Below are 54,836 nucleotides of genomic sequence, written 5' to 3' on the forward strand. Positions count from 1 at the left end.
AGATTCGACAAGCGCGGCTACGTCTACCTCGGCACCGTCACCGCAGCCGCACTCGTCATCTGGCTTCGCTCGTGATCGCCAGGACACTGCCTAGCTCGGAGATCCCGGAGCCGTACAGACGGGCAGGCATCTCCCGGCAGTCTTCGGCGAGTTCAGCGACGGAGTGCATCCGCCCCCGGAACCGGCCAATTCGGCCTCCCGTTGGCCGGGGGCGGCCGTAGGGTCCTGCTATGACAGTTCACCGGATGCCGGCCGCGGAGGTTCCCGTCTCCGTCGACCTGGTGCGCCACCTGCTCGACGCGCAGCACCCCGACCTCGCGGACCTGTCGATCGAGGTGCTGGCCAACGGCTGGGACAACCTGGTGTGCCGACTCGGTGAGAAGTTCCTCGTCCGGCTGCCGCGGCGCGCCAAGGCCGCCGAGCTCGTCGCGCACGAGCAGCGGTGGCTGCCCGAGTTGGCCACTCGCCTGCCGTTGCCGGTGCCCGCAGCGGTGCGCGTCGGGCGGCCGACGGCGCAGTACCCGTGGTCCTGGAGTGTCGTGCCGTTCCTCCCGGGCCGGATCGCCGCGCGGACGGCGCCCGACGACCTCCGGTCGGCCGCGACCGCACTCGGCGGTTTCCTGGCCGCGCTGCACACCCCGGCCCCGCCGGACGCGCCCGTCAACCCGTTTCGCGGGATCCCGCTGGCCGGACGCGCCGAGGGCGTTCTGAACGGGTTGGCGCACGTCGCCGACGCGGCCGACCGCGCCGCCGCGCAACGCGTCTGGGAGACGGCCGCCGCCGCACCCGCATGGGACGGTCCGCCGCTGTGGCTGCACGGGGACCTGCACCCGGCCAACATCCTGGTCGACCACGGCCGAATCAGCGCCGTGATCGACTTCGGCGACGTCACCTCCGGCGATCCCGCGACCGACCTGTCCGTGGCCTGGATGCTGTTCACGGCGGAGCAGCGAGCCGCCCTCCGGCAGGCGTACGGTCACGCGGACGACGCGACCTGGGAGCGGGCCCGCGGATGGGCGCTGGCCCTATCCCTGGTCTTCCTGACGCACTCGGCGGACAACCCGCTGATGGGCGGCATCGGCGAGCGCGTCTTCCGCGCGGTGCTGGATTGACGCGCTCTCCCGACTGAAGCCGGGAGATTCCGGCCCGTACCGTCGGAAGCGGCACGACCGTGGCTTCCTGCTTCAACGATTTGTGCCGACGTTTCCGCCGGTCTTACCGAGTCTCCACAGGCTTTCGAGCCCGAAGGCTCCGTTCCCGCCCGTCCGGCGGTACCTGACTCGCCAACCGCACCGGGCGCCGGTTCGCCTTGACGGCGAAGAAGACCGAGGTCCAGGCCAAACTCGCCCAGGCCCGGTCCGTCCTCAACGCGTAGTCACACGAAACGTCCGCGAACCAGGGACCTGTCCGTCGCCTGCTGCAACGACGCCGGACAATCACCCGATCGAGATCTTGGCCGCACCTGTTCTGCTCCTAGGGTCAGCAAGCGTGGGTGCGGTGAGGAGCGGGAGGGTCCGTGTCCGGTATCGGCAGATCGACGGTAAGGTCATGGAACTGCGGCCGGAGGCGTACGAGCCGCATCTCGACGTCGACTTCACCAAACCCGCCCCGCCCAGGATGGCCTCCAAGTTTCGGCATGACCTGTGGCGGACGGGGCCCGGTCCGCCACAGCCGATTCGTCAGGGGGTGGTCACGGGACGGCGCCAGTCGTAGCCGTAGCCGGTCGCTCCGGAGCAATATCGCGGTGCTCGGGCCGGGTGAGCAGGAAGACGGACGCCGCGAGCATGAGGCATGCGATGGCGAGCAGGAGGATTCGGTAGTCAATCACGGCGAGCAATCCGGCGCCGAGAGCGATGGCGACCGTTTGCGGTGTGCAGAGAACCAGGTCGAGCGCCGCGTCCGCCCTGCCCATCAAGTCTGGTGGTGTGCGGCGCTGGAGGAGCGTCATGATGCCCACGGTGATCCACGGCAGGCCGGAGCCGATGAGCGCTGAGCCCACGAGCACGGCCGGAGTCGACGATGCGATCTGCAGGAGGAAACCGGACGCGGCGGTGGCCAGGCCCAGGGTGACAAGGCGGCCTTCTTTGAGACGGCGCAGTATCGCAGCCGCCGTGATCCCGGCCACGATGGCACCGGCCCCCTGGATTGAGATCAGCACCCCGAGGAAGGCGTCGGGACGGTGCAGACCCTTGCTCACAACAGCGAAGAGGGCTGTTTCCGAGAGCCCGAAGGCGGTCGTGGCCAGCACGCCAGCCAGGGTCAGCTGCCGCAGCGCAGGAGTGGCGCCGATGTGGCGGCCGCCAGCGATCGCCTCCGCGAACCAGTGCTGCTCGGTCGGTGCCGGCCTCTCCTCGTGGACCCGCACAGCGAACAACGCGGCGATGGCCACGAGGAACGTCACCACGTCCCCGATGATCACTGGTGTCGCGCCCACTGTGGCGAGCATTCCGGCGCCGAGGAGCGGAGTGATCAGTCTCATTCCCCACTGGGCCGTCTGCAGGGCACTGTTCGCCTCGCCCAGGAGCTCCTCGGGGAGCAGCGTCTGCTGCAGGGCCGTCTGGGCCGGGCCGAGGACGCCGGCCGACAGGCCGTAGCCGAACATCACGGCGTAGATCAGCCACACCTGGTTCCGGTCGTGGACCAGGAGCAGGAGTAGAACCAGGACCGCGGTGGCGAGGTTGGCGGCGATCAGAAGGGGGCGACGGCGCATCCGGTCGGCGATCATCCCCCCGACCGGTCCGGACAGGCTCCCCAGAGTGAACATGAAGAGCGACAGTGCCGCGGCCGAAGCACTCCCGGTGAGCATCTTGGTCCAGATCCCCAGAGCCAGCCACAGCGCCGAGTCGCCGAAGGTCGACAGGCTCTGCCCGGCTATGTAGAGCCGGGCGTTTCGGTCCCCCCACAGCCTGCGCATCAGCTCATGCCTCCGGCCTGGTCGCATCGAGCGGATACGTGAACAGCAGCATCTCCACCGGCAGGCTTCCGGCCGGGCGGCGCGAAGGCTCCTCCAGCCGGTCCCGATAGCGGTCGAGTACTTCGCTTAGTTCGGCATTCAGTTGCTGGGCCTCCTCCGGGGTCACGTAGGCCACGTTCTCGATGCCGCTGGTGACCTGCCGCCAGGTCTCTTCAAAGCCGGAACGGCGGGCATTCACCGTGTTGACCCGCGCTAGCCAGGTCTCCCACAGCAACTGCGCCAGGGCTTCGGCCGCATGGCCCATCTCCACATCGCCCTCGGCGTCGTCCACCACGAAGCCGATGTGCTTGCGCCGCCACGGTCGGCGCCGGCCGGGCCCCTCACCGGCCTCTTCCACGAAGCCGTACTTGGCCAAGGTCCGTAGGTGGAAGGCACAGTTCGTCGGTGACTCCCCGATCATCTCGGCGGCCTCCGTGGCGGTCAGCGGTTCGCGCTGGTTGAGCGCCTCCAGGAGTGCGAGCCGGGTCGGGTGGGCCACCGCCCTCATCGTCTTGGGGTCCGTCAGTTGCCGGAGCGGGCGGTCGGCAACTGACGGGTGTCCGGGAACATGTCGAACTTCTTCAGAAGACATGTTTCGAGAGGCTACGCTCAAAACATTACGCTCGACAAGACCTGCTGCTGGCCGGAGCTGGCTGCGGGTGTCGAACTCCCCCGAGAGACCGGTGATATGCGCGGCCGGATCGCTGGGAAGCCGTGCTGCTTGACCTCCCGAAGGTAGCGGCGCACGGTCTGGAGGCCGCCGGGGAAGCCGAGTTCCCGGAGTTCACGGTGGAGCCGGGGGATGTCGTAACAGCCCTCGTTCCAGCGTTGGTACAGGTGGGGCTTGTACTCGTCGAGGATGGACTGCCGCTTGACCGCCCTGATGAGGAGCTCGTCGATGCCGCCCGCGCGGGCGAAGCGGCGCACAGTGGAGCGGTCCAGCCGTACCTCCCGGCCGATCGCGGCCAGCGACTTCCCTTCGGCTAGGAGCGTGGGTCAGCAACAGGGCTCGGTCACGGCTGGGGGCTGGGGTGGAGGGCCTCCCCAATGGAACTTGGGCTGGTTAGGCTGCTGGTCATGACTACGGCCATGACCAGCAGTGGAACCCGTGAGCCCGTGATCCTTGACGCGACGGAGCTGACGTCCGATCCAGACCTTGGGGTCCGGTTCGCGGAGTCGGCCCACAAGATCCTGACGGACCTGGTCCGTGGAGGTGCTGCACTTGGTTGGGTCGAACCTCCGTCGCGCGATGAGGTGTCGGAACTCCTCGACCATGTCATCTCCGCGGTGCACGCCGGCGATGCAGCCCTGCGTGCCGCTTACCTTGACCGTCGGCTGGTCGGGCTGGGGTACTGGCTGCGCTACGCGCGACCGACGCATCGCCCGCACGCTGACCTGGAGAAGATCGCGGTGGATGCTGCTGCCCATGGTCGCGGTATCGGTCGTGCACTCACCGCTGGCTTGGTCGCTGACGCCAGGCGGGCAGGAATCGAGATCCTCACCCTGGATGCCCGTGGCGACAACAGCAATGCCCTGCACCTTTACCGATCGTTGGGCTTCAGCGAGTACGGCCGTCTACCCGACTTCGTCGCTGTCGGCACCGGCCGCTACGACAAGGTCTTCTACATGCTGGACTTCCGCCAAGAGGAGTGACGCCACACATGACGGCGGGGAGGCGATCCACTCGCACTTCTTGATCATTCGTGCTGGATGACGGCGGTATGAGTGGTGGGGATGGGCTGTTCGAGGTCGAGCCGGTAGAGAAGAGGAAGTCGCAGGGCCGTCCGGCCGGGGTGGACAAGCGGTTCAGGGCGTTCGACCCGTACCAGGTCCTGCTGCTGCCCCCGTCGCTGGACCGAGAAGCGCGGCTACCCGCCCTACGATCCCCGGCTGATGGTGCGGTTGCTGATCTACGGCTACACCACCGGGGTGCGCTCCTCTCGGGCGATCGAGCGCAGGTGCGCCGACGACATCGCGTTCCGCTACCTGGCCGCCGACCAAGCCCCGAACTTCCGCTCGATATCGCGGTTCCGGCCGCCGCCACCTGGACGCCCTCACCGACCTGTTCACCCAGTCCCTGCACCTGGCAACCAGGCTCGGCATGGTCAAGACGGGCCGCGTCGCCCTGGACGGCACGAAGCTCGAAGCGAACGCCTCCAAGTCCAAGGCCCAGGCCAACTTCACCGACCCCGACTCACGGATCATGAGGAACAGCAAAGGCGCCTACATCCAGGCGTACAACGCCCTAGCCGTCGTCGACGAGGAACACCAGGTCATCGCCGCCGCCGACGTGACGACCAACGCCTCCGACGCGCTGAACCACACCACCATGCTCGACCAGTCCGCGGCCAACACCGGCGCCCACCCCAAGCAGGCGCTGGTCGACGCCGGCCACTGTTCCGAAACCAACCTCGAAGCCGCGAAAGAACGCCAACTGGCCTGCGGCACCAAGACGTTCATGGCAACCGGCCGACTCGCCCACGACGAGCAGACCCCACCCGCACCACACGGACGCATCCCCACAGATGCCAACCGGACGGCCGCGACCGATCCCACCGATCACGGCCGACCTGCCGCTTGCCCGTTGCCGGGACACGCTCCTAGCCGTTCCTGAACCGCCGTGTAGCGTTCCCTGGTACGGGCGACCATCCGCCTCGCCGGAGTCCCCGCCCCGTCCAAAGTCGCCAGACCCGCGTCGCTGACGCATCGTCGACACCGGTTCCGCCGAGGGCGGGTGGCCGACTCCGAGCGCGATCAGGCCTGCAACCAGCTGCCGTGCAGCGTGGGCGACGGAGTCCGGTCAGCGCGCCGCGTCTGGCACGGCCTCGTCCGCTTCCTCCGCCTCGGTGGCGTCGCTGAGCCCGAGGCGCAGGTGCTCGATGTGATAGACGGCCTGGTCTAGGAGTTCGGCGACGTGGTTGTCGTAGAGCTCGTAGACGACCGAGCGGCCCTGCCGCCGGCCGACCACCAGGCCGAGGTTGCGCAGCAGGCGCAGCTGGTGGGAGCAGGCGGACTGCTCCATGCCGACCTCGCCGGCGAGTTCGGTGGCGGCGCAGGGGCCTTCGCGCAGGCGGGCGAGGATCAGCAGTCGGGAGGGAGTGGCCAGGGCCTGCAGAGTGGTGGCCACCCGGGCGGCGCTGGCCTCGTCCAGGCGTATGCGCGGGACGGCGTTCTTCGCGGGAGCGGCTCCATGACCCATGTGCCCAATACTACAGACGACAAATGAATAACTGTTCATATGTACCTGTATGGTGGTTGAGCCGTTAGCCCCGACCTGCGCGAAGAGGTCTGCCCTGCCATGCCTTCCACCCTGATCGAGCACCCAGCGCCCGCTGCGCTCGCGCGTCCCGGCGCCGCCCCGCGGCGGCACACGCGTGTGTTCGCACTGCCCGAGGCCCGCTGGGCGGCAGCCGCGACGGTGCTGTTCCTGATCGCCCTGCCGCTCCAGCTGACCGGAGCGAGCGCGTGGTCCTGGGGGCCGCTGTACGCCCTCGCCTACGCCACCGGTGGCTGGGAGCCCGCCTGGGCGGGCCTCCAGGCGCTCAGGGAGAGGACCCTCGACGTCGACCTGCTGATGATCGTCGCCGCCCTCGGCGCCGCCGCGGTCGGACAGGTGATGGACGGCGCGCTGCTGATCGTCATCTTCGCCACTTCCGGCGCGTTGGAGGCCCTGGCCACCGCGCGTACCGCCGACTCGGTGCGCGGGCTGCTCGACCTCGCCCCCGCCACCGCGACCCGCCTTCTGGACGACGGCACCGAGGAGACCGTACCGACCGAGAACCTCGCTGTCGGCGACACCGTCCTGGTGCGGCCGGGCGAGCGGATCGGCGCCGACGGCCGGGTACTGGACGGAACGAGCGAGGTCGACCAGGCCACCATCACCGGCGAGCCGCTGCCGGTGCCCAAGGAGATCGGTGACGAGGTGTTCGCCGGCACCCTGAACGGCAGCGGTGCCCTGCGGGTGAAGGTCGACCGGGACGCCTCCGACTCGGTGATCGCCCGGATCGTGCAGATGGTCGAGGAAGCCTCCGAGACCAAGGCCCCCACGCAGTTGTTCATCGAGAAGGTCGAGCAGCGCTACTCCATCGGCATGGTCATCGCCACCCTCGCCGTCTTCGCTGTGCCACTGGCATTCGGCGCGGCGTTCACCGGCTCGCTGCTGCGCGCGATGACCTTCATGATCGTCGCCTCGCCGTGCGCCGTGGTCCTGGCCACCATGCCGCCGCTGCTGTCCGCCATCGCCAACGCCGGACGCCACGGTGTGCTGGTGAAGTCCGCCGTGGTGATGGAGCGCCTCGGTCAGGTCGACACCGTCGCGCTCGACAAGACCGGCACCCTCACCGAGGGCACGCCCCGCGTCACTGACATCCGCCCCCTGGCCGGCTCTCATCTGACGGAGGAGGAGCTGCTGGCACTTGCGGCGGCCGCCGAGCACCCCAGCGAACACCCGCTCGCCCGCGCCGTCGTGGACGCCGCCCGCACCCGGGGCCTCGCCCTCACCACCGCCGAGGACTTCACCTCCACCCCCGGCATCGGCGTCACCGCCACCGTCGACGGCCGTGCGGTCGCGGTCGGTGCCCCCGCCCGGCTGCTGAACGACGCCGACGACGCAATGTCCGCCTGGGCCACCACCGTGGCAGGTGACCTGGAGGACGATGGCGGCACTGCCGTACTGGTGGAGGCGGACGGCGTCCCGGTCGGGGTGCTGGGCATCGCCGACCGCCTGCGCCCGGACGCAGCCGCCACCGTCGCCGCACTCACGGCCCTGACCGGCGCCGCCCCTGTGCTGGTCACCGGCGACAACCCGTGCGCCGCCGCCCGTCTGGCGGCCGAGGTCGGCATCGCCGACGTTCGCGCGGGCCTACTGCCGCAGGACAAGGTCACCGCGGTGAAGGAACAGGAGCAGGCCGGGCGGAAGGTACTGGTGATCGGCGACGGCGTCAACGACGCCCCCGCGCTCGCCGCCGCCCACACCGGCATCGCCATGGGCCGGGCCGGCTCCGACCTCGCGCTGGAGACCGCCGACGCGGTCATCGTCCGCGATGAACTCGCCACCGTCCCAGCTGTGGTGGCACTCTCCCGCCGCGCCCGCGGCCTCGTGGTGCAGAACCTGGTCATCGCCGCGCTGTTCATCTCCGGCCTGGTGCTCTGGGACCTGGTCGCCACCCTCCCGCTGCCGCTCGGCGTGCTCGGCCACGAGGGCTCGACCGTGATCGTCGGCCTCAACGGCCTGCGCCTGCTGCGCGAGACCGCTTGGACCAAGGCCCTTGCGGAGGGCCGCCGGTGACCCATCGCGCCCTCCCCCAGCCTTCGGCCGGGGGTACCCCCTCGGCCGCCGCACCCGCCAAGGGGCGGCGGCTCGCTGCACCGCCACGGTCTGCCGCGGATTGCTGCTGCGGCACGCCGAAGGCCGCCGAGCGGTGTCGTCGGCCGGGCGTGAACTCCTCCACCGTGCCGGATAGACGGCGCATCATCGCTGCTACTGATCGCTTCGACATGAGAGCACTATCGACGGGACTGGGGTGCTCGTTCGGTGAGGCGCAGCCGTCGGCGGATGTGGGTGGGCATCAGGAGGGCTTGGTCGGTGAGGATGTCCAGGAACGCGGCGGCGACGGGGTCCGGGCCGGTGCGGGTGTAGACGGTGAGTTGGCGGCTGACCGGGGGGTCGGGGCGTAGGAGTGCGCCCGCGAAGTGCGGGGGGATGGTGTTGGCGGCTGACCGGGGGGTCGGGGCGTAGGAGTGCGCCCGCGAAGTGCGGGGGGATGGTGTTGGCGGGGACGAGGGTGGGGCCGAGTCCGGCGGCGGCGTAGTTGGCGGCGGCGGGGGCCTGTTCGGTGCGTACCGCGATCTTCGGGTGGAATCCCACATCGCGCTGTCCTTCCACCGTGCCGTCGCGGCCGTCACCCGCCGCGTCCTGGAGGCTCACGGCCATCGGGTGACCGGCATCGAGGCACGGCACGAACAGCTCTTCCGGTTGCAGGCGGCCCGCCAGGTCGACGTGCTCGTCTCCGCCTGGTTGCCCTCCAGCCACGACGGCTACCTCGCCGGGTACCGCGACGAGGTGCGCGTGCTCGCCCCGCACTACGAGCCGTACTGCCTCTGGGCCGTGCCACCGTACGTCTCCGTCGAAGCGGTCGGCGAGGTCGCCGACCTCACCCGTCCCGAGGTGGCCGCGCGGATGACCCGTGCCATCGACGGCATCAACCCCGGTGCGGGGATCAGCCGCTTCTCCGCCCGGATGGTGACCGCGTACGGCCTCGACCAGGCCGGCTACACCTTCGCCCCGGGCACCGAGCCGGGCTTCATCGCCCGGGTCGAGCAGGGGATCGCCGACCGGGAGTGGTTCGTCATCCCGCTCTGGCGCCCGCAGTACCTCAACCGCCTCCACGGCCTGCGCGCCATCGCCGAGCCCGAGGGGCTGCTGGGCGCCGTCGACGCGGCCGGTCCCGTCATCCGCCGCGAGGCGCTCGACCGCGTCCACCCCGAGGCACTGGCCCGCCTCGATGCGCTGCACCTCGGGAACGACGGCGTCGAGGAGCTCGACACCATGATCAACGCGGACGGCCTCACACCGTTGCAGGCCGCCGACCGCTACCTGGCGAGCCGCCCGGACCTGCTCCCGTGACACGGCACCGCGTCCAGCCACCCCGCCCCCGCCCCGCGTACGCGGACGAGGGACGGTCTCCGATCCCGTCGCAACCCCGCGTGGCCGGGGGAGGATGTCAAAACCGGAGGGTGAACCAGGTGGTCTTGCCCTGGTCGCCGGGGCGGACACCCCACTTGTCCGCGAGGGTGTCGACGAGGAGGAGGCCGCGTCCGGATTCGTCGTCGGCGGCGGCCAGGCGCGGCTGGGGCAGTCGGGGGCTCTGGTCGCTGAGTTCGACGGTGAGTTCGGTGCTGGTGCGGCGCAGGTGCAGGCCGAGCGGTCCCCGGGCGTGCTGGACGGCGTTGGTGAGGATCTCGGAGAGCAGCAGCCGGGCGTCATCGGCCACATGGGCACAGTCCCACGAGATCAGGACCTTGGCCAGGAAGGCGCGGGCCTCGGACACGGCGACGGGGAGGGCAGGCAGCTCGGTCTCGGCGGTGGTGGCCGGCAGGGCAGTGGGGAGTTGGGCCAGGAGCAGGGTGACGTCGTCGTTGTGGCCGTGGACGTCGGGCAGCACGGCGGCCAGTACGTGGTCGGTCGCGGCCTCCAGACTGCGGGTGGCCGCGAAGGCGTCGGTGAGGGCGGCGGCGAGCCGGTCGAGCTGGTACTCGATGTCGCTGCCGGGGGTTTCGACCAGGCCGTCGGTGTAGAGGGCGAGGGTGGCGCCGGGTGGGACGGTGGTGGTGGCCTGCTGATGCAGGATGTCGCCGACGCCCAGCGGTACGTTCACGGGAGCGGCCAGGGTGCGCACGCCATTGTCGGGGGTGACGGCGAAGACGGGCAGGTGTCCGGCCGAGCAGAGGGTCACCTCTCCGGTGTCCAGGACGATGACCAGGTAGCAGCAGGTGATCAGCTGGTCGGGAAGGTCCAGGTCGGCGACGACCGCATCCAGGGCCTGCATGAGCCGGTGGGGCTGCATGCCGGTCTTGGCCAGGGCGTGGGCGGCGGAGCGCAGCTGGCCCATGAGGGCGGCGGCTTCCAGGCCGCGTCCCATCACGTCGCCGATCAGCACGCCGACGCGGCCGGCGCCCAGCGGGATGAGGTCGAGCCAGTCGCCGCCCACCCCGGCGCCCTGGGTGGCGGGCAGGTAGCGGTGGGCGGCAGCCAGACCCGGAATGGTGGGCGGGGTACCCATCAGGCTGCGTTGCAGGGTGAGGGCGATGTGCCGCTGTTGTTCGTACAGGGCGGTCAGTTCGGCCTCGGCCCGCTTGCGGTCGCTGATGTCGCGGACGATGGCGCAGGCGCCGACGACCGTGCCGTCGGCGGCGCGGGTGGGCCAGAGGGTGACGTCCACGTCCAGCAGCTCGCCGGTGCGGGTGACGCGGAGGGTCTCGAAGTGCTCGACCTTCTCCCCGTTCCGCAGGCGCTCCAACAGCACGGTGATCTCGGCGTGGTGGTCGGGCGGGGCCAGCAGCGCCACGTGCCGGCCGATGGCCTCCTCGGCCGTGTAGCCGTACAGCCGGTGGGCGGCGGCGTTCCAGTAGGTGATCTGGCCGTCGAGGGTCTTGGCGAGGATCGCGTCCTGGGAGGACTCCACCAGCGCGGCAAGCTCGTTGATGCGCTCCTCTGCGGCCTTGCGCTCGCTGACGTCGCGGACGGCGGCGGAGACGAGGAGCCCGTCGGCGGTCTCCAGGGGGCTGAGACTGATCTCGACGGGGAACTCGGTGCCGTCCTTGCGCAGCCCGTGCAGCTCCAGCCCGGCGCCCATCGGGCGGACCTGGCGGTTGGCGACGTAGCCGTCGCGGTGGGCGGTGTGATGCTCACGAAAGCGGCCGGGCACGAGCAACTCGACGGGGCGGCCCAGGAGTTCCTCGCGTTGGTAGCCGAACAACGCCTCGGTCTGTGCGTTGACCAGCATGACGGTTCCCGTGTCGTCCACGATCACCATGGCATCCGGGGCCGCCTCCAGCAGCCCCCGGAACCGCTCCTCGGCCGCCCCGGGCCCGCTCGCCCCGGCTGCGGCCCCCGAGGGCCCGGGCATCCGGTCGGCGGGGAAGCCTCTGTCCCGGAACGCCGCGTCGGCCGTGTCTCTCATCTCAGCCCCCTGACTCGCAGTTCACCGCGTTCCGCCCAGCCCAGCACATCCGCACCACGGCCGCGCGCAGATGTCCGCAACTGACACACCGCCGTCGCACATGCCCGATGGAAGGGTCGAAAAGCGATGATTTCGTCATATGCTGATCGGCTATGCCCGGGTCCCGACCGCCGACCAGAACCGTGGGGCAGCTACTTCCTCAGCGATGACCACCCTCCCTTATGACGGCAGCCAGCACCTCGGCCGACTCCACCTGATGCGACTGCCCGTTGAGGATGACGGCCGACAGCGACACAGGATCGGACCACTCCATGATCAACTGCTCATGACCACGGACGTAGACGTTCCGACCCCACACCGTGCCGCGCCCCGCTATCTCCGGACACGTGGAACGACTCGGCGAGATCACACGCGTCCAACCCGCCCGCGCGATCTCCGAGTCCCAAAACCCCGGGCCAGCCAGCATCACGCCTCCCCAGACCGGCGACTGCGCACGGTCTTCCTCGTGACCATCATCCTCGTCGATCGCTTCGCCGCCGCGTTCGGGTGCTCCTCCTGGGCCCGCTCGACCGCGGCCTGCAGCGCTGCCGTCAGGCCCGTCGCCCCGGCCGCCGGCGGCAACACCCGGGGCTGTGGGCCGGATGGCCGTCCCGGCATGCGATGAGTGGTCGTTCGGGATGGTATTGAAGGCACGATCCGTTCTGTGATCGATTCGCCCGGAGTTGCGGGGTTCACCCAGGCCCAGAAGCGGCGAGCAAGCCCCTGCCGTCACCGATCTGCGGCTCTGCTGGAGGCAGTCACATGCGGCCTCGCCCTTCCTCAGCCTGGCTCGCCGCCGGCCTGCTACTCACCACGGTGTCCGTACCCGGCAGCGCCGGCCCGTCCTGGGCGGCCGCGCGACCGGATCAGCCCCCGGCGCCGCCGTCCGCGGATGCACCGCACCGACCGGCGACACCGCCTGCCGGTACCGGTCGACCGCTGCAGGACCCGCCGGAGCTGGTGAGCCACAACGGTGTGCTGCGAGCGCAGATCATCGTCGAGCGGCGGAAGGCCGCAGTGGGTGATCGCGAGCTGTACGCGCTGACCTACAACGGCCTCTACATGCCGCCCACCCTGCGGATCCGGCCGGGCGACCGGGTGGAGCTGGCCATGACGAACCGGGTGAACGAGAACACCAACGTCCACGTCCACGGGCTCCATGTTTCGCCGAAGAGTCCGTCCGACGACATCTTCATCGCCATCAAGCCGGGCGAGACCTATCACTACTCCTACCGGATCCCGCGTGACATCACACCGGGGACCTACTGGTACCACTCCCACGCCAACATGCGCTCCGCCCCGCAGGTGGCGGGCGGAGAGTCGGGTGTCATCCTCGTCGACGGGCTGGAGCAGGACCTGCCCCGCTCCCTGCGCCACATCAAAGAGCGGGTCATCGCGCTCAAGGACGACCAGGTCCAGGGCGACTCCGTCAAGACCGAGGACCTCAGCATCGGAGCGCCCACCAACCGCACCGTCAACGGTCAGCAGAACCCGGTCATCAGCATCCGGCCGGGAGAGACCCAACTGTGGCGGCTGGCCAACATCGGCGCCAACATCTACTACAAGCTCAACCTGCCGGGTGTGAAGTTCCACGTGATCGCCCAGGACGGCTACCCCGTCAAGCAGGTCTACTCCGCGGATTCCCTGGTGATCCCGGCCGCCGCGCGGTTCGACGTACTGGTGCAGGGCGGTGCGCCCGGCAGTGCGCAGTTGCAGACGCTCGCCTACGACACCGGACCGGCCGGGAACAAGTTCCCACAGGTGAACCTGGCGACCGTGGTCACCTCGGGCAGGCCGATGCGTCCGGCGCGACTGCCCGACCGCTTCGCGCCGAACGAGGACCTCAGCCGTGCCGACATCGCCGCGCGGCACGACATCGTCTACACGGAGAACGCCGCGGGCACCGAGTTCTACATCAACGGCAGGCAGTTCGACCCGAACCGGGTGGACATCACCTCCAGGCTGAACACCGTCGAGGAGTGGCACGTCGTCAACAACACCGACGAGGAACACTCCTTCCACCTCCACACCAACCACTTCCAGCTGATGAGCACCGACGGCACGCCCACGGAGCCCGGCCACCGCTGGTTCGAGACCATCAACGTCCCGGCCAGGGGAAACGCCGTCCTGCGGGTCCGCTTCACCGAGTTCACCGGCAAGACCGTCTTCCACTGCCACCTCCTCAACCACGAGGACAAGGGCATGATGGCCGTCCTCGACATCGTCCCTGGTGCTCCGGAAGCGCAGAGGCGCTGAGCCGGCCCCGCCTACAAGCCCCCGCGGCAGCTGACTGTCCGCCACCGTCCGTTCACGACTCGCCCGGCGACCGCTACCGGTCGAACAGCGCGGGCCGGTCGCCGGGCCACAATGGCGTCATGAGTTTGATCTACACCCTGGCCGGACTGCTGATCCTGCTGACCACGGTGGCGAGCATCCTGCGCACCCTGGTGGTGCCGCGTGGGCTCTACTCCGCGTTGGTCTACCGGCTCTGGGCCTGTCTGCGTGCCGTGCTGAGACAGGTGGCCGGGCCGTTCGGCGGCACGTACCAGGCACATGACCGGGCGCTGACCTGGCTGGCCCCGCTGGTACTGGTGGGCATGCTCGCCACCTGGCTGATCGGGATGCTCTGCGCCTACACCTTGCTGCTGCACGGCACTTCGAACCTGGACTGGAGCACCTCCTTCCGTGAGGCCGGGTCCAGCCTGTTCACCCTGGGCTTCGCCAGCAGCGCCCGGCTGCGGCTGAGCGCGCTGGACTTCGTGGCCGCGGCGAGCGGCCCGCTGACCATCGCCCTGCTGATCGGCTACCTGCCCACCCTCTACTCCTCCTACAACCGGCGCGAGGTGGAGGTGACCCTGCTGGAGTCCCGGGCGGGCGAACCGGCCTGGGGGCCCGAACTGCTGGCCCGGCAGTCGCTGGTGGACACCGAGACCGCGCTGCCGCAGCTCTACCGCGACTGGGAGCGACTGGCCGCCGACATCGGCGAGGGGCACTCCAACTACCCGGTGCTGCTCGCCTTCCGCTCCCCGAAGCCGAACCGCAACTGGGTGGTCGCGCTGCTCGCGGTGATGGACGCGGCGGCGATCCAGCTCGCCCTCTGCCCCCGTTCGGCTCCGCCGGAAGCCCGGCTGGTGCTGCGTGCCGGATTCACCGCGCTGCGCGACATCGCCCGGACCGTACGCGTCGACTTCGACCCGGACCCCGAGCCGGACACCCCGATCCGGCTCACCTTCGAGGAGTTCGACGCGGCGGTCGCCATGATCGTCGCGAGCGGCTTCGTCAAGGAGCGCGAACCGGTGGACGCCTGGCCGCACTTCCGGGGCTGGCGGGTCAACTACGAGTCCCTCGCCTACGAGCTGGCCCGGCGCGGCGACGCCGTCCCCGCCCTCTGGTCCGGCCCCCGGGACTTCCCGTCCACCCCGATCCCGCCCCGCCGCCCGGCCGACCGCCGGCCCCAGGCCGCCTGACCCGGTACCCCCGTGCCGCCCGGGGGTACCTACGGGCCGCAGTCCGCCGGCACCTGCAGGCAGCCGGTGCCCCGTGCCGCCCGGGGGCACCGAGCCCGGCTCCGTCGACCGGGTGCGCGAAGAGTCCGAGACCAGCCACCTCACCGGCCCACCGCGCCAAGGGGCCGTCAGGAACACGCGGCCCGCCGCCAGAAACCCGTCAAGCCTGCGTGCTCCCGGCCCGAGGGAGGAGTTCACTAGGAGGGTGCCCAACGGTCCTCTCCCGAGGTCTTCTCCGGCGGCCGCCGCCGCACCGCCCCGTCCGGTGGTCCACGGCGCGGCCCGCCACCCGCTCCTCGAATCCTTCTTCCGCCCCGAGACGCCCGGAGCAGGCACCCTGGCCGCGCACGTCCTGCTCACCGGGAACGGCGCGTACTGGGCCGACCGGTCGCTCTCCCCGCGCACCGCACTGGTGCACTGCGGCCCGCACCGCGTCCTGCGCGGGGACCCGCGCCTCCTCCCGGCGGAGCGGCTCGCCCCGCTCGGCCGCGGGCAGTTCAGCGCACCCGACCGCTTCCTCCCGCTGCTCGGCCGGACCTTCACCTCGGTGATGCCGTGGGTGCGGGTGATCTGCGTCCAGCAGCACCCGCCGCGCCCGAGCGGACCTTCCCCCCGGCATCCGGCTGCGGCCGTTGACCACGGCGGACGAGCTGGCCCAACTCTCCGGTCTGGCACCGGGACTGGACTGGATCACCGACACCTGGCGGCCGGACGGCCCGAACCGTGCACCGGCCGCCGCAGCCGGTGCCTGGGGTGCCTTCCTCCAGGGCCGGCTGGTGTCGGTCGCGACCACCTATCTGCGCGGGCAGGTCCACGAGGACGTGGCCGTGGTGACCGTCCCGGAGTTCCGCCGGGCCGGCCTCGCCCTGGCCTGCGTCGGTGCGGTCACCGGCGCCATCCGGCGCCGCGGCCGGATCCCCACCTGGACGGTGCCCGGCTCCAACGGGCCCAGCCGCGCCCTGGCCGAGGCGGCGGGCTTCGTCCCGCTGCGCCAGGAGATCGTGTACTGGGTCGGCCCGGTGCGCTGAGCACCACCGCCGGAGCCTGCCGCGGCCGGCTCATCGTGCTCGACGCGGTGTCCACCCCGATGTCCCGGTGGCGTCCGGGCCCGAGGGGCCAGCGCCAAGCGTTGACCTTTATCACGCCAGCAGCGAATACCGAACAGGAATGGCTGAAAATGTCTCATATTCTCTGACTTACAGGCTTGTTGTGGTCAAAGAAGGCGCCCATCCTGATACCGCCTTGGCATGGCCAAGGAAACGACTCCCGGACGAGACATCCCGGACGAGGCAGGAGAAGTGCGCATGAAGACGAGATCCGCCCTCACTCGTGTTTTGACAGTACTGGCCGGCGGCCTGGCCACCGCCGGCCTGCTCGCTCCGCCCGCGTCGGCCGCCGACACCTCGCTCAGCCTGGCCTGCCAGGCGACGCCGCCGATCGGCTCCGCCCAGAACTTCACCCTGCACGCCGCGGTCACCGCCACCGCGCCGCAGACGGTGGCCGCCGGCAGCCAGTTCTCCGTCACTCTGGCGCCCGACCCGCTCACGGTCCCGACCTCGGTGAGCGGGTACACCCTGCAGTCGATCAGCAACATCCAACTCACCGTCCCGGTGCCCGCGAACACCACCCTGGTCGACGAGTCGGTCTCGGGCGGCACCGACCCCGGCAGCGCGAGTGTCACCGTCAACGGCGGCAACGTCGTTGTGAAGCTGAGCAGTTCGATCGCCGGCGGAAGCACGCTCACCCTGCCCGCCCTCACCCTTGACCTGACGGCCGGCACTTCCGGAAGCACCGTCCAGACCGCACTCGGCGGCACCGACTACTCGAACCCGGGGCTGACCTTCACGGCGACCGTCCCGATCGCCTTCTTCACCGTCGACGTACCCACCGCCTGCTTCCCCTCGCCGCAGGCGGTCCTCAGTTCGACCAGCGTCAGCTGAACATCCACCGGCTCGGCGACCCACAGCTCCTCCCGGGCCCACCGCCACCGGACGGTGGACCCGGACGCCGGGCCCGGACGGTGCACTCGGACGCCGGGCCCGGACTGCGGACCCGGCAAAACGGCGGCGAGCCCGGACGACCACGGCTCCCGACCGCAATGTGCGGGTCAGGCGGCGGCCGGCCGGCCGTGAGCACCCCCTTGAGCGCCCCGCGAAATCACACCTCGAAGTCACACCGCGCAGGCCGCACCCGTGCTCAGCGACTTCTCCGCGGCCGCCAGGATCTCCACCACCCGCACCCCGAAGTCCACCCCGCACGGGTGGGCCGCCCGACCGCGCGCCGCATCGATCAGCGCGTCCAGCGCCCGCCCGAAGGCGAGCAGCGGGCTCTCGTCGCGCTCCGGCATCCGCGCCAACCCGGCCGCGCCCCGCACCTCCAGGCTGACGCCGTCCACGGCGGCCGCCTTCGGCGTGGTGAGGCTCAGGGTGGCGGTGCTGGAGGCACCCTCCGCGTGCCGGAACACCAGGTGCGCGGTGTCACCGGGCCCCTCGGCGGCCGTCACCCGTACCACGTCCCCGAGCATCGGCAGCAGGACGGAGAGCGCGTGCGGCCCGACGTCCCACAGGGCGCCCTTCTCGTGCCGCCAGGGCGAGGCGGCGTACGGGCTGTCGCTCCCGACGGCGTACACCGAACCGAGCCACTCGCAGCGGGCGGTGAACCACTCACCCGGCGCGGTCCGCACCGTCTGCTCGGCCAGCCAGGCGGCCTGGTCGCCGCCGAAGCGCAAGGTGAAGAAGACCACCGAGGCCCGCCCGGCCCGCTCCACCGCCTCGGCCACCCGCCGGGCGTCGGGAACGGTGAGCGCCACCGGCTTGTCCAGCAGCAGGTGGCAGCCGGCTGCGGCGGCCCGCACGGCCAGGTCCGCCTGTACGGCGGGCGGCAGCGCGATCGAAACGGCGTCCACCCCGGCGAGCAGCCGATCGAGCCCGTCCGGCCCTCCGTACCCGGGCACGCCGTGCTCCGCTGCCAGCGCCGACGCCGCCTCGGGCCGCCGGCCCCAGACCCCGGCGAACTCCACCCCGGGATGCGCCGCCAGCGCGGGCGCGTGCACCCGCGCGGCCCACGGCCCCGTCCCCAGCAGTCCTACTCGCATACCCCGCCTCCACCACCGTCGACCGCCCGGACCGGCGGACCGTCAGTCCTTGACCGGCTCCAGCCGGCCCTCGCCGCCGCTCGCGGTCTCGGCCTGAGCGACGTGGGCGGCCTGAGCGGCGTGGGCCTTGGCCGCCCGCCGCTTGAACAGCCAGGCCGAGGCCGCACCGATGCCGAGGGCGACGACCAGGCCGATGTAGGAGAAGTCCTTCAGCCACTTCTCGGCCACCTTGCCCACCTGGTAGACCAGCAGCGTGGTGCCACCGGCCCAGGCGACTCCGCCGAGCACGTTGGCGATCAGGAACTTCCAGTACGGCATCCGCAGCGCGCCCGCGAGCGGCCCGGCGAAGATCCGCAGCAGCGCGATGAACCGGCCGAAGAAGACCGCCCACATGCCCCACTTCTGGAACGAGCGCTCGGCGGTCTCCAGGTGGTCGGGCCCGAAGTGCTTGGGGAACTTGCGGCCCAGCTTCTCGAACAGCGGCTTGCCGCCCTTGCGGCCGATCGAGTAGCCGATCGAGTCACCGACGATCGCCCCCAGGATCGCGCAGGCCGCCACCCCCCAGGGGTTGATCGTTCCGCCTACGGCCATCATGGAGGCTGTGATCAGGGCGATCTCGCCGGGCAGCGGGATGCCGAGGCTCTCCACTCCGATGATCAGCCCGACCAGCGCGTATACGGCCGTCGGCGGGACACTCTCGATCCACTGATCGATGTGCAAAACCGGTTACCTCCGTGGGCAGCACGAGACGGCGCGCCTCGCGCATGACGAGCAGGAAAGGGCCCGCGTTCCCCGACGAGTCCCCGTTCAAGGCAGGGTAACCCGAGAGCCGACCCCCAAGGTTTGGTAACGCCCGTCGGCTGAGCTTGGTTCCTACGTGCCCGATTCTCAGGCGTCCGGCTCCGCCCCGGCCCTGCCCGCCCGGTGTCTTCCAGCCCGGTCTGATGCCGCTCGCTCATCCCCGCGCGCGGTCCGCGAAGCGCAGCGCCACCACCGACGGCCGCCGGGAACCGATCAGCGGCAGCCGTGCCGCGGCCGGGATCAGCCGTCCCAGCAGCCCCCGCCCGGCGAGCGGCAGCACATCCCGCACCTCCACCACACCCGGGTGCGCGGTGGCCAGCTTGTCCCGCTCGTCGGCGTCCATCCCGAAGGGCATCGGCGGCGCCTGGAATCCGTGCCCGCGCACCTTCCCCTTGCTGGCCAGCCTGCTCAACCACCGCGGCACGGCGTCCAGCACGAAGGTGGCCCCCGGGAAGCGCTCCGCACAGCCGGCGATCAGCTCCCGGACCTCCCCCGGCCGCAGGTACATCAGCAGGCCCTCCGTGGTGATCAGCACCCCGTGCTCGGTCTCCACCTCGTCCATCCAGCGGTGGTCGGTGACCGAGCACCCGACCAGCCGCTGACGGGGCCCTGGCGGCAGCAGCCGCTCGCGCAGGGCGATGCTCTCCGGCAGGTCGACCGAGACCCAGTGCGCCCGCCCGTTGTCGACCCGCCAGTACTGGGTCTCCAGCCCGTCGCCGAGGCAGACGACCGTCCCGCGCGGGCAGCGCACCAGGAAGTCGGCCACCTCGCGGTCGAAGGAGCCCACCCGCAGCGCCTGCAGCTGAGCGAGCAGATCACCGCCGCCGAAGCGCTCGGCGAACGGGAAGTCGATCCGCTCGACCAGTTCCACGGCCTTGGGGTCGTGCAGCAGCCCGTCGGGGCGGCGGGCCTCGACGGCCCGTTGGTAGAGGGTCCAGAGCGTGGTCTCGCAGACCCCCGCCAGCTCGGCCTTCACCTCGCCCTGGGACGGGATCCCCGAAGCTCCTTCGGACGAGACCCCGGAACCACCGGGCTGCTCCACCGCCATCCGACTCTCCTCCGCCTGGTCCGCACGTAGCCTGCCGTCGGCATTCTGGCACCGGACCGGTGGCGCGGCCGCTCAGCCGAGGCCGAACGCGCCCTCGGGCGGCGGCGGCGAGTCCTGGGCCTCCGCGTCCCGCACCGGCGGCGTGCGGCCGACCAGGCCGGCGAGCTCGGCGCCCTCGCAGAGCCGCGCCGGGAAGGTGTCGCCGGCGAGCCGGCGGCCGAGCTCCTCGACCGGCAGCGGGCGGTCGGAGCCGATCAGCAGGATGTTCCCGTACCTGCGGCCGCGCAGGACCGACGGCTCGGCGGCCAGGCAGGCGTACGGGAAGACCGCGCGCACGGTGGCCGCCTGCGCCCTGGCGAAGGCGAGCGGCGGCCCGTCGGCGATGTTGGCGGCGTAGGCGCCGCCGGGGCGCAGCGCGGCCCGTACCTGCTGGAGGAACTCGACCGAGGTGAGGTGCGCCGGGGTGCGCGAGCCGTGGAAGACGTCCGCGACCACCAGGTCCGCGCCGGCTGCCGGGGCCTGCTGCAGGCCCTCGCGGGCGTCGGCGATGTCGACGTCGATGCCGTCCGGCCAGGGCAGCTGTTCGGCGATCAGCCGTATCAGCGGACCGTCCACCTCCACCACCCGCTGGTGCGAGCCCGGCCGGGTGGCGGCCAGGTAGCGCGGGATGGTGAGGGCGCCGCCGCCCAGGTGCAGCGCCTCCAGCGGCTGCCCGGCGGGTGCGACGGTGTCGACCAGATGGGCGATCCGCTGGATGTACTCGAACTCCAGGTACGTGGGGTCGGCCAGATCCACGTACGACTGGGTGGTGCCGTCCAGGGTCAGCATCCAGCCGTGCTCGCGGTCGAGGTCGGGCCACAGCTTCGCGGTGCCGAGCGCGACCTGCCGCTCGACCGGACGGCCCTTCTGCCTACTCACGCGGCAGCGCCGGGAAGTACGCGTCGATCCAGCGGTCCAGTTCGGCGAAGACCTGGGCGCGGGCCTGCTCACCGGAGAGCACCAGGTCGTGCACGCCGCCCTCGATCCGGACGGTGGTGACGTGGCGTCCCAGGCGCGGCGCGAGCGCGGCGATGTCGTCCGCGCGCAGGACGGCGTCCCGGTGGTGCAGCGCCGGGTCCCACTTGGCGGTGACGATGGAGGCGGTGGAGGCCATCACCAGGACCGGGCAGTCGATGCCCAGGCCCTGGCGGACCCGGCGGTGGCCGCGCTGGATGGCGGCCAGCCAGCCGGCGAAGAGCGGGAAGCCCTCGGCGGGCTTGAGGGTGAGGTCGAAGTCCCAGCTGCCCTTGTGGTCTCGGTGCAGACTGTGCACGTAGTGCGGGTTGAGCGGAGCGGGCAGCTTGGTGGTGGGTGCGAGCCGGCCCATCGCCTCGATGGCGGGCGCGCCGAGGTTGCGCACGGCCGGGGCGGCGGGCATCGCCAGGAAGGGGCTGTTCAGGAACAGTCCGTCGACCAGCCCGCGGCGCGCCCGGCGGGAGGCCCACAGCGCGGCGATCAGACCGCCGGTGGAGTGGCCGTTGACCAGCAGCTGGGTGTGTCCGTCGACGTCCCGGATGATCCGGACCGCCTCGTCCAGCTCCTCGTCGTAGGCCCGCAGGTCGCGGACGAAGTTCGGCGACTGATGCGGCCTCAGCGAGCGCCCGTACTTGCGCAGGTCCAGGGCGTAGAACGAGAACCCCGCAGCGACGAAGTGTTCGGCCAGGTTGGTCTGGAAGAAGTAGTCCGTGTAGCCGTGGAGGTAGAGCACGGCCCGCTGGGCCCCGGGGACCAGCCTGCGCACCAGGGTCGCGCTGACGGCACCCTCCTCGTCGGAGGCCAGCGGCAGCTCGGCCGCCTCGTACGGGGCACCCAGGATGTCTTCTCGGAACTCCACGTCTGCTGCCGCACCCATTCTCTGCTCTGACCTGCCGTTACAGGACCATCGTCCCAGGACCACCGACGATACCGCCAGGCCCTCGGCGGTCAGCCGTCGGCGCCCTCCGAAGCCGCCGCCGAGGCCCGGTCGCGCAGGACGGAGATCACACCGAGGCCGGCCGCGCTGACCGGGACGGCGAGCAGTGCGCCGAGGATCCCGGCCACGCCGGAGCCCGCCACCACGGCGATCATGATGGTGGCGGGGTGCAGTTCGACCGTGCGGCTCTGGATGACCGGCTGCAGCACGTTGCCCTCGATCATCTGGACGGCGAGCACCACCCCGAGGGTCCAGAGCGCGGTGCTGAGGCCGCCGTCCGCGAGTGCCACCAACACGGCCACCGTGCCGGAGAGAAACGCCCCGATGAACGGGATGAACGCGCCCATGAACACCAGCGCACCCAGTCCCGGCGCGCCCGGCACCCCGAGCAGCAGCAGGCCGATGGTGATGAAGGTGGCGTCGATCAGTGCGATCAGGGTGGTACCGCGCATGAAGCCGGCCATCGCGGCGAACGCCTTCTCCCCGCAGTCGATCACCGTCCCGGCCCGGGCGGGCGGCAGCACCGAGTGGACCAGGTCGCCGCTGCGGTGGCCGTCCCGCAGGAAGAAGAAGACCAGTGCCAGTGCCAGCACTCCGCCGGTGATGACCTCGGTGGCGAACCCGAGGCCCGAGATGACTCCGTTGGCCAGCGTGGAGACCAGCGAACTGCCCGAGCCCGCCGACTGGGACAGGGCGTACCGGATCTTCTCCCCGAGCGGCCCGAGCCAGGAGGCCACCTGGTCGCCGGCGTGCCGCAGCGAGTCGGCGATCTGCGGGGCGCTGTGCACCAGTGAGTTGGTCAGTACGGCCAGCACCGCGAACACCGCGATCACCAGCACCGCGCAGGTCAGCCCGGCCGCCATGGCCCGCCCGAGTCCGCGTGCCACCAGCCAGGGCATCACCGGCTGGAGCAGTGCGGTCGCCAGCAGCGCCAGGACCAGCGGCACCGTCGCCGCCCTCAGCTGCACGAAGGCGAAGACGAGGAACCCCGCGACCGCCAGGAACAGGATCACCGCGGCCGACCAGACCGCCGCCCTGCGCACCGCGGGCGGCAGCGTGGGATCCGGTCTCCGCCCACCCGCGGACCCTTCGCCCGCCGCCCCTGGGGGTGTGGTCTCCGCCGACATCCCGACTCCAGCTTCGCCCGAGTGGTCCCGATTCAGCCCATCTCAACACGTGATCTGACGGAATGTCCGACGATCTACCGCGCGGCGCGTGGTCTTCCATCCCCGATCCACCCCGGCCCGGCACTCGCCCGGGCCGGACTCCGATCCGCGGCTTCCTCCGCCGCGCCGGGGGCGGACACTCCCATCACGGATTGTCTAATGGTAGAAATGGACTCAACGCATTAGTTGCTTGCACGCTTCCCGAGAGGAGCCCGCCATGGCAGCACGTCCCCCCTTCCCGCCGTTCGACGAGGAGACCGCCCTCCAGAAGGTCCAGGCCGCCGAGGACGCCTGGAACACCCGCGACCCGGAGCAGGTCGCGCTCGCCTACACCGAGGACTCGGTCTGGCGGAACCGGGACCGGTACCTCACCGGCCGGGCGGAGATCACGGCCTTCCTGCGGGAGAAGTGGTCCCGGGAGCTCGACTACGCCCTCCGCAAGGAGCTCTGGGGCTTCCGGGGCAACCGCATGGCGGTCCGGTTCCAGTACGAGCACCACGACGCGTCCGGCCAGTGGTGGCGCAGTTACGGCAACGAGCTGTGGGAGTTCACCGAGGACGGGCTGATGCGCCGCCGGGAGGCCAGCATCAACGACGTCCAGATCGACGGGACGGAACGACGGATCTTCGGCCCGCGGCCGGAGCACGAGCGCGGGTTGCTCCTCCCCGTGTGGTGAGCCGCCGGGGCCTGCTCGGACCGTCCTCGGGTTGGGCCCCCGCTGCGAGGCACCGCCGGGGCCTGCGGTCAGGACGTCCGGAGCGGCAGGCGCAGCAGCCTCGCGACGCGGGCCGCCGTCGAGGCGTCACCGTCGGCGAGGACGGTGTGCCCCGCCGCACGTGAAGGCGAGCAACCGCTCGCCCTCCTGGGCCAGTTCGGCCCGCGTCGGCCGGTCCAGGGACCAGAGCCCGAAGTACGGCGGCTCGGGAGCGGCCTGCGCCTGCAGGCCCACCAGGTGCCCGATCATCGCCTCCGGGGCCATCGCGGTCCGGTCGAGCAGGTGCTGACGGGCCAGCAGCGCCCGCCCGAGCGCACGGGTGCTCAGCACCGGCCGCCGCCGCTCACCGCCTGCGGTCCAGTACCCGGCGCAGCACCGCGATCCGGTTGCTGGTCAGCGAGTCCACACCGGCCGCGGCCAGCCGGAGCATGGTGCGGCGGGTGTCCACCGTCCAGGTGCTGACGGCGAGCCCCAGCTCGTGCGCGGCGTCCACGTAGGCCGCGTCGACCAGGCCGAAGGGCGGGTTGACGTAGCGCGGCCGCAGGTCGTCCAGCAGCGGGCGGCCGGGCAGCCTGGGGTGCTTCCAGGTGAGGGCGATGTCGGCGTCCGGTGCGTGCTCCCGGACCGCGAGCATGGCGGCGACCGGGCCGCAGAAGCCGACCCGGTCCTCGGCACCGATGCCGGTGACGGCGGCCCAGGTGGCGGCCACCGGGGTGGCGTCGTCCAGATCGATCAGGAGCTTGGCGCCCGGGGTTTCGGCGACCGTCTTCAGCGTCTGGGCGAGGGTCGGCACCCGCAGTTCGCCGCCGCCGAGTTCGCCGAGCCGCGCCAGGGTGACCGAGCCGATCCGGCGCGGGTCGCCCCAGAGGCGCTCCAGGGTGGGGTCGTGCAGCAGGACGGGGACGCCGTCGCGGGTGAGCTGGACGTCCACCTCGACGGCGTCGGCCCCGGCGGCGAGCGCGGACTCGACCGAGGCGAGGGTGTTCTCGCGGTGGCGGTACGGGTCACCCCGGTGGGCGACGGCGAGCACCGGACGGAAGGACGGAGCGGGCACGGTTATCTCACTCGGCGGTATGTGGCGGGACATGGCGTGATACGGCGGGAGACGGCTGATGGCCGGTCAGCGGCGTTCCACGACCACGTTGGTGGACTTGATGACGGCGGTGGCGGGTGCGCCGGGCACCAGGTTCAGCTCCTCGGCCGACTCCCGGCTGATCAGCGACACCACCCGGAACGGACCGGCCTGGATCTCCACCTGCGCAGCCACGTCGCCGAGCACCACATCGGTGACGATGCCGGGGAAGCGGTTGCGCGCGGACGACGGACGGCCCTCGGTCGCGGCGTTCTCGGGCCTGGCCAGTTCACGGGCGAAGGAGGCGAGTTCGGCCCCGGCGATGATCCGGTGCCCGTGCTCGTCCCGCTGGGCGGCGAGCCGGCCCGCATCGACCCAGCGCCGCATGGTGTCGGCGCTGACGCCGAGCAGCGCCGCGGCCTCGCCGATGCGGTAGGGGTTGATCGGCCGGTCGGGCTGGCCCATGAGCGCTCCTGGCGGTGTGGTCCGGTGGGGCTGTTCTCCTCCGGGGCCATCCTGCCGTACCCGGCGGTGCTGGTTCGACCAAGGGTCGATCGGAGCCGTTTCCACTCCTGAACGGCGGGATTCGGGCACGGTCGCCGGCTGCCCAGGCGTCGGAGACGCGTCGCCCTGAACCGCAGGAATCGGGCACGATCGCCGGCCACCCGGGTGGCCGTGTGGCCGGTTGCGGTCGCCCCGGGCGCCGGTTCACGGCCCGCCGAACAGCTCCCGCCGCGCGGCTCGCACCACGGCTCGGCCGAGCGGACGAGCGGATGAGCGGGATCCGTGGACCCGGGCCGCCCCGGAGCGCGGCTACTCAGAGTGCCGCGGGCTCGGCCTGCGCCGGAGCGGCCGCGGCGGGGCCGGCCAGGTGGTCGCTGAGCCAGGCCATCGAGGCGGGCAGCATCCGGTTCCAGGTGTTGAAGTTGTGCCCGCCGTTGTCGAGCATGATCCAGGAGACGTTCATCGGCCGCTGCACCGCGTCGATGAACGCCTTGGTGGCCTGGTAGTAGTCGCCGTCGCCCTTCCTGGTGCCGCCGACCAGGACCGAGATGCGCGGCTGCGGGTGGTGTGCGAGCCACCAGACCAGGTCCGCCGCCTCCCGGCGCCCCTGCTCGCCGCCGAAGAGGTCGCCGGTGTCGACGTCGTTGTCCGCCTTGTAGTAGCCGGAGAGCGAGACCGCCGCGGCGAAGGCGTCCGGGTGCTTGATCGCGAACTTGAGCGCGCAGTAGCCGCCGGTTGAGTCGCCCATCACCGCCCAGCCTCGCGGGTCTTCCGAGACCCGGTAGGAGGCGCGTACGGCGCTCGGGACGTCCCGGGTGAAGTAGGTCTCGGTCTGCGGGCCGCGCGGTACGTCCTCGCACTCGGTGTCCCTCGGCAGCACCGGGGACGGGCGCATCAGGACCAGGACGGTCGGCTTCATCCTCCCTTCACCGATCAGCCGCAGCTCCGTGCCGGGGTAGTTGAGGTTGGTGATCAGGTTCTTGGCGATGCCGGGGAATCCGGTGATCGCCACCATCGCCGGGAACTTCTCGTCCGCGTAGGCGGGCTGGAAGTACTGCGGCGGCAGGTAGACGTAGCCCTCGGTGCTCAGGCCGGTGCCGGCGCCGGGGATCCTGACCCGCTCCAGCCGGCCGACCACGGAGGGCTCCCGGGTGACGGTGTTGCCGCCGTGCACGTGCTCCTTGCCGAGCGTCTGGACGCCGCTCTGCTTGCCGTCACCGGTGAACTTGTCCCGGATCGTGACCGAGCCGTCCTGGTTGGTGCCCAGCAGATCCGACCAACTGCTGTAGAAGGAACCGTAGTTGTTGGCAATCAGGGCCAGGGTGCACACCACGGCGAGCTGGGTGCCGAGGATGGTCGCGATCCGGCCGAGTACGGCCGCCCAACCGCCCCTGGCGAGCCTCGGCCAGAGTCGGACCGTCCCGGCCACCATGAGCAGCGAGACCAGCGCGGACAGCGCCAGCACCTTGTGCGAGGTCAATCCCATGCGGCGTCCGCCCCCATACCCTGGCACGGCGGTTCGAGGCGCCGTGCTTCCTTCCCCAGACTGCCAGAGGACGGACCCGAGCAGCTCTGACCACAGGTGGAGCCCTCACAGCTCTCACCCCGCCGATCGACGGGACCTCGGGGCCGCCTGCCGCACTGTCAGATCACCTGCTGGCAAAGGTTCATCGCCCCCTGCTCCCCACCCGCCGCTCAGTACGCGTGCTGGGCGACCACCTCGGCCGCCAGCGCGAGGGCCGACCGCGCGGCGGGCCCGCGCAGCTCCAGCAGCGCCAGCACCAGGGCGTCCACCACCACCAGGTGCGCGAGGCGGCTGGCCACGGCCTCAAGGCCGAGCACCAGCTCCTGGCCGCCCGCGACCAGGCTGAGGCCGCTGGTCTCGGTCAACGGTGAACGGGCGTAGCTGGTGAGGGCGACGACCTCGCCGCCCGCCGCGCGGGCCCGGCGGGCGGCGTCGACGACCGTACGGGTGGCGCCGCTGTGGCTGACGGCCAGACAGGCCGCGCCGGGGGCAGGCAGCCGGCGGCGAGCTGGGCGGTGGACGGGTCCGGCGGTACGTCGACGGCCATGCCGAGGGCCCGCAGCCGGTGCGCGGCATCCAGCGCCACCGCGCCGGAGAGGCCCTCACCGAGCACCAGCACCCGTCCTGCCGAGGCGAGCACCTCGGCGGCGTGCTGGATCTGCTCACCCCCGACGGTGGCCCCGACTCCCCGCAGCGCCTCCTGCACCGCTCAGCGCGACGGCGAGCGCACTGCCGTCCCCCGGCGCGGGCGGCCGGGGCGCCTCTCGCGCAGCCTCGATCTTGATCTCCTGGTAGCCGCGGAACCCCAGCCGCTGGCAGGCCCGGACCACCGAGGACGGCGCGGTGTTCGCGAGCTCGGCCACATCGCTGACGCTCAGTCGGACGACGACCTGTGCCGACGTTTCCGCCGGTCTTACCGAGTCCTCCACAGGCTTTCGAGCCCGAAGGCTCCGTTCCCGCCCGTCCGGCGGCACCTGACTCGCCAGTCGTACCGGGAGTTGCGGCGGATCGCCGGTACCGGCTCACCCTGGCAAGGTCGTTCCGGTCGGCCGCGGTCAGGCCCGTCGCCGGAGCACGGCGCAGCTGAAGCGGTCCGGCGGGACGGGCGGGAGCACGGTCGCGTCGGGGTAGATCGAGCGCATGTGCCCCTCGGTGCAGAAGACCATGTAGTGCGTACGCTCCTCGCCCTCCCGGCACCAGTCGTCGCCGGAGTCGAGGAAGAAGTCCTCGTTGTTGACGAGAGTCGCCCAGGTGAGCGGGGCGCTGGTGGCCTTGGCCGCGAGGGCGTCCACGTCCATGCCGGGCTCCTGGAACCAGCGGGCGGAGGCCAGCCGCCACCGGAGGTTGTCGAGGTCCGGCCACTCCTCCGCACGCGCCCAGCCCGGCGGCGGCTTGAAGTAGGGGTCGATGAAGGTGAAGGCGAGGACTCCGTCATCGGTGAGGAAGGACCGCAGCTGACCGACGAGTTCACGCATCTCGGCCTTGCTGGTGTGGTTGAAGACGGACTGGGCGACGATGACGTCGAACCGTCCGAGATCGGGTACGGGCAGCTGCTTGGTACCGCTCGGGTTGTACTCGAAGTTGTAGCGGTCGTAGTGCAGGAAGGTGGCGTCCGGATAGCGGCGGCGACCTTCCTCGACAGCCTGCGGAATGACGTCCAGGCACCAGTATTCGCCGTGCCGGATCGTACACGCCTGATCGAGCAGCAGATTTCCCACGTTCCCGCCGAAATCGAGTACTCGTTTGGCCGGCCAGTCGGGGCGGCCCAACTGCTGGTCGAAGTAACGGAACTGGCCCGTCCGGGCGGAGATGTAAGGAGCCGGACCGCCCCTGTCAGGTGTTCCCGTCATGCGGTTCTCCACGTGTGCGACAAGAATGGGCGGCCTACCGCGGTGCGAATGCCCAGCGTAGGCAACCGGCTGCGGCCGTGCCGGAGCCGCGCCGAACGCCGGGGAAACGGCGGGTGCCGTGCGTCCGGTGTGGCGCCGGTGGCGGTCCGGCCGCCCTGGCTAGACTCGGCCGCCGAGAGGACGTGATGCCGTGATTCTCGAAGTGCGCAAGGTGGCCGGGAACATCGGCGCCGAAATCGCCGGCCTTGACCTCGCCGCCGATTTGGACGGCGGTACCGTCGCCGAGATCCGCGATGCCGTGCTCGCTCACAAGGTGGTCTTCTTCCGCGGGCAACGGCTCACCCCGGAATCGCAGCAGGCCTTCGCCCGACGATTCGGCAGCCTTACCACCGCGCACCCGGTGATGCCCGCCGCCGAGGGCTACACCCGGGTTCTCGACATCGACACGTCCAAGGTCTCGGTGGCGGCCGACTTCTGGCACACCGATCTGACCCACCTGCACCGGCCACCGCTCGCCGCCGTCCTGCGTGCCGTCACCGTGCCGCCGTGGGGAGGTGACACCCTGTGGGCCAACACGGCTCACGCCTACACCTGTCTTCCGGCCGGGATCCGCGCCATGGTGGACGTCCTGTGGGCGGTGCACACCAACACCTTCGACTACGCCACGTCGATGCGGGCCCAGGAGGACAGCAGGCTGGGCGAGCTCCAACGGAAGGCGCAAGGCGCCGTCTTCGAGACCCTCCACCCGGTGGTGCGCGTGCACCCGGAGACCGGTGAGCGGGCGCTACTGCTCAGCCACAACGCCAGGTTCAGCCCGGGCATGAGCGCCCCCGACTTCGAGGCCCTGCGCCGGCTCCTGCAGTCGCACATCACCACGCCGGAGAACACCGTGCGCTGGCGCTGGGCACCCGGAGACGTCGCCTTCTGGGACAACCGCGCCACCCAGCACTACGCCGCCCTGGACTACGGCGACCAACCGCGCCACATGCAACGAGTGACCCTCGTCGGCGACGTCCCCGTCTCGGTGGACGGCCGCCGCAGCGAGGCACTGACCGGCGACGACAGTGCGTACAACGGAGGCCGGGCCGCTTCCCCCGCCTCGTGAGCCCACCGCGCGTTCAGGTGGCGGAGCCTCGCCGGACGTAGCGCTGCGCACTCCTGCGCGCACGATCACCCATGGCTCTCCGCAGTTGCCCGTCGTCCATGAGGCGGCCGAGCTGGCGGGCGAGGCCGCTGCCGTCTCCCGGCCTGGCCAGCAGGCCGTCCTCACCGTCGTGGATGAGTTCGCGCAACTCCGCGCCGCACGCCACGGCCACGCAGGGAACGGAGCACGACATCGCCTGCAGCAGCTCCAGCGGGAACTCCGCGCCGCAGGAAGTCCGGGCGAAGACGGCGCAGTTCCGCAGAGCGCTGGTGGCGTCGGCGCTCTGCCCCATCCAGTCGATGGTGCCGGCCAGCCCGAGCCCGATCCAGCGGGCCCCCAGCGCCGCCCCCAGCGCCGCCTCCGGCGGGCCTGCCGCATAGATCTTCAACCGCCAGTCGGGCCGGAACGGGGAGACCTTCGCCCAGGCGTCGACCAGTACGCCGAGGCCGTCGTCCCCGCCGGGCCCCCCGATGGCCACGACGGCCTTCTCCGACGGATCGTCCTCGCGTCGGCGGTGGAAGTAGTCCCGTATGCCGGGCTCGATGGCGGCAAGACCGGCCGGAGTCCAGCTGAACACCCGTTCGCCGTCGGCTCGTAGATGCCGCTCAGGTACCAGTTCGGCCAGCAGTCCGTGTCTGAGGTCGTACTCGCGGGCGTGCAGCGGCCCGTGTTCCAGGATCTCGACATCCGCCTCGACCGCCACCGGCCGGACGCCGCCCAGGCCGCTCAGCCAGCGTTGGAGTTCCGCCAGCCAGCGGTCGTGTGCCGCCGCCACCGCCGGCGACCAGGAGTCGAGCACCATCCGATGGCGGCTGCGCCAAGGGGCGTTGGGTGTCGGGACGTTGTGCAGGAGTCCCCAGGTGAAGATCGAGTCGCCGCCTCCGACGAGCGCGAGTTCGAACAGGCCGGGCCCGTCGGTGAACAGGCTGCGGCTGGCGCCCCAGGCCACGCCCATGATCCCGTCGAACCTGCCGTGCATCGAACTGACCCTGGATCGTGAGGACTCGCCCTCGCTCGTGCTGTAGTGCGCCCTCCGGAAGCACTGGATGACCGGGGCCCGCTCGAACGCGTCCGCGACCGCGTCCCCCCAGTCGGCAGCGACCAGCACGTCACTGTCCACCCAGACGACTCGGGTGAACCGCGGCGGAAGGCTGCGCGCCGCCAGGTTGATCAGGCGCTCCTTGTGCCACATGAACGGGCACTCGTCGTCCCAGAACGCGATGTTCGCCCCCGGCGGTCGCTCGGTACCGGCACCGGTCAGGAACACCTGGTCGGCGACGCCGGCCCGGCCGAACGCCGCCAGGCACCGCGCCAGCTTGCGGGGATGGGACCGGTAGCCGACGGGGTTGAAGTACGGGATGACGATGGCCGTTCCGCTCAGGGGCATCGGAGGCAGCCTCCCGTCTCCCCCGTGCTGCTCCGAAAACCTCCCATGCCGCCAGTCTCACCGCTCGGACCGGCACCGGCACCTCTGCCGGCCCCGCATCGGCCCCGCCGGCACTGCGCGGGCGCTGCTGGCCCGCTCCGGGCGGGTGCGACGATCGGTGGGGCCACCGGACAAGCGGTCCCGTTCGACCGGCGTGACACCGTACCTCGCGCCCGGGCTCGTCGAGGACGAGCGGCGTCACGCCCCGCGCCCGGCCGGGCCGGACCAGCCGTCGCCGTCCCGGCGTCCCTGACGTACCGCGCTCGTCAGAGCGGCTCTCCCGGGCGCCGCTGGGTCACCCGCCACAGCCGGCGCGGCAGTTCGCCCTCCTCGAAGGGGTGCACCTCGACCGGGTCCCATCCCTCGGCGAGCGAGTCGACGAGCGTCCGGGAGAAGAAGTGCACGGCGAATCCGCCGTGTTCGAAGATCTCGTCACCATGGGCGGTACCCACCCCGAAGTGGGCGTCGCCGGTGTGCCGGACGGTGTAGACGAAGGTGCCGCCGGGCCGCAGCACCCGCCGCACCTCGGCCACCAGGGCCCGGATCTCGGCGGTGGAGAGGGCCATGCACAGCAGCATGTGGGCGAAGACCGCGTCCACCGAGGCGTCCGGTAGGGCGAGCGGCTCGCGCACGTCCTGGACGGCGCAGCCCACCGACAGCCCGGCGGCCTCGGCCCGCTCGGCCAGTTGCGCCAGCGCGACCGGGCTGAAGTCGGTCGCCTGGACGGTGAAACCGCTCGCCGCGAAGTGCAACGCGTCGCGCCCGTGCCCCGCGCCGAGTTCCAGTACCCGCCGCGCCCCCGCCGCCCGGAACGCCCCGGCGGCGTACCGTGCCGCCTCCGAGGGCCGGTCGCCGTACATGCCGGGGTGGTCGGTGTAGGTGCGCTGCCAGTGCTCCTGCTGGACACGGGCCAGCTCGCGCCCGGCCGGTACTTCGTTCTGTGCCACACCTCACCGTACGCCGGAGTTGATCACCCAGCGCATCCGGCCTGGGCGCGGGGCCGCTCGGCGGGCATGACATCCTCGCTCCCATGGACTCCGCAGCTCAGCCGCTCTCCCCCGCCGCCCGCCGCAATCCGGTCGGCGCCCATGTCCCGGTCGCCGGGCGCGGGCTGGTGGGCACCGGGCTCGCGTACGCGCGGAGGGTCGGCGCGGAGGCGGTGCAGGTCTTCGTCGCCAATCCGCGCGGCTGGGCCACTCCCGCGGGCGACCCGGTGCAGGACGAGGAGTTCCGCACGGCCTGCGCGGCGGCGGGGATCCCGGCGTACGTACATGCGCCGTACCTGATCAACTTCGGCTCGGACTCCACCGCGACCAGGGCCCGTTCCACCGAGTCACTGCGCCACTCCCTGCTGCGCGCGCACCGGATCGGGGCGCTCGGGGTGGTGGTGCACACCGGTTCCGCGGTCGGCCGGGCAGCGGACGGCGGTTCCCGGTACGCCGAGGCGATGTCCCAGGTGCGCGAGGACGTGCGGCCGCTGCTGGACGAGCTCGACGCGCTCGGCGAGGACGCGCCCTGGCTGCTGCTCGAACCGACCGCCGGGCAGGGCAGTTCGCTCTGCTCCCGAATGGCCGACCTGGCCGAGTACACCGCCGCGCTCGACCACCACCCGAGGGTCGGCGTCTGCCTGGACACCTGCCACGCCTTCGCCGCCGGGCACGATCTCGCGGCCCCGGACGGGGTCGCCGAGACCCTGGACGCCCTGGTCTCGGCCGTCGGCCCCGGCCGGCTGCGGCTGATCCACGCCAACGACTCGATGGACGTGGTAGGCGCCCGCAAGGACCGGCACGCCAACATCGGCGCGGGGCACATCGGTTCGGACGCCTTCCGGGAACTGTTCGCGCACCCCGCCACCGAGGGCGTGCCGCTGATCATCGAGACCCCGGACGGCCGCCACGACCCCGACCGGGTCGAGGGCGCCCGCCACACCGCCGACCTCGACCTGCTCAAGCGCCTGCGCGCCGAGGCGCACCCGGGCCGCTGACCGTCGTCCGCTCCGGCCGGGCCGGGCGGGCTTCGCGGCCGGGCAGCGGCACGGGCTAGGCTCACCAGGTGCCCCACCACTCGCCCCCGGCCGGCCCGGCCCTCGCCGCCCCACCGTCGCCCGACGCGCGGCCGACGACCGGACCGGGCTCGTCCGCCGCGTCCTGGATCCGCTCGCCCTGGCCGCGGTTCGCGCTGCTGCTGGCGATCCTCGCGGCGGCGGCCGCCTCGCTGCTGTTCTGGGACCCGACGCAGCTGCTGACCACGGGGGCGCCGGGGCTGTGGCGACTGCCCGTCTTCGCCCTGGTGTACGCCCTCGGCACCCTGGTCTTCGTCCCCAAACCCGCGCTGAACACCGCCGCCGGGCTGCTGCTGGGCGTCGCCTGGGGGCTGCCGCTGGCCGTACTCGGCACCACCCTCGGCGCAGCGATCGCGTTCGTCCTGGGCCGGGTGCTCGGACGCGACGCCCTCCGCCCCCTGCTCAGGGCCAGGGTGCTGGCCGCGCTCGACCGCCGCCTCACCGAGCAGGGCTTCCGCAGCGTGCTGCTGCTGCGGATCATCCCGGGCGTCCCCTTCCAGGCGGCCAACTACGGCGCGGCCTTCTCCGGCGTCGGGATGCTGCCCTTCCTCTCCGGCACCGCTGTCGGCGTCCTGCCCGGCACCGCCGCCTACGTCGTCGCGGGCGCCACCGCGGGCTCCCCCTCCTCCCCCGCGTTCCTGCTCTCCGCCGCGGCGATCGGCCTCATGACCGTCCTGAGCCTGTTCTCCCTCTGGCGCGCCTCGCGCCGGGGCGCCGCCCGAAAAGCCTTCGCGGCGCCGGGCCCGGAACTGGTAGGAAGCGGGAATGAGTACTCGATCCACTGACCCGCTGGAGACGCTGCTCGCCGAACGGGCCTGCGAGCGTCTGATCGTCGACTTCCTGCGCCGGCTGGACCTGGGCGACCCGGGCTCGGTGGCCGAGCTGTTCACCGACGACGGGGTGTGGGAGTGGCCGCACGGGGAGCGCCGGGTGCAGGGGCGGGAGGCGCTGCACGAGTACTTCGGCTCCCGGCCGGCCGACCGGCTGTCCCGCCGGATGTGCAGCAACGTCCTGGTCACCGTCACCTCCCCCGACACCGCCGAGGCGACCTCGTACTTCGCCACGTACCGGGTCGACGGCTACACCGGCGGGATGCTGCCGCCGATGCTGCCCGCCAACGTGGGGCACTACGAGGACACCTTCCGCAGGGTCGACGGCCGTTGGCTGCTCGCCACCCGGACCACCTTCCTGCCGTTCGGCGGGCCGACCCACCGGCTCTGAGCCGCCCGTACCTCCCGTGGGACCGGCCGGGCGTCCGGACACCGCTGTGCCGGCAGCGGAGGCGGAAGGCATTGCCTCGGCAAATTCGCTGTCGGTGTGTCAGTGCCGGTCGCCACAATGTCCGGCATGAGCATCGAAGCCGCTTCCGCCGCCCGTGTCCGTCTCGATCCGCCGATGGCCGCCGACGAGGCGACCATGCTCGCCGCCTGGCTGGACTACCACCGGGCCACGCTCGCCCTGAAGTGCGAGGGGCTGACGGCCGAGCAGCTCCGCGTCCGCTCCGCCGCGCCCTCGTCGCTCTCCCTGCTCGGCCTGGTCCGGCACCTGGCCGAGGTGGAGCGCTACTGGTTCCAGAACATCCTCTCCGCCAGCGACGCGAAGAGCCTGTACTGCGCGGAGGACGAGGACGGCGACTTCAACCAGGTGGGCACCGCCGACCCCGACGAGGCGTTCGCCACCTGGCGCGCCCAGATCGAGCTGGCCCGCACGGCCGCCGCCGGCCTCCCGCTGGAGACGACCGGCAAGCGCCTCCGCCACGGCGAGGAGGTCACGCTCCGCTGGATCCTGGTCCACATGATCGAGGAGTACGCCCGGCACAACGGACACGCCGATCTGATCCGCGAATTGATCGACGGAACAACCGGCGAGTGAAGCTGTTACAGGATCGTTGACAGGCAGTCAACTCGTCACTGACACACACCGATAAGGTCTTCGCGCGCAACCGTTCGCCGAACTGTGCCGTCGCAGCAGATATCGAACCGGCTGCTCGCACTGCACCAACCGGCGGTCGCGAGCGGGCACCGAAGTGGTGATCAGTGCGATACTCGGACAGTTCCGGCGAGTGGATGACGTGTCAAAAGGACACGAACACGCGGGGAACGGTACGAGACGAGGCAAGGAGGCGCGGCATGGGAGCACTTCGCGACGAGCACCACAACGGGTGGCTGATGCCTTCCGGCAACTACGCCGCGGCGGTGTACGACGATCCATGGGCGACCCAGGCGGTGGCGCCGGTGGACTCGGCCGTTCCGGCGCCGGCGAAGATCGTCTCGCTGAAGCCCACCGGGTTCGAGTCCGCCCGCACGGTCGGCGAGCACATCCGCGAGGGCATCCCGGTGGTCATGGACCTGACCGAGATGAGCGAGGCCGAGGCCAAGCGCATGGTCGACTTCGCTTCCGGCCTGGTGTTCGGCACCAGGGGGGGTATCGAGCGGATCGCCCGCCGGGTCTTCCTGCTCACCCCGGCCGACGTCGAGGTGATGGTGATCGACCGGCCGCTCGACGAGAGCGGGTTCTTCAACCAGAGCTGAACCAGAGGGGGGCCGAGCGCTCCGAACCCCAGCCCGCCGATGGGCCTCGACCGGGGACGACAGCAGTCGTCCCCGGTCTTTTTTGCTATCCGCAGCCTTGCAGTGAAGTCTCGAATGAGAGATTCAAGCAAAGAATGAGACATCAACGTCTCATCTGATCTACACTCGAAGCATGGCTACTGATCGCGATTCCGTCCTCGAGGCTGCCGTCAGCGTGCTCTCCCGCCGGCCGACCGCCCATCTCGACGAGATCGCGCGAGCCGCCGGCATCAGCCGGGCCACACTGCACCGGATCTTCCCGGGCCGCGAAGCCCTGATCCGCGAGGTCGGCGCGCTGGGCCTGCGCAAGTTCGCGGCGGCCCTCGACAGCGCCGCGATCGAGTCCGGTGACACGCAGTCCGCGCTGCGCCGCCTGGTGGACGCCGTCGTCCCCGACGCCGCGCTGTGCGCCTTCCTCGCGGGCGAGAACCAGCTGTACGACGACCCCGAGATCAACGAGCTCTGGGAGATCCAGGACGCCCGGGTCCGCGCCCTGTTCCTGCGCGGCCAGAAGGAGGGGGCCTTCCGGATCGAGCTCTCGGCCGGCTGGCTCAGCGAGGCGTTCTTCGACCTCGTCGCCGGCGTCGGCTGGGCCGTCCAGGACGGCCGGCTCGCCCCCCGTGACGGTGCCCACTCACTCGTCGAGCTCTTCCTCGGCGGCGCTCTCAGGAGACCTGACCAGTCATGACCACCCCCACCACCGAGTCGACCGGAACCCGGCGGCGCTGGGCCGGCCTCGCCGTCCTGGTCCTGTCGGTCACCCTGGTCGCCGTCGACGCCACCGTGCTGTCCCTCGCGATACCGTCCATCAGCGAGACCCTCGACCCCAGCAGCACCCAGCTGCTCTGGATCGGCGACAGCTACTCCTTCGTCCTCGCCGGCCTGCTGGTCAGCATGGGCGCGCTCAGCGACCGGATAGGCCGCAAGAAGCTGCTGCTGCTCGGCTCCTCCGCCTTCGGCACCGCCTCGCTGCTGGCCGCCTACTCGCCCGGTCCCGGCTGGCTGATCCTGGCCCGGGCACTGCTCGGCGTGGCCGGCGCCACCATCATGCCGTCCACCCTGTCGCTGATCCGCACCCTGTTCCCGGACGCCCGTGAGCGGGCCACCGCCATCGGCGTCTGGGGCGCCGGTGCCACGGCGGGCGCCGCGCTCGGCCCGCTGGTCGGCGGCGTGCTGCTGGAGCACTTCTGGTGGGGCTCGGTCTTCCTGCTCAACCTGCCCGTGCTGCTCCTGCTGCTGGTCCTCGGCGCCTGGCTGCTGCCCGAGTCCAGGGACCCGGAGCCCGGGAGCTGGGACCTGCTCAGCGTGCTGCTCTCGATGGCCGGTGTGATCGGCGTGGTGTACGCGATCAAGGAGCTGGCCGCCAACGGGCTCGGCCACTGGTACGTTCCGGCCGCCCTGGCTGCGGGCGGCCTCGCTCTGGCGGCCTTCGTCCGGCGCCAGCTGCGCCTGGCCTCCCCGCTGCTGGACGTCCGGCTGTTCGGCAACCCCCGCTTCACGGCGGCCGTGGCCGGTTCGCTGGCGTCGCTGATCGGCCTCTCCGGTGTGCTCTTCTTCATGTCGCAGTACCTCCAGCTGGTGCGCGGCTACTCGCCGCTCACCGCCGGCCTCGCCGAGATGCCCGCCTTCGCGGGCGCGGTGGCCGGCGGGCTGCTGACCGCCTGGGTGGCCCGCCGCACCGGCGCCCGCGCCACCCTGGCCGGCGGTCTGCTGGTGATGGGGGCGGGCCTCGGTCTGCTCGGCTGGGTGCACGAGGACAGCGCCTACCTGCTGCTCGGCATCTCCTTCCTGGCCGTCGGCACCGCCGAGGGCGTGGTCTACACGCTTGCCGCAGACCTGGTGCTCTCAGCCGCTCCCGCCGACCGGGCCGGTGCCGCCTCGGCCGTCTCCGAGACGGCGTACGAACTCGGCACGGCGCTCGGCATCGCGCTGGTCGGCTCGGTGGTCACCGCGATCTACGCCGGCTCGCTCCACTTCCCGGCCGGGACCCCGGCCGCGGCTGCCGAACGCGCCGGGCAGTCGATCAGCGGGGCCGTCGAGGCCGCCGCGAGCCTCCCGGATGGACTCGGGCAGCCGCTGCTGGCCCAAGCCGAGCACGCGTTCGTGCACGGGATGAACACCGCGGCCCTGCTCGCGGCCGGACTGCTCCTGGTATCGGCTGCCACCGCCTGGCGCCTGCTCCGCGACCGTCCCGGCACGGCCGCCTCACCCGCCGGCGAACCCACCGGCGACGAGCCCACCGGCGAACCCGGCGAGCCGGCGGCGGCCCCGGCCGCGCGCTCCGGGCTCGCGGCGTAGCCTCCGCTGCTCGGCGGCGCGGGGAACCGCGCGAGTAACTGCCAACGGCCGTAACGGGATTCGAGAGGTGCGCGCGCCCCTGCCGGTGGTGAACTCGCGTTCCCCGCTGGTGGATTGCCCCCGTGAAGCGCCTCACGCACACCCGCGCGAAGTCTCAGTATCTGATGGGGAGTTCGAGTTCGGCCCAGACCACCTTGCCGCTCCTGGTCGGACGGGTGCCCCAGCGGTGGCAGAGCTCGCTGACCAGGTGCATGCCCCGCCCGCCCTCGTCCTCCTCCGCTGAGGTCCGGACCCGCGGCGGCGGCCCCCCGGAGTCGAAGACCTCGACGGTCAGGACGCGGTCACGGAACAGCCGCAGCCTCCGCGGGGCCTCGGCGTGCAGCAGTGCGTTGGTGACCAGTTCGCTCACCATCAGTTCCGCGTAGTCGGTCAGCGCGGAAAGCCCCCACGCACCCAGTGTGGCCCGGGTGAAGCGGCGGGCCCGGGCCGGAATCGGTCCGTCGCCGTCCAGTGGCAGGGTGGCGATCCGGTCGGCGGGGACGGGCAGTGCCCGCGCCATGATCATGGCGATGTCGTCGTCGGTTCCCTCGGTGACCAGCGCGCCGAGCACCGCGTCGCAGCTCGCCTCCAGCGTGCGTCCGCTCCCGGCCAGGGTCTTGGAGAGCAGGCCGATGCCGTCGTCGATGTCCCGGCCCCGGCGTTCCACCAGGCCGTCGGTGTAGAGCGCGACCAGGCTGCCCTCGGGCAGGGTGAACTCGGTGCTCTCGAAGGCCACTCCACCGACCCCGAGCGGCACCCCGGGCGGCAGCGGCACCCTCCGGGCGACCCCGTCCGGAGAGACCCGCACAGGCGGGAGGTGGCCGGCCGAGGCGACCGTGCAGATGCGCTCGACCGGGTCGTACACCGCGCAGATGCAGGTCGCGAACTGGCCCTCGCCGATGCCCACGGCGGTCTCGTCCAGCCGGGTCAGCACCTGCTCGGGCGGCATGTCCAGGGTGGCCAGGGTACGGGCGACCGTCCGCAGTTGGCCCATGGTCGCGGCGGCCCGGATGCCGTGGCCCATCACGTCGCCGACCACCAGCGCCACCCGCCCGCAGGAGAGCGGGACCACGTCGAACCAGTCCCCGCCGACCTCGCTGACCAGGCTGCTCGGCAGGTACCGGTAGGCGATCTCCAGGCCGAGGGTGCGGTGGATCTCCTGTGGCAGCAGGCTGCGCTGCAGGGTGAGCGCGGTCTCCCGCTCGCGCCGGTAGAGCCGGGCGTTGTCCAGGGCGATGGCCGCCCGGGCGACCAGTTCCTCGGCGAGCGCCATATCGGCGGCGGCGAACGGCTCGGGATTGCGGGTGCGGACGAACTCCGAGCCGCCGAGCACCATGCCCCGGGCCATGATCGGCACCATCAGGTAGGAGTGGATGCCCGCCTCGAGCCCCGGTGCGACCCGGTCCGGCGCGGAGACCAGCGCGGCGAGCGTCTGCTCGTCGACATACGTCCGCAGCAGCGGCCGCCCACTGCGCAGGCACTCGGTGTAGGGCCGCTTGGCGTCGTACACGGAGGTCTCGCCCACGGCGTCCGAGGCTCTGACCAGTCCCGACTCGTACGCCTCGCCGACCGCCACCGCGCGCAGCCTGATGCCCCGGTCGGGGGCCAGCTGGGCGGGCTCCTCACCGCGCAGTACCGGTTCCAGCAGGTCCACGGTGGCGAAGTCGGCGAAGCGCGGCACCACCGCCTCGATCAGCTCCTCGGCGGTGCGCTGGAGGTCCAGGGTGGTGCCGATCCTGGCGGTGGCCTCGGCCAGCAGGGTGAGGCGCTCCTGCGCCCGGGCGGCGCGGGCCTCGGCCTGGAACCGCTCGGTGACGTCGATCAGCGAGGAACTGACGCCCAGCACCTTGCCGGTGGAGTCCTCCAGCCGGAAGTAGGAGGCGGACCAGGCCCGGTCGTGGCGCGGGTCACGGGGGGTGCGGCCGTGCGAACGGGCGTCCACCACCGGCCGACCGGTGGCGATGACCTGCCGCATCACGGCTTCGATCTCGGGGCCGTTCAGTCCGGGCAGCACGGTGCTGATCCGGCGGCCGACGTGTTCCTCGACCGGCAGGCCGTTGATCCGGGCCAGCGCACCGTTGAGCCGGACGAAGCGCAGCTCGGTGTCGTAGACCGCCATTCCGATCGGGGACTGGGTGAAGCAGCCGTCCAGCATGGCGAGGTCCGCCTCGACCCGGCGCAGTACGGCCAGGTCGGAGGCGGTGGCGAGCAGCATCCGTGATCCGCCCGGTCCGGAGATCGGGTAGGTGTGGAACTCCAGCTCGACCCGGTGGCCGTCGCGGTGGCGCACCGGCACGACCCCCGACCAGCCCTTCCCGGCCATGAGCCGCTCGAACATGGTGAGGATCGCGGGCCGGTCGACCTCGGGCACCAGCAGTTTGGCGGCGTACGCGCCGACGGCCTCGGCGGCGGTGTAGCCGGTGATGCGTTCGGCGTCCTCGCTCCAGTGCAGGATCCGGCCGTCGGCCTCCACCAGGGCGGTGGCGAGTGGTACCAGCCGGTGGCCCCGCAGACGTGCCGTGTCGTCGCCTGCCGGTGCCGCCTCCGTGTTCCGGCCGGCACCGTCGGGAGCGGTCCACTCGAATCCGTGCATGATCAGGAGCCCACCTGACAGGTACCTTCCCGGTCGGGGCCGGGGCAATCCGGCTCACACCAGACTGCACGGCGCCGGGCCGCCCGGCGACTCAACCGCAGGGCCGGACGGGCGCCTGCCCGGGGTCAGCCGAACCCGCCTGCTCCGGCCCGGCAGAGCGTGCGTCGTGCTCCGGCTGTGCGGCCTACGGCAGCACCGCGTCGAGGGTGCGGGCCCACTGGCGGATGACCCCGGTACGGCGGGGGCCGTCGTCGGTGAGCAGGTTGGCGAGGCCCAGACCGCGGGCCATGTCCAGGGTGGCCTGGACGGTCTCCCGGACGCCCGGGGTGGACTCGTCGGCCCCGAGGAACTCGACCGCGGCGCGGTGGGACTCCCGTCCGACGTGGTTCTCCAGCGCGATGATCCGCTCGCGCAGCGGCTCCTCGGTGGCCGCCGCCACCCAGAGGTGGAGGGCGGCCCGGAACAGCGGGCCGGTGTAGAGGCGGACGATCATCTCCACCACCGCCTCCGTCCTGGCCGGCCCGGCGGGCGGCAGCTCGTCGGCGTGGGCCCGCACCGCGGCCAGCCGCTCGGCGGTGACGTGTTCGACGGCCGCGGTGAACAGGTCCTCCCTGGTCGGGAAGTGGTGCTGGGCCGCTCCCCTGGTCACCCCGGCCCGCTCGGCCACCACCGCGACGGTGGACCCGTTCCAGCCGAGCTCGGCCAGGCACTCCACAGCCGCCTCCAGCAACCTGCGGCGGGTGGCACGACTGCGGGTCTGCTGCGGGGCGCGGGAGGCGGCGGAGTGGAGGCTCATGGCTGCTTTCGGGTGACGGTCCGTCGGTTGCGGCTGATCCTTTCACCCCGGTCGGGCGATCAGCCAGGCGCCCCGGGGGCGCGGGGTACCGCACGGCCGGCCCCTGCGGGGGTGCCGTGCGGCTGCTCGGGAGGCGTCCGGGTGCCCATCCCGTCGCGCGCTCCCCGCACCACCCGGCGGTGCGGGGTGCGCTACCGGGTCTGCCGCGCACGGTCGCGCAGCTCGCGGCGGAGGATCTTCCCCGACACCGACTTGGGTACCGCGTCCAGGAACTCCACCGCCCTGACCTTCTTGTACGGGGCCACCTGCCCGGCCACGTACTCGATGACCTCCTCACCCGTGAGCGCGCTGCCCGGCGTCCGCACCACGTACGCCTTGGGCCGCTCCTCCCCGTCCTCGCCCCTGACGCCGACCACCGCGGCGTCGACGATCTGCGGGTGCGCCAGCAGCAGCGCCTCCAGCTCGGCGGGGGCCACCTGGTACCCCTTGTACTTGATCAGTTCCTTCACCCGGTCCACCACGAAGAGGTAGCCGCGCTCGTCCAGACAGCCGACGTCGCCGGTGTGCAGCCAGCCGTCCTCGTCGATCATCGCGTCGGTCTCGGACGGCCGGGCGAAGTACCCGCGCATCACCTGCGGCCCGCGGAACAGCAGCTCGCCCCGCTCACCGACGCCGAGGTCCTTGCCGGAGCCGTCCAGGGCCCTCACCCGCAGTTCGGTGGAGGGCACCAGCTTGCCGACCGTGCCGCACGGCGGATTCGGGTCGTCCGGCGTCATCACGGCGGCGACCGGCGAGAGTTCGGTCATCCCGTAGCCCTGGTGGATGCGCGGCAGGCCGAGCCGGCGGGCGCAGGCCTCGGCGAGGTCGGCGTCCAGCGGGGCGGCTGCGCTGAGGACGTAGCGGACCGAGGAGAGGTCGTACTGCTCGACCAGCGGGTGCTTGGCGAGCGCCAGGATCATCGGCGGTGCGGCGAACACACCCTCGATCCGCTGCTCCTGGATGGTGCGCAGGAACTGTTCGAGATCGAAGCGGGGCAGCACCACGACGGTGGAGCCGCTGCGCAGCGGCTGGTTGAGCAGGGCAGTGAAGCCGTAGATGTGGAAGTACGCCTCTAAAAGGCGACATTGATTCGGCACTGGTCAGAGCCCCCCATCGCCTCTCTTCCGGGACGCTCTTGCAGCCCGGGAGACACACGCCCGGATGTAGCCTGCCGTCACGGTTACACCTTGGGCAGCAAGCTGATCTACGATCTGCTGGGGCCTTACACCCGGATTCGCCTCACGCATCGCCAGCACTGCCGCGTGCTTGGACTTGGGCTTGTCGGCCTGCGGGTCGGTCCAGGTCCACGGCTCTGAGGTCCACGTCGGATAGATCTCCATGGTTCCGTTCCCCGGCTGCAGGATGACCTTTTCGACGACCTTCCGAAGAAGGGCATTGAGCCGATTAGGCGGCAACGTCTCCCACTCCTCCAGCAGGCCCTCCACAACCGTGATCGCGGCTGCCTTCGTCGTCTCCTGGCCACCGCCCTCCAGGTCTGCGCGTAGCTTGGCCAGCTCTTCGGTCAGGGCCGACTTCTCGGCACGCAAGTCCCGCAGCGTGGCCAGGTACTCCTTCTCCAGGTTGCCGTTCGGGTCGTCGTCCTCAGCCATCGCGTAGGCGCGCATGTGACGCACGATAGATCGCTCCAGCTTGGCGAGAGACTCCTCCAGTTGAGCACGTCGCCGATCCTTCGAGTCTCGGCCCCGCTGGCCCGGTACGGCGACTTCGGCGCTGCCGGCGGCTCCGTTGATCTCATCAACGAAGTGCGCCAGCTTTGCCCTGACTGCGCCTTCGATCACCTCGGACTTGAGCCCGGTCCCAGGGCAAGAATGCTGGCCTCTTTCCGCCCGTTTCAGGCACACATACCGGGCCTGCCCCCGGTGGTCCACATTCCTGCGGGCAGCTCCGTTGCACAGCCCGCATCTCACGAGGCTCGTCAGGGGGTAGGCAGCGTGTCGGGCGCGGGGGGCAGCGGTACGGGTGAAGTCGCGGCGTTCCTGGTACTGGCGCCAGGTGTCGTCGCTGATGATGGCGGGGTGATGGAGGGTCGGGTGACGGACTAGTTCGTACTGCTCGCAGTCGTGGGGGAAGGAGCCTTGAGGGCAGGTTTTGAGGTGGAGTCGGAGGTATCCGGCTGGGAAGCCGCTGTCCATGTACCGTTTGACGGCTTTGCCGCTCCACAGGTCGCCGCGGACCGTGCGGTGTCCTTCGTCGTTGAGCCATAGTGCCAGGGATCGGAAGGATTCGCCTGCGATGTACCGGAGGTAAAGGTCTTCTACGACCTTGCTGGTTTTCGGGTCCGGCTCATAGCGCTCTTCGTGGACCGTTACGGTGCCGTCGGGCTCGTACCGCTTGCGCTGATGCCAGGTGTATCCGAAGCGGGGGCGCCCCATAGCGGGGAGGCCGTGGTCGCGGCGCCACTGGTGGGTTTCGATCCACTGTTCGCCGGCGCGGTCGCTCTCGAAGGCGGCGAGTTCAAGGAGCATGCCGCGCTGAAAACGCCCTACCGCGTTACGGGCGTCGATGTCTTCGGTGGCGGATTCGAGCTGGCCACCTGCGCGTTCGACTCGTTCAAGGTTGACGGCGTTGCCGTGGCGTACCCGACCGAAGCGGCTGTACTTCCAGACTGCGATCTCCTTGGCAGTGCCGTCCTCAACGTACCCAATCGCCTCCATGATCTTGCGCTTGAAGTTCCGGCCTGTTGCGTCGAGGTCGACGACCCACTTGACGATCCGCCTTCTCTTTCGCCGGGCCCACTCCTCGATCGAGTTCTTCTGGAGCTCCGGTGAGATCATCTCCTCACGGGCCATGCTTACTCGGATGTATCCGATGGCCGGGGTCAGCTGATCCGTCTCATCATCTTTCACATGGACCCCCAGATGCAGATCGACCGCCCAAGTTCACCAGGAAGGTGGGCACTTGAGCGGCCGCTGAGCTGATTGATGAAATTCTAGACGTCCCGGCCACGCGCGCATCGGGCGGGCTGAGCCACTGCGTCAGCAAGGTCTCCCTTACGCCAGAGCTCGATGGCGAGCGCGAAGGCTTCCCCCTGTATGCGCTGTTCGGCGGCGGCTACCCTCCTTCTGGCACGGTAGGCGTCGACAAGGAGCGTCATCACTGACACCGCGACAAGGAGCATGCCTGCTGCCGCTAGCTCGATTGAATCGGATCTTGAGTGCAAGGTTTCGCCGTCCCCGGCCACGCCGAAACCGACAACTGCCGTCACCAGAGCTGCGAGTGGCAGCCTGGAGGACTGTGACGGCATGGTGCATCACCTCTTCGCAGACAGCCGACCCGTTTGCGACGGTTGCTTGATCGTAGCCTCATCTGGCTCGTCAGCGAAGGTTTTCGCGAGGGCGCGTGCACTGGCCACGAAGAGCTCAGCACGCTCGTCGGGGATGCCATAGCGTCGCGCGACGGCATAGAGGTCGATCTCGGCGATGGGCGGCGGCGCCTGCTCGTCGGGCAGCGGAAGGTCTTCTTCGCGGAGAGTGCCGGATCGGATCAACATCTCACGTACGGTGACCTTCACGTTCTTGCTGTTGAGCACCTCCACGAGTCGCCGCTGCGTCTCGATGGCGGGCGTGAAACCCCCGAGCATCTTGCCGACGACCGATGGGTCGACACCCATGTCCATGGCGAGCGCCCGGCGCCCTCCGCGGTGTGGTGTGGTGTCGTAGCCGGCGGCGAGGGCAAGGTCGGCAAGCCATGTAGCGAAGTCCGCAGTGGTCATGGATGCCTCCGTGTGATGTTGCCTGCGCGGCAACGCCAGGATAGCGACGCCCGTAGATCGCCCCGAACTGGCCTCGCTCGCCGTCCATCGTTCGGGTGCTCTTAAGTCACCCGACTCCGGTGTGACCACTGTCAAAAGCTAGCAGCGGAGAAATCTCCGGGTAAGTCCACGACTTTGGCTTGCGAGCCAAACCAGCCGGGCGTACTTTGGTTGCCGAGCCAACAACTTGGCTAGCTAGACAAACCTCGTGCACCAGCAACGGAGGTGAACTATGCCCAGCTTTCGACTAAACGTCCCGGCGCTCCGTGAGGCCGCTGCGACTCTCGGCGATCGACGACAGATCGACATCAGCAGGCGCACTGGCATCAACAAGTCCGTCGTGTCGCGCCTCATGAATGGCCGAGATCTGTCGCTGGAGACCCTCATGCTGCTCTCCGGCGCGTATGAGGTCGCTGCCAACCAACTCGCCGAGGAGTACGACGACGGCTGCGAGGCAGCCGCATGACCACCCGCCAGGAAGCGATCCGCAGCGCCGCTCTGGTCCTCGCCCAGGCCCGCGCCGAACGCGACGCGCTCAGCCCACGCGAAGCGGCCGAGGCCGCCTGGTACCCGGGCCACCGGCTGGAGACCGTCGAAGCGATCGAGACGCTCATCATCCAGCAGCGACAGGCCGCCGAGGAAGCGTGGCGCAACGGCACGCACCCGCTCTCGCCGCGCCAACTGCCCAACGCCGCCTAGCAATGCAGGGCCGCCCGTGGACGGCATTCCCCGAGCGACCCCTCGGACCACCCCACCCCACTCCCTAGAAGGGGGCGAGCTGACCGTGATCGGACAGCCTACTGATCGCCACACCGTACTGGCGAAAACAGCCCAGATCATCCAGGTCAACGGCTTACACCACGGCGACTTCGTCGCCGACCCGTTCAACCGCACCAGCAAAACCCCGCACTACCAGCGGCCCATGTCCGTCGTCGGCGCGATCCGCTGCGCAGTCGCCGGCGATCCGCACATCGAGTCCTTGCTGGCCTGGGAGGCCATCGCGGCTCTGTCGCAGATCGTCCGCGTCGATGGCGAGCCCGCGCGGTCGGAAACGATCGCGGATCAAGAACGCCATGTCGAGGAGTGGTCGGATCGCGCGACCGCATCGCTCGTGATCAACACGCTGATGTTGGCTTCGGGGCGCCGAGTTGACCGCCGGGTCGTGGCGGCATGAGGCCGCGCCGCCGCCTTTACCGCCGCTGCGAGTACGCCAGCCCTGCTGGCCCGGCACTGCGGCCAATCACCAGCGATGAGCACGCGACCCGAGTCCGCCGATGCCTCGCCGAAGCCCTCGAAGCCAGGAATCCGGACCTCGCCGCGTACTACCAGCATCAGCTCGACAGGTACAGGAGCGCATCATGATCAGGATCCACGCGCTGGACGCAGACCGTCGCATTGACGCGGTCGCCGAGGTCGACGTCACCGACGCCGCTCATCGACTCCTGGACCGGGTCGCGGAGGCGTACGCGGACAATCCGGGTTATGTCGGCGACCTGCTGTGCTCGCTCGCCGATGCCGCGACCAGCGCCCGTGCCCGACGTGCCGACATGGAGCACCCGCAGGTCGATGTCGCGGAATGGCGCTCCGACCTCGCGAATGCGGAGCTGGACGGGATCCGGGAGGCGCTGGTCGAGGCGGTCGGTGGTGGCCCGGTGGTGGAGCGGCTGGCGCAGACGGATGCGCGTCGTCTCGGCCGGCAGTTGCTGGCCGCCTCGGTTCGTGCCGGCCAGCAGCGGTTCCCTCACCAGCGGGATGGAGGCATGGTCGCATGACGGTCACCGAGCTGCCGGGGACCACCGAGTCCCCGGCAGCCGGGCGGCGCGTCACCCCTACCGCCCGGCTCGTACTCCCCGCCGACGCCGACCGTAACCGCTGGCTCGACGCTCGCCGCGCTGGCATTGGCTCCTCCGATGTCCCTGCCATCCTCGGTGTCAACGACTACGCCACTCCCTTGCATGTCTACCTCGACAAGCTGGGTGAACTCTCCGACGACGCAGGTGAAGCCGCCCACTGGGGCAATGTCCTGGAAGAGCCTGTTGCCCGCGAGTGGGCGCGCCGCAACCGCAGTGTGGTCCGCCGCGTGGGCCTGGTCGCTCACCAGGATGAGTCGTGGCGCCGCGCCACATTGGACCGGCGTATCACGGAGTGCCCACTACCGGAGTCCCGCCGCGAAGCGTGCGCGTTGGAAGTTAAGACCCGGTCCGCGTTCAAGTCCGCCCAGTGGCACTCGGGGGCGCCTGACGATGTTCTCGCCCAGGTCCTGTGGCAGATGGCCGTCACCGGCTACGACCACATGCACTACGCGGTCCTGATCGGCGGCAATGACTACCGGCAGGGTGTCGTCCGCGCTGATCAGCATCGGCAGACGACTGCCGACGTCCTCACCGCCGTCGCGATTTTCTGGACCGGCAACGTCCTCGCTCGCGTCCGGCCGCCGCACAGCGGTACGCCGGCCCGGAACGTCGAGCTGTATCGGCGTCTGCACACCGAGCGAGTTGGCGTCGTGCACCTCGATCACCAACCGGACGCGCACAACGCGCTCCTCGACTACGAGACCGCCCGTCTGGAGGAGGCCGCCGCCCGCAAGCGCAAGGAGGTCGCACAGGCTGAACTCCTGCGGCTCCTGGGCGACGCGCAGGTCGCCGCGCTCGGCAACGGGAAGGCGTGGTCGATGGAGCCGACTGTCGGCCGTCCGAGCACCGACTACGGACGCCTCGCCGAGCGCTGGCCCGACGCCTACGCCGACTGCGTCACCACCAAGCCCGGCGAGCGTCTCGACATCGACAAGGCGTTCCGCCTCAAGCCTCAGAAGGAGTCCTGACCATGGGTCTGGCAGAGAATGCCGCCGCTCTGGCCGGTCGCACCGCAGAGGCCCACGCCGAACTCCCCGGCGTAGTCGGCCAGTACATCGAGCCGGACATCGATCCTGCCGACCTCACCCGCGACCCGGACAAGGTCGACGCCATCACTGCATGGATCCGGGTGATGGGCGACGTCCGGGCAATCGGCAAGAACCAGAGGTTCGATGGCGGCCGTGCTGGCAAGTTCATGTTCCGCGGCGTCGACGCAGTGCTGAACGCCTTCGGACCGATCTGCCGCAGGCACGGCGTTGCGGTCCTACCTACCCGCACCGACGCCGAGTACCGCGACATCTCAACCAGTAGCGGCGGCAAGATGCGCGAGTGCACGGTGACGGTCACCTATCGGATCTACGGTCCATCTGGGGACTTCATCGAGACGCAGACCATGGGCGAGGCCACCGACACCGGGAGCCGTTCCACACCGAAGGCCCAGTCGGTGGCCCTTCGGACGCTGATGCTGACCGGCGGCATGGTTCCCACTGAGGAGCGGGACGCTGACGCCGATCCATACGAGCGTGGCGAGGCGCCGATCCGCTCGGCTGCTTCGTACCTGGACGAGATCACCAACCCTGCCACCTCCGTGGGCCGGCTGCGGCAGATCCACCAGGAACTCCAGCAGACCCGGCAGGCGGCTGCGCTGGTTACCAACGAGGTCGGAGATGAAGAGCCGATCGGGCAGATGGTGATCCGGATCGGCAAGGAACGCGCTGCGGGCGACGCGCAATGAGCCTGCGATGCCAGTAGCAGGTGCGGTGCCGTGCCCATGGCAAGCAGGCACGGCCCGCCCCACCATCATCTCTCACCAGAAGGACTTCCATGACCTGGATCCGCGGGCCACGCTGCCCATTTGACCTCGAAACCACCGGAATCGACCCGGACAACGACCGGATCGTCACCGCCGCCGTCATTCACATCGACGGTTCAACCGTCACCCCTCGCACCTGGATGCTCGACCCCGGAGTCGAGATCCCCGAGGGTGCAACCGCCGTTCACGGCATCACCACTGCCCAGGCCCAGCAGGACGGCGCCGACGCTGCGCAGGGCGTCGAGGAGATCGCCACCGCCGTCGCCGAAGCCGTTACTGCGGGCATGCCCTTGGTCGGCCACAACCTCGCCTACGACCTCACCCTGCTGGACCGCGAGTGCCGGCGGTACGGGCTCGGTGGCCTGGAGGACATCTGCGGCCGTCCAGTCCGGCCGGTCATCGACACCCGGATCCTCGACCAGCACGTACTCCCCCGGCGCAAGCGGGTGTCTCCGACCCAGGGGGCACGGGTTCTCAAGACCGTGGCGCAGGTGTTCGGCGTGGCATGGGATGACGAGGCGGCGCACGGCTGCGAGTTCGACGCGATGGTGTCAGCTCGGGTTGCGTGGTGGATGGGCGAACTCGCCCACCGGACTCTGGAGGGTCTGCCGACATGGGTGCTGTCGGATCGGTACGCGAGGTTCGGTGAACTCCGGGGGCTGAACCTGGACGAGCTTCATGACCGGCAAGTTGCCTGGGCTGCCGAGCAGGCCGCTTCGCTCCAGGCGTGGTTTCGGTCGGCGCCGGCGGATCGCGGGGGCGACCCCGAGAAGGTTATCGACGGGTCCTGGCCGCTGCGCCCTTCGCCGATGGCGGTGACCGTGTGACCGGCCGCCCGTCGATGCACCCCGTCGAGCTGACCGAGCGGCAGACCGAAGTGCTCTCGCTCCTCGCCCAAGGCCTTGATCTACCGCAGATCGCCCGCCAGTTGCAGTTCTCCGTATACACAGCCCGGTCGCACCTGCGGGACCTCCTCCCCCGGCTAAAAGCCGCCAACGGAACGCATGCCGTCGCTATCGCCATCGGTCTCGGGATCCTCCCGTCCGACGTGGCCACCAAATCTTCAACTCTCATAGGAGTGAGCCATGTTCGGTAGGCGGAAGACCAACACCTCCCAGGCCACCATCGAGCGGCTCCGGGAACAGCGGGATTACCACCAGTCCCGCGCCGAAACCGCCCAGGCAGTCGTCGGCCGGATCGCCGGTAAGTTCACCGCTGGCCACGACCTGTGCTGGGCCGAGGTCGCCCGGCTCGCCCATCTCGACGACGCGCACGCCAACCTCCTGACCCGGCATGGCCGCCTGCTGCGGGCCATCGCCCAGGAGCGGTCCGAGAACGCCGTCCTGCGGTCCGGGCAGTCCCGGGACATCGAGGTCCGGGTGCTGAAGCGCCGTCTTGCCGACGAGAAGGCTCTCACCCTGCGGCTGAACGACGACGCGGAGCGGTCCAGGCGCGAGATCGAGGACCTGCAGCGCCGCATCGCCGAGCTCACGGCCGACCAGGAGCCGGCCGCCGCCGCGTGATCGCCGACATCGCTTGCCGCCTCGCGCGCGAACCCGGCTGGTACGCCCTCGCCGCTGCCCATCTGTTCGCGTGCGGGCTCGCCCTCACCACCCTCGCCCTCATCCCCAGGAGCAACGAATGACCGCCCTCCTCGAACACGCCGCACTCCCCGTCGGGGTCACCGGGCCCGTCGTCGTCGGACTCGACACCGCCATCGGCTCCTACGACTCCACCGGCACCGGCATCGCGTCCTCCAACGGCTGGTGCGACAGCGTTGGCTACCCCGACCGCCGCAACAGGAAGAGGACGTTCAGCAGCCTCCCCCATCCGCAGCGCCTCGCAGCGCTGACCGACCTCGCGAGCCGCATCGTCCTCGCCGTGGGCAAGCCCGACATGGTCGTGATGGAGACTCCCGCGCTGTCTCGGACCGGTGGCAGCAGCCATGAACGCGCTTGGCTGTGGTGGGAGGTGTACCGGCGTCTGACTAACTCCGAGATCCCCATCGGCCTCATGGATCCCAAGGGGCGGATGCTATACGCCACCGGGAAAGGCGCAGCCGCCAAGGCAGCGGTGGTTGACGCTGTCGCCCGCCGCTGGCCGGCGTGGGAGACCGCGGGGGACGACAACCTCGCCGACGCGATCGTTCTCATGGCCGCCGGCCGGGACTGGCTCGGCCATCCGATCGCCGACATGCCCAAGGCGCACCGGGTCGCGCTCGACAAGGTGGTCTGGCCGGACTGCAGGGCAGTCCGATGAGCACCACGTGGCGTGACGAAGCCCGCTGCCGCCAGACCGGTCCCGACTTCTTCTTCCTCCGCCACTACAAGCCGAACGACCACCGAGTCGTCGCAGCAAAGCAGACCTGCGAGCGCTGCCCGGTCCGGGTCGAATGTCTCACCGAGGCACTCGACAGCGAACGCACCACCGGCGTCACCAGCCATGACGGCATCTGGGGCGGCTACACCCCACGCGAGCGCGACGCCATGCGTACCGGACGCGCCGTCAGCAACCTCATTGCCACCCACGGCACCTACCAGGCATGGCTCTTCGGCTGCCGGTGCGACACCTGCACCCAAGCCGCCAGCGTCGGTACGGCGGATCCCCAGCCCGAAGCCGCGTGAACACCTTGGCAGCCCGGTGCACCCACTACATCGGTGCTGAGCGTCGCCACTGCCACAACGAGCAAGGTGTCCGCGCTTACCTCCCCGGCACCAGGTGCCCCCTCCACACCCCGGCCGCCGTCGCTGGACGCCCGGAACCACCCGAAGGCGAAGGCCCGCTCCCCGGCGCCTGGAGCACACCCAGCCCGCAATCCGCGTCCGCCCTCATCGACCACCGGGCCATCGCCTCCGGCAAGCGGCGCAGCAACCCCACCGACTACCAGGCCGCCCGCGCGGCCGTGAACAGGAGCAGCACGTGAGCGCCCCCATCACTCTCACTGGTCGGCTTGGTGCAGATCCGGAGCTGCGGTTCAGCAGCAACGGGACCGCAATCGCGCGGATCTCCATCGTCACCTCCCGCCGTGTGAAGAACGAGCAGACCGGCGAGTGGTCCGATGCGGACGTCACCTGGTGGGACTGCACCGCTTTCCGCGCCCTGGCAGAAAACGCCGTCGGCTCCCTCGGCAAGGGCATGGCGGTGGTCGCTGTCGGCCGGGCGGTACAGGAGAACTGGGAGGACAAGACCGGCGCCAAGCGCTCCAAGATCGCGGTGCGGCTGGACTCGATCGGCCCGGACCTCACCCGCGCCACGGCCCACGTCGAAAAGTCCAACTCGCAGGCTCAGGGCGGTCAGAAGCGGCCCTCCCGGCCGGTGCAGAACGACCCGTGGGCCTCGCCGACACCCACTCAGGATGGTTGGGAAGCGCCGCGGCACAACAGCGGCTCCGAAGAACAGCCCCCCTTCTAGATCATCTTCGCGACGGCTTCCCCAACGACGGCTGCTCCCACGCATACGACACCCCCACGCGCAGGCCGAACCACCGCCCCGACCACCCCGGCTAGGAGCACTGCACCGTGAGCAACGTCCACCGATTCCCGGCCCCCGACGAGGACGACGGAAGCTACATCGACCGTTCCGTCCCCGTCGACCTGGCCGCCGAACAAGCGGTGCTCAGCGCGTGCATGTACGACCCCACCAACGTCGGACGCGTCTCCTTCCTCGACCGGTCCGACTTCTACCGGGCAGGCCACCAGCTCGTCTGGGACCTCCTCCAGCAACAGGCCGCCGCCGGCCAGCCCACCCACCCGATCGCCCTGCACGCCGAGATTGAACGCCTCGGGCAACTGCGGCTCGTCGACGGCGGCTCCTACCTGTTCACCATCTGCCAGGCCCCGAACGTCTCGGCGGACTACTACGCCGCGATAGTGCAGGAGAAGGCCAGGCTGCGACGCAAGACCGAACTCGCCGTCCGCCTCAGTGTCGAGGCGCAGCGCGGATCCTCCCCGGAGCACCTCGACGACCTGATCCGGGAGCACCTCGAAGACGAGGTGAAGCGGGCGGGCGGCGGCGTCAAAGGAGCGGTCGAGTCGCTCCTCGCGGAGATGCTCGACACCACGGCGCTCGACAATATGCCGTCGCTGGAGTCGCTCGTCGGGGACCTGCTCCATCTGGACACTCTCGCCCGGATCATCGGCCCGTCGGGGCACATGAAGAGTTTCGTCACGATCGACATCGCCGGGCACGTCGGCACTGGGAAGCCGTGGCACGGCCGGCCGGTCCGGCAGGGAACGGTCGTGTACCTGGTCGCCGAGGGTGCTCGGGGAATCCGCAAGCGCGTCCGGGCGTGGGAGCGGCACCACGGGGTTCGCATGGACAACGTGCTGTTCCTGCCCCGGCCGGTACAGGCGATGGATCCGGAGTGGCTTGTGCTGATCGAGGCGTGTCGGCGTCTGGATCCGGTTTTGGTCGTCGTCGATACGCAAGCTCGGGTGTCCGTTGGTGTTGAGGAGAACTCGGCGAAGGAGCTCGGCTTGGTGGTTGACCGCATGGAACAGCTGCGGTCCGCAACTGGCGGCTGTGTTCTGCTCATTCACCACACCGGGCACCAGGGTGAGCATGGCCGCGGGTCGACGTCGGCGAAGGGTGCCCTGCAGTCGGAGCTCCACGTGTCGAAGAAGGGTGAGGCGCTCAGCACGGTCGTCACGGTCAAGACCGGAAAGCAGAAGGACGACGAGGAGGGGCCGGACATCGAGTTCGGGCTGCACATCGTCGACATCCCGGGCGAGACAAAGCCTGACGGCCGGCCCGTGACTTCAGTCGTTCTGGTCGAGCTGGACGGTTTCGGGCAGGCGGCGCGGCCTGTGCAGCCGGGCAGTGTCGAGTGGGTTGTGGCGGAGTTGGACCGGACTGGGGTGCCGCCTGAGTGGGGTGGGCGGCGGGTTGTGGCGCGGTGTGCGGAGCTGGGGATCCGGGCTCGGAAGGACAAGATCGAGGAGGCGATCCGGGTTCGCAAAAACCGGTCCGAAATGCCGGGTTTGCCCGTCCCCCCGAATGTCCCCCCAACGTCCCCCGCGATCTTGAACGAGAACGTCCCCCCAGCCCCGGGGGACCCCCACACAAAACCCCAGGTCAACCGTCCCCCCAACCAGCGGGGGGACACCGGGGGGACGCCCCTGAGGGCGGAACGTCCCCCCACCTCCCTCCTTAGGGAGGGGGGACGTCCCCCGGGGGACACCCCCTGCACCCGCTGCGGAAAACCCCTCCCCACCGACTGGCAAGCCCGCGGCTACGACACCCACATCATCTGCAACACCCACGGAGACGCCGCATGAACGCCGACACCTGCCCCCGCTGCCTCCACCGCGACAACCCACCCTGGGCCACCATCCAGACCCACTTCGGCACCAACTGCCGCTACCACTGCCCGAACTGCAGGCACACCTGGCACACCACCTGGGCCAGCCGGCCCGCCGAGGACTGGGACGAGTGGGAGCCGCGGACGGCATTCGGCTGACAGGTCATGACTGTCGCCCGCTGCGCTTGATGGTCATGACCGTGGCCGGTTCAGGCTGTTCGGCCACT

Annotated in this window: 57 protein-coding genes and 2 pseudogenes; 34 read left to right on the forward strand and 25 right to left on the reverse strand. The window is 70.8% G+C overall.

What is annotated here, in order from left to right; all coding sequences use genetic code 11:
* Window positions 1-230: 230 nt before the first annotated feature.
* On the forward strand, window positions 231-1,112 hold the full coding sequence (locus tag ACWDAK_RS26830) for an aminoglycoside phosphotransferase family protein (protein WP_344636568.1): 882 nt from the start codon (window positions 231-233) through the stop codon (window positions 1,110-1,112).
* A gap of 578 nt (window positions 1,113-1,690) precedes the next feature.
* Here the strand turns inward: ACWDAK_RS26830 and ACWDAK_RS26835 are convergent.
* Entirely contained in the window at window positions 1,691-2,941 is a 1,251-nt protein-coding gene (locus ACWDAK_RS26835; RefSeq protein ID WP_427394982.1) for an MFS transporter, read from the reverse strand.
* The gene (locus tag ACWDAK_RS26840) at window positions 2,919-3,545 is read right to left on the reverse strand and encodes a winged helix-turn-helix domain-containing protein (RefSeq protein ID WP_449806504.1); all 627 of its coding nucleotides are present in this window, start codon (window positions 3,543-3,545) and stop codon (window positions 2,919-2,921) included. Before ACWDAK_RS26840 ends, ACWDAK_RS26835 begins: the two co-directional genes overlap by 23 nt.
* Window positions 3,546-3,667: 122 nt before the next feature.
* On the opposite strand from ACWDAK_RS26840, the gene ACWDAK_RS26845 reads away from it, so the two are divergent.
* From ACWDAK_RS26845 to ACWDAK_RS26855, 3 genes and pseudogenes are all read left to right on the forward strand, one after another.
* Window positions 3,668-3,940, forward strand: a complete 273-nt coding sequence (locus tag ACWDAK_RS26845) for a hypothetical protein (RefSeq protein WP_344636565.1) — start codon at window positions 3,668-3,670, stop codon at window positions 3,938-3,940.
* Between the two features lie 102 nt (window positions 3,941-4,042).
* Window positions 4,043-4,606: a GNAT family N-acetyltransferase gene (locus ACWDAK_RS26850; RefSeq protein ID WP_427395041.1), complete on the forward strand. Its 564-nt coding sequence runs from the start codon at window positions 4,043-4,045 to the stop codon at window positions 4,604-4,606.
* 140 nt (window positions 4,607-4,746) lie between these two features.
* Window positions 4,747-5,528: pseudogene (locus tag ACWDAK_RS26855) on the forward strand (transposase); the annotation flags it as partial.
* 225 nt (window positions 5,529-5,753) lie between these two features.
* On the opposite strand, the gene ACWDAK_RS26860 reads toward ACWDAK_RS26855, so the two are convergent.
* Complete coding sequence (locus ACWDAK_RS26860; RefSeq protein WP_344640792.1) at window positions 5,754-6,152, reverse strand: ArsR/SmtB family transcription factor; 399 nt, start codon at window positions 6,150-6,152, stop codon at window positions 5,754-5,756.
* Between the two features lie 99 nt (window positions 6,153-6,251).
* On the opposite strand from ACWDAK_RS26860, the gene ACWDAK_RS26865 reads away from it, so the two are divergent.
* Together ACWDAK_RS26865 and ACWDAK_RS26870 are read left to right on the forward strand one after the other, a co-directional pair.
* Complete coding sequence (locus tag ACWDAK_RS26865; RefSeq protein WP_344640793.1) at window positions 6,252-8,240, forward strand: heavy metal translocating P-type ATPase; 1,989 nt, start codon at window positions 6,252-6,254, stop codon at window positions 8,238-8,240.
* 567 nt (window positions 8,241-8,807) lie between these two features.
* Window positions 8,808-9,578 (forward strand): glycine betaine ABC transporter substrate-binding protein, encoded by a 771-nt coding sequence (locus tag ACWDAK_RS26870; RefSeq protein ID WP_427394983.1) that lies wholly within the window; start codon window positions 8,808-8,810, stop codon window positions 9,576-9,578.
* A gap of 97 nt (window positions 9,579-9,675) precedes the next feature.
* Here ACWDAK_RS26870 and ACWDAK_RS26875 read toward each other — a convergent pair whose 3' ends face one another.
* Window positions 9,676-11,580 carry a PAS domain S-box protein gene (locus ACWDAK_RS26875; protein WP_427395042.1) on the reverse strand — a complete coding sequence of 635 codons (1,905 nt, stop codon included), beginning with the start codon at window positions 11,578-11,580 and terminating at the stop codon, window positions 9,676-9,678.
* A 1,053-nt stretch (window positions 11,581-12,633) separates the two neighbouring features.
* Here ACWDAK_RS26875 and ACWDAK_RS26880 point away from each other — a divergent pair.
* The 4 genes from ACWDAK_RS26880 (at window position 12,634) to ACWDAK_RS26895 (ending at window position 17,119) form a co-directional block, all read left to right on the forward strand.
* Window positions 12,634-13,929, forward strand: coding sequence for a multicopper oxidase family protein (locus ACWDAK_RS26880; protein ID WP_427394984.1), 1,296 nt, complete (start codon window positions 12,634-12,636; stop codon window positions 13,927-13,929).
* Between the two features lie 119 nt (window positions 13,930-14,048).
* Complete coding sequence (locus ACWDAK_RS26885) at window positions 14,049-15,140, forward strand: hypothetical protein (RefSeq protein ID WP_344640801.1); 1,092 nt, start codon at window positions 14,049-14,051, stop codon at window positions 15,138-15,140.
* A gap of 671 nt (window positions 15,141-15,811) precedes the next feature.
* Window positions 15,812-16,207, forward strand: a complete 396-nt coding sequence (locus ACWDAK_RS26890; protein WP_427394985.1) for a GNAT family N-acetyltransferase — start codon at window positions 15,812-15,814, stop codon at window positions 16,205-16,207.
* A 276-nt stretch (window positions 16,208-16,483) separates the two neighbouring features.
* Complete coding sequence (locus ACWDAK_RS26895) at window positions 16,484-17,119, forward strand: cyclase (protein WP_427394986.1); 636 nt, start codon at window positions 16,484-16,486, stop codon at window positions 17,117-17,119.
* A 230-nt stretch (window positions 17,120-17,349) separates the two neighbouring features.
* Here ACWDAK_RS26895 and ACWDAK_RS26900 read toward each other — a convergent pair whose 3' ends face one another.
* From ACWDAK_RS26900 to ACWDAK_RS26925, 6 genes are all read right to left on the reverse strand, one after another.
* Window positions 17,350-18,273, reverse strand: coding sequence for a Gfo/Idh/MocA family protein (locus tag ACWDAK_RS26900; protein WP_427394987.1), 924 nt, complete (start codon window positions 18,271-18,273; stop codon window positions 17,350-17,352).
* A gap of 42 nt (window positions 18,274-18,315) precedes the next feature.
* On the reverse strand, window positions 18,316-18,993 hold the full coding sequence (locus tag ACWDAK_RS26905; RefSeq protein WP_427394988.1) for a DedA family protein: 678 nt from the start codon (window positions 18,991-18,993) through the stop codon (window positions 18,316-18,318).
* A gap of 235 nt (window positions 18,994-19,228) precedes the next feature.
* Entirely contained in the window at window positions 19,229-20,122 is an 894-nt protein-coding gene (locus tag ACWDAK_RS26910) for a class I SAM-dependent methyltransferase (protein ID WP_344640805.1), read from the reverse strand.
* 72 nt (window positions 20,123-20,194) lie between these two features.
* Window positions 20,195-21,040, reverse strand: coding sequence for a spermidine synthase (locus ACWDAK_RS26915; protein ID WP_427394989.1), 846 nt, complete (start codon window positions 21,038-21,040; stop codon window positions 20,195-20,197).
* On the reverse strand, window positions 21,033-22,013 hold the full coding sequence (locus ACWDAK_RS26920; protein WP_344640807.1) for an alpha/beta hydrolase: 981 nt from the start codon (window positions 22,011-22,013) through the stop codon (window positions 21,033-21,035). The genes ACWDAK_RS26915 and ACWDAK_RS26920 overlap by 8 nt, the downstream gene beginning before the upstream one ends.
* 71 nt (window positions 22,014-22,084) lie before the next feature.
* Entirely contained in the window at window positions 22,085-23,116 is a 1,032-nt protein-coding gene (locus tag ACWDAK_RS26925) for an AI-2E family transporter (protein ID WP_427394990.1), read from the reverse strand.
* Window positions 23,117-23,456: 340 nt separating this feature from the next.
* Between ACWDAK_RS26925 and ACWDAK_RS26930 the strand changes: the two genes are divergently transcribed.
* Complete coding sequence (locus tag ACWDAK_RS26930; RefSeq protein WP_427394991.1) at window positions 23,457-23,915, forward strand: nuclear transport factor 2 family protein; 459 nt, start codon at window positions 23,457-23,459, stop codon at window positions 23,913-23,915.
* 126 nt (window positions 23,916-24,041) lie between these two features.
* Here the strand turns inward: ACWDAK_RS26930 and ACWDAK_RS26935 are convergent, their stop codons facing one another.
* From ACWDAK_RS26935 to ACWDAK_RS26970, 8 genes are all read right to left on the reverse strand, one after another.
* A complete protein-coding gene (locus ACWDAK_RS26935) occupies window positions 24,042-24,284 on the reverse strand; it encodes a hypothetical protein (protein ID WP_344640810.1) in 243 nt (80 codons plus the stop codon).
* Window positions 24,285-24,297: 13 nt separating this feature from the next.
* Window positions 24,298-25,008, reverse strand: coding sequence for a glycerophosphodiester phosphodiesterase (locus ACWDAK_RS26940; protein ID WP_344640811.1), 711 nt, complete (start codon window positions 25,006-25,008; stop codon window positions 24,298-24,300).
* Window positions 25,009-25,074: 66 nt separating this feature from the next.
* Window positions 25,075-25,491 carry a TOBE domain-containing protein gene (locus ACWDAK_RS26945; RefSeq protein WP_344640812.1) on the reverse strand — a complete coding sequence of 139 codons (417 nt, stop codon included), beginning with the start codon at window positions 25,489-25,491 and terminating at the stop codon, window positions 25,075-25,077.
* A 352-nt stretch (window positions 25,492-25,843) separates the two neighbouring features.
* Entirely contained in the window at window positions 25,844-27,016 is a 1,173-nt protein-coding gene (locus ACWDAK_RS26950; RefSeq protein WP_427394992.1) for an alpha/beta hydrolase, read from the reverse strand.
* Between the two features lie 209 nt (window positions 27,017-27,225).
* A complete protein-coding gene (locus tag ACWDAK_RS26955; protein WP_344640833.1) occupies window positions 27,226-27,528 on the reverse strand; it encodes an SIS domain-containing protein in 303 nt (100 codons plus the stop codon).
* Window positions 27,417-27,761, reverse strand: a complete 345-nt coding sequence (locus ACWDAK_RS26960; protein ID WP_427394993.1) for a phosphoheptose isomerase family protein — start codon at window positions 27,759-27,761, stop codon at window positions 27,417-27,419. Before ACWDAK_RS26960 ends, ACWDAK_RS26955 begins: the two co-directional genes overlap by 112 nt.
* Window positions 27,718-28,029: a hypothetical protein gene (locus ACWDAK_RS26965; protein ID WP_427394994.1), complete on the reverse strand. Its 312-nt coding sequence runs from the start codon at window positions 28,027-28,029 to the stop codon at window positions 27,718-27,720. The genes ACWDAK_RS26960 and ACWDAK_RS26965 overlap by 44 nt, the downstream gene beginning before the upstream one ends.
* Window positions 28,030-28,110: 81 nt before the next feature.
* On the reverse strand, window positions 28,111-28,905 hold the full coding sequence (locus ACWDAK_RS26970; RefSeq protein ID WP_344640815.1) for a class I SAM-dependent methyltransferase: 795 nt from the start codon (window positions 28,903-28,905) through the stop codon (window positions 28,111-28,113).
* Between the two features lie 190 nt (window positions 28,906-29,095).
* On the opposite strand from ACWDAK_RS26970, the gene ACWDAK_RS26975 reads away from it, so the two are divergent.
* Complete coding sequence (locus ACWDAK_RS26975) at window positions 29,096-30,010, forward strand: TauD/TfdA dioxygenase family protein (RefSeq protein ID WP_427394995.1); 915 nt, start codon at window positions 29,096-29,098, stop codon at window positions 30,008-30,010.
* Between the two features lie 13 nt (window positions 30,011-30,023).
* Here the strand turns inward: ACWDAK_RS26975 and ACWDAK_RS26980 are convergent, their stop codons facing one another.
* Both ACWDAK_RS26980 and ACWDAK_RS26985 read right to left on the reverse strand, forming a co-directional pair.
* Window positions 30,024-31,436, reverse strand: a complete 1,413-nt coding sequence (locus tag ACWDAK_RS26980; RefSeq protein WP_427394996.1) for a glycosyltransferase — start codon at window positions 31,434-31,436, stop codon at window positions 30,024-30,026.
* 305 nt (window positions 31,437-31,741) lie between these two features.
* Entirely contained in the window at window positions 31,742-32,422 is a 681-nt protein-coding gene (locus ACWDAK_RS26985) for a class I SAM-dependent methyltransferase (protein ID WP_344640818.1), read from the reverse strand.
* 83 nt (window positions 32,423-32,505) lie between these two features.
* Here ACWDAK_RS26985 and ACWDAK_RS26990 point away from each other — a divergent pair, with 83 nt between their 5' ends.
* The 7 genes from ACWDAK_RS26990 to ACWDAK_RS27020 all read left to right on the forward strand — a co-directional run bounded on the left by ACWDAK_RS26990 (window position 32,506) and on the right by ACWDAK_RS27020 (window position 38,405).
* A complete protein-coding gene (locus tag ACWDAK_RS26990) occupies window positions 32,506-33,459 on the forward strand; it encodes a deoxyribonuclease IV (protein WP_344640819.1) in 954 nt (317 codons plus the stop codon).
* A 68-nt stretch (window positions 33,460-33,527) separates the two neighbouring features.
* The gene (locus tag ACWDAK_RS26995; RefSeq protein WP_344640820.1) at window positions 33,528-34,322 is read left to right on the forward strand and encodes a TVP38/TMEM64 family protein; all 795 of its coding nucleotides are present in this window, start codon (window positions 33,528-33,530) and stop codon (window positions 34,320-34,322) included.
* On the forward strand, window positions 34,303-34,758 hold the full coding sequence (locus ACWDAK_RS27000; protein ID WP_344640821.1) for a nuclear transport factor 2 family protein: 456 nt from the start codon (window positions 34,303-34,305) through the stop codon (window positions 34,756-34,758). Before ACWDAK_RS26995 ends, ACWDAK_RS27000 begins: the two co-directional genes overlap by 20 nt.
* 126 nt (window positions 34,759-34,884) lie before the next feature.
* Window positions 34,885-35,409 carry a DinB family protein gene (locus ACWDAK_RS27005; protein WP_344640822.1) on the forward strand — a complete coding sequence of 175 codons (525 nt, stop codon included), beginning with the start codon at window positions 34,885-34,887 and terminating at the stop codon, window positions 35,407-35,409.
* 257 nt (window positions 35,410-35,666) lie between these two features.
* The gene (locus ACWDAK_RS27010) at window positions 35,667-36,068 is read left to right on the forward strand and encodes a cell division protein SepF (RefSeq protein WP_344640823.1); all 402 of its coding nucleotides are present in this window, start codon (window positions 35,667-35,669) and stop codon (window positions 36,066-36,068) included.
* Between the two features lie 172 nt (window positions 36,069-36,240).
* The gene (locus ACWDAK_RS27015; RefSeq protein ID WP_344640824.1) at window positions 36,241-36,795 is read left to right on the forward strand and encodes a TetR/AcrR family transcriptional regulator; all 555 of its coding nucleotides are present in this window, start codon (window positions 36,241-36,243) and stop codon (window positions 36,793-36,795) included.
* Complete coding sequence (locus ACWDAK_RS27020) at window positions 36,792-38,405, forward strand: MFS transporter (protein WP_427394997.1); 1,614 nt, start codon at window positions 36,792-36,794, stop codon at window positions 38,403-38,405. The genes ACWDAK_RS27015 and ACWDAK_RS27020 overlap by 4 nt, the downstream gene beginning before the upstream one ends.
* Before the next feature lie 154 nt (window positions 38,406-38,559).
* On the opposite strand, the gene ACWDAK_RS27025 is transcribed toward ACWDAK_RS27020, so the two are convergent.
* The 5 genes and pseudogenes from ACWDAK_RS27025 to ACWDAK_RS27045 all read right to left on the reverse strand — a co-directional run bounded on the left by ACWDAK_RS27025 (window position 38,560) and on the right by ACWDAK_RS27045 (window position 45,605).
* The gene (locus ACWDAK_RS27025) at window positions 38,560-41,037 is read right to left on the reverse strand and encodes a SpoIIE family protein phosphatase (protein ID WP_427394998.1); all 2,478 of its coding nucleotides are present in this window, start codon (window positions 41,035-41,037) and stop codon (window positions 38,560-38,562) included.
* A 184-nt stretch (window positions 41,038-41,221) separates the two neighbouring features.
* Window positions 41,222-41,833: a TetR/AcrR family transcriptional regulator gene (locus ACWDAK_RS27030; RefSeq protein ID WP_427394999.1), complete on the reverse strand. Its 612-nt coding sequence runs from the start codon at window positions 41,831-41,833 to the stop codon at window positions 41,222-41,224.
* A 191-nt stretch (window positions 41,834-42,024) separates the two neighbouring features.
* Window positions 42,025-42,939, reverse strand: a pseudogene (locus ACWDAK_RS27035) (AMP-binding protein); the annotation flags it as partial.
* 33 nt (window positions 42,940-42,972) lie between these two features.
* Entirely contained in the window at window positions 42,973-44,739 is a 1,767-nt protein-coding gene (locus ACWDAK_RS27040; RefSeq protein WP_427395000.1) for a recombinase family protein, read from the reverse strand.
* Between the two features lie 404 nt (window positions 44,740-45,143).
* Entirely contained in the window at window positions 45,144-45,605 is a 462-nt protein-coding gene (locus tag ACWDAK_RS27045) for a helix-turn-helix domain-containing protein (RefSeq protein WP_427395001.1), read from the reverse strand.
* Between the two features lie 271 nt (window positions 45,606-45,876).
* Between ACWDAK_RS27045 and ACWDAK_RS27050 the strand changes: the two genes are divergently transcribed.
* The 15 genes from ACWDAK_RS27050 to ACWDAK_RS27120 all read left to right on the forward strand — a co-directional run bounded on the left by ACWDAK_RS27050 (window position 45,877) and on the right by ACWDAK_RS27120 (window position 54,768).
* Window positions 45,877-46,110, forward strand: coding sequence for a helix-turn-helix domain-containing protein (locus ACWDAK_RS27050; RefSeq protein WP_427395002.1), 234 nt, complete (start codon window positions 45,877-45,879; stop codon window positions 46,108-46,110).
* Window positions 46,107-46,343, forward strand: coding sequence for a hypothetical protein (locus tag ACWDAK_RS27055; RefSeq protein ID WP_427395003.1), 237 nt, complete (start codon window positions 46,107-46,109; stop codon window positions 46,341-46,343). Before ACWDAK_RS27050 ends, ACWDAK_RS27055 begins: the two co-directional genes overlap by 4 nt.
* 85 nt (window positions 46,344-46,428) lie before the next feature.
* The gene (locus tag ACWDAK_RS27060; protein ID WP_427395004.1) at window positions 46,429-46,818 is read left to right on the forward strand and encodes a DUF6197 family protein; all 390 of its coding nucleotides are present in this window, start codon (window positions 46,429-46,431) and stop codon (window positions 46,816-46,818) included.
* A 184-nt stretch (window positions 46,819-47,002) separates the two neighbouring features.
* On the forward strand, window positions 47,003-47,416 hold the full coding sequence (locus ACWDAK_RS27065; protein ID WP_427395005.1) for a hypothetical protein: 414 nt from the start codon (window positions 47,003-47,005) through the stop codon (window positions 47,414-47,416).
* Window positions 47,413-48,465 carry a YqaJ viral recombinase family nuclease gene (locus ACWDAK_RS27070; RefSeq protein WP_427395006.1) on the forward strand — a complete coding sequence of 351 codons (1,053 nt, stop codon included), beginning with the start codon at window positions 47,413-47,415 and terminating at the stop codon, window positions 48,463-48,465. The genes ACWDAK_RS27065 and ACWDAK_RS27070 overlap by 4 nt, the downstream gene beginning before the upstream one ends.
* Window positions 48,466-48,467: 2 nt before the next feature.
* Window positions 48,468-49,232, forward strand: a complete 765-nt coding sequence (locus tag ACWDAK_RS27075; protein WP_427395007.1) for an ERF family protein — start codon at window positions 48,468-48,470, stop codon at window positions 49,230-49,232.
* Between the two features lie 89 nt (window positions 49,233-49,321).
* A complete protein-coding gene (locus ACWDAK_RS27080; RefSeq protein WP_427395008.1) occupies window positions 49,322-50,137 on the forward strand; it encodes an exonuclease domain-containing protein in 816 nt (271 codons plus the stop codon).
* 14 nt (window positions 50,138-50,151) lie between these two features.
* Window positions 50,152-50,406, forward strand: a complete 255-nt coding sequence (locus ACWDAK_RS27085; protein WP_427395043.1) for a response regulator transcription factor — start codon at window positions 50,152-50,154, stop codon at window positions 50,404-50,406.
* Window positions 50,396-50,833, forward strand: coding sequence for a hypothetical protein (locus tag ACWDAK_RS27090; RefSeq protein ID WP_427395009.1), 438 nt, complete (start codon window positions 50,396-50,398; stop codon window positions 50,831-50,833). Before ACWDAK_RS27085 ends, ACWDAK_RS27090 begins: the two co-directional genes overlap by 11 nt.
* Window positions 50,830-50,955, forward strand: coding sequence for a hypothetical protein (locus tag ACWDAK_RS27095; protein WP_427395010.1), 126 nt, complete (start codon window positions 50,830-50,832; stop codon window positions 50,953-50,955). Before ACWDAK_RS27090 ends, ACWDAK_RS27095 begins: the two co-directional genes overlap by 4 nt.
* On the forward strand, window positions 50,952-51,569 hold the full coding sequence (locus ACWDAK_RS27100; RefSeq protein ID WP_427395011.1) for a hypothetical protein: 618 nt from the start codon (window positions 50,952-50,954) through the stop codon (window positions 51,567-51,569). Before ACWDAK_RS27095 ends, ACWDAK_RS27100 begins: the two co-directional genes overlap by 4 nt.
* A complete protein-coding gene (locus ACWDAK_RS27105; protein ID WP_427395012.1) occupies window positions 51,566-51,934 on the forward strand; it encodes a WhiB family transcriptional regulator in 369 nt (122 codons plus the stop codon). The genes ACWDAK_RS27100 and ACWDAK_RS27105 overlap by 4 nt, the downstream gene beginning before the upstream one ends.
* 295 nt (window positions 51,935-52,229) lie before the next feature.
* Window positions 52,230-52,721, forward strand: coding sequence for a single-stranded DNA-binding protein (gene ssb / locus ACWDAK_RS27110; RefSeq protein WP_427395014.1), 492 nt, complete (start codon window positions 52,230-52,232; stop codon window positions 52,719-52,721).
* A 107-nt stretch (window positions 52,722-52,828) separates the two neighbouring features.
* Window positions 52,829-54,586, forward strand: coding sequence for an AAA family ATPase (locus ACWDAK_RS27115; protein WP_427395015.1), 1,758 nt, complete (start codon window positions 52,829-52,831; stop codon window positions 54,584-54,586).
* Window positions 54,583-54,768, forward strand: a complete 186-nt coding sequence (locus tag ACWDAK_RS27120; RefSeq protein WP_427395016.1) for a hypothetical protein — start codon at window positions 54,583-54,585, stop codon at window positions 54,766-54,768. Before ACWDAK_RS27115 ends, ACWDAK_RS27120 begins: the two co-directional genes overlap by 4 nt.
* Window positions 54,769-54,836 lie beyond the last annotated feature (68 nt).

The sequence above is a fragment of the Kitasatospora sp. NPDC001175 genome (assembly GCF_053598215.1).

Excerpts from the sequence above, each read along its gene's own strand:
- ACWDAK_RS27105 (WP_427395012.1), top strand. The coding sequence starts at position 51,566 with ATGAGCACCACGTGGCGTGACGAAGCCCGCTGCCGCCAGACCGGTCCC.
- ACWDAK_RS26920 (WP_344640807.1), bottom strand. The coding sequence starts at position 22,013 with ATGGGTGCGGCAGCAGACGTGGAGTTCCGAGAAGACATCCTGGGTGCC.
- ACWDAK_RS26850 (WP_427395041.1), top strand. The coding sequence starts at position 4,043 with ATGACCAGCAGTGGAACCCGTGAGCCCGTGATCCTTGACGCGACGGAG.
- ACWDAK_RS26830 (WP_344636568.1), top strand. The coding sequence starts at position 231 with ATGACAGTTCACCGGATGCCGGCCGCGGAGGTTCCCGTCTCCGTCGAC.
- ACWDAK_RS26875 (WP_427395042.1), bottom strand. The coding sequence starts at position 11,580 with ATGCCCGGGCCCTCGGGGGCCGCAGCCGGGGCGAGCGGGCCCGGGGCG.
- ACWDAK_RS27030 (WP_427394999.1), bottom strand. The coding sequence starts at position 41,833 with ATGAGCCTCCACTCCGCCGCCTCCCGCGCCCCGCAGCAGACCCGCAGT.
- ACWDAK_RS26900 (WP_427394987.1), bottom strand. The coding sequence starts at position 18,273 with ATGCGAGTAGGACTGCTGGGGACGGGGCCGTGGGCCGCGCGGGTGCAC.
- ACWDAK_RS26835 (WP_427394982.1), bottom strand. The coding sequence starts at position 2,941 with ATGCGACCAGGCCGGAGGCATGAGCTGATGCGCAGGCTGTGGGGGGAC.
- ACWDAK_RS26860 (WP_344640792.1), bottom strand. The coding sequence starts at position 6,152 with ATGGGTCATGGAGCCGCTCCCGCGAAGAACGCCGTCCCGCGCATACGC.
- ACWDAK_RS26950 (WP_427394992.1), bottom strand. The coding sequence starts at position 27,016 with ATGGGATTGACCTCGCACAAGGTGCTGGCGCTGTCCGCGCTGGTCTCG.
- ACWDAK_RS26910 (WP_344640805.1), bottom strand. The coding sequence starts at position 20,122 with ATGGCGGTGGAGCAGCCCGGTGGTTCCGGGGTCTCGTCCGAAGGAGCT.
- ACWDAK_RS26840 (WP_449806504.1), bottom strand. The coding sequence starts at position 3,545 with ATGTCTTCTGAAGAAGTTCGACATGTTCCCGGACACCCGTCAGTTGCC.
- ACWDAK_RS27005 (WP_344640822.1), top strand. The coding sequence starts at position 34,885 with ATGAGCATCGAAGCCGCTTCCGCCGCCCGTGTCCGTCTCGATCCGCCG.
- ACWDAK_RS27020 (WP_427394997.1), top strand. The coding sequence starts at position 36,792 with ATGACCACCCCCACCACCGAGTCGACCGGAACCCGGCGGCGCTGGGCC.
- ACWDAK_RS27010 (WP_344640823.1), top strand. The coding sequence starts at position 35,667 with ATGGGAGCACTTCGCGACGAGCACCACAACGGGTGGCTGATGCCTTCC.
- ACWDAK_RS27070 (WP_427395006.1), top strand. The coding sequence starts at position 47,413 with ATGACGGTCACCGAGCTGCCGGGGACCACCGAGTCCCCGGCAGCCGGG.
- ACWDAK_RS27100 (WP_427395011.1), top strand. The coding sequence starts at position 50,952 with ATGACCGCCCTCCTCGAACACGCCGCACTCCCCGTCGGGGTCACCGGG.
- ACWDAK_RS27080 (WP_427395008.1), top strand. The coding sequence starts at position 49,322 with ATGACCTGGATCCGCGGGCCACGCTGCCCATTTGACCTCGAAACCACC.
- ACWDAK_RS26970 (WP_344640815.1), bottom strand. The coding sequence starts at position 28,905 with ATGACGGGAACACCTGACAGGGGCGGTCCGGCTCCTTACATCTCCGCC.
- ACWDAK_RS26945 (WP_344640812.1), bottom strand. The coding sequence starts at position 25,491 with ATGGGCCAGCCCGACCGGCCGATCAACCCCTACCGCATCGGCGAGGCC.
- ACWDAK_RS26885 (WP_344640801.1), top strand. The coding sequence starts at position 14,049 with ATGAGTTTGATCTACACCCTGGCCGGACTGCTGATCCTGCTGACCACG.
- ACWDAK_RS27055 (WP_427395003.1), top strand. The coding sequence starts at position 46,107 with ATGACCACCCGCCAGGAAGCGATCCGCAGCGCCGCTCTGGTCCTCGCC.
- ACWDAK_RS26895 (WP_427394986.1), top strand. The coding sequence starts at position 16,484 with ATGAAGACGAGATCCGCCCTCACTCGTGTTTTGACAGTACTGGCCGGC.
- ACWDAK_RS27075 (WP_427395007.1), top strand. The coding sequence starts at position 48,468 with ATGGGTCTGGCAGAGAATGCCGCCGCTCTGGCCGGTCGCACCGCAGAG.
- ACWDAK_RS27065 (WP_427395005.1), top strand. The coding sequence starts at position 47,003 with ATGATCAGGATCCACGCGCTGGACGCAGACCGTCGCATTGACGCGGTC.
- ACWDAK_RS26980 (WP_427394996.1), bottom strand. The coding sequence starts at position 31,436 with ATGCCCCTGAGCGGAACGGCCATCGTCATCCCGTACTTCAACCCCGTC.
- ACWDAK_RS26930 (WP_427394991.1), top strand. The coding sequence starts at position 23,457 with ATGGCAGCACGTCCCCCCTTCCCGCCGTTCGACGAGGAGACCGCCCTC.
- ACWDAK_RS27025 (WP_427394998.1), bottom strand. The coding sequence starts at position 41,037 with ATGCACGGATTCGAGTGGACCGCTCCCGACGGTGCCGGCCGGAACACG.
- ACWDAK_RS27045 (WP_427395001.1), bottom strand. The coding sequence starts at position 45,605 with ATGACCACTGCGGACTTCGCTACATGGCTTGCCGACCTTGCCCTCGCC.
- ACWDAK_RS26990 (WP_344640819.1), top strand. The coding sequence starts at position 32,506 with ATGGACTCCGCAGCTCAGCCGCTCTCCCCCGCCGCCCGCCGCAATCCG.
- ACWDAK_RS27000 (WP_344640821.1), top strand. The coding sequence starts at position 34,303 with ATGAGTACTCGATCCACTGACCCGCTGGAGACGCTGCTCGCCGAACGG.
- ACWDAK_RS27050 (WP_427395002.1), top strand. The coding sequence starts at position 45,877 with ATGCCCAGCTTTCGACTAAACGTCCCGGCGCTCCGTGAGGCCGCTGCG.
- ACWDAK_RS27015 (WP_344640824.1), top strand. The coding sequence starts at position 36,241 with ATGGCTACTGATCGCGATTCCGTCCTCGAGGCTGCCGTCAGCGTGCTC.
- ACWDAK_RS27090 (WP_427395009.1), top strand. The coding sequence starts at position 50,396 with ATGTTCGGTAGGCGGAAGACCAACACCTCCCAGGCCACCATCGAGCGG.
- ACWDAK_RS27120 (WP_427395016.1), top strand. The coding sequence starts at position 54,583 with ATGAACGCCGACACCTGCCCCCGCTGCCTCCACCGCGACAACCCACCC.
- ACWDAK_RS27085 (WP_427395043.1), top strand. The coding sequence starts at position 50,152 with ATGCACCCCGTCGAGCTGACCGAGCGGCAGACCGAAGTGCTCTCGCTC.
- ACWDAK_RS26865 (WP_344640793.1), top strand. The coding sequence starts at position 6,252 with ATGCCTTCCACCCTGATCGAGCACCCAGCGCCCGCTGCGCTCGCGCGT.